This window comes from Buttiauxella sp. AC038, assembly GCF_979253565.1.
Window position 1 is genome coordinate 2189067 of the sequence record NZ_CEEDCQ010000001.1, and the last position, 57671, is coordinate 2246737.

Genomic DNA, 57671 nt, shown 5'->3' on the forward strand with positions numbered 1-57671 from the left:
AAATTCCGGAAGCACTGGAATATGGCATGGTGGGAGTGAATACCGGGTTGATTTCCAATGAAGTGGCGCCATTTGGCGGGATTAAACAATCAGGTCTCGGCCGTGAGGGTTCCCGCTTTGGTATTGATGAATACTTAGAAATGAAATACGTCTGCGTGAAACTCTAAGCCCTTCATAGTTCGCGCAGCAGCAGCGTTGGTTGCACTCACAACCCCAGTCACTTACTTGTGTAAGTGACTGGGGTTTGTTTTAACACGAATTATTTTGGGTTACTTCTGCGCACCATAGATCGGATTAGCGCAAGCGACAGCCGACTTTTCCTCTGATCTTTTCACCCCAGATTGCCCCAAATAACTGCTCACCTGCGAATGTTGCAATCATGCTCACGATCTTAACAATTATGTGACATTAGGCGTATACATATAACATATTATGTTTTATAAAATATGAACACTGCCTGCCCTTATGCCACATAAAGAGAAAAGATATGGAACAGACGACAGACAAAGAAAATCTGCAACATCAGCCAGTTAAAGGCGAGCAATTCAACCGCTCGATAGGGCTGATGTCTAACTTCGCGCTGGGATTTACCTACCTCTCACCACTGACAGCGGTTTACTCGCTGTTTGCGCTGGCGGTAACGCTTGCCGGGCCACCGGCGATCTGGTGGATTCTTATCGTTGCCTGTGGCCAGCTGCTGGTGGCACTGGTATTCGGTGAAGTTGCATCCCAATATCCAATTACCGGCGGGTTATACCCATGGGCAAGAAGGTTATGGGGGAAAAAATATGCATGGATTGCAGCCTGGATTTACCTGTGGGCTTTAGTCGTCACCATTACCTCTATCGCTGAATACACCTCCACCTTTGTTGCGTCGTTATTTCACTACGCAACCAGTGCAGGCAACATGATGCTCACATCTGTCGTGCTGCTGCTGATAATGATGGGCGTGAATATGTCCGGGACGAAGAATTTAGCCCGTGTCGCCAAAATTGGCTTCTGGTGTGAAATAGTCAGCGTCATTGCGTTAGGTATCTATCTGTTAATCTTCCACCGTTCACAGCCATTCTCTGTGGTATTTGACTCAATGGGTGTTCTGGCATCCGATGGTAATTACACCACTGCGTTTATGTCTGCATCGCTGATGGGTTTGTTTATGTTCTTTGGCTTTGAAGCTTGCGGTAACGTGGCTGAAGAGGTTAAAAACCCAGGTAAGAAGATTCCAATCGCCATGATTCTGAGTATTGTCTTTGGCGCAATATCCGCGGTGATTTCGATTCTGGGTTATCTGCTCTCATCCCCGGACTTGATTAATATTGTGAACGGTAAAATTGCTGACCCAATTCCAATGATTCTGAACCAGGCGCTGGGTGAGACAGGTGCAACCATCTTTATTGTTGTCGCTATTATTGCCATGCTCTCTTGTATTCTGTCCCTTCAGGCTGCATTAAGCCGTCTGATATTCTCCTTCTCCCGCGATAAGATGCTGCCGGGTAGCGAGTGGATGTCCAAAATCTCTAAACATAGCGTGCCGGATAACGCCATGATGGTGAGTTGTTTATTACCAGTGATTATCTGTGTCTGGGTCTACTTCCAGCCGGATAGCCTGGCGCGTATCACGGCCTTCGCGGTTATTGGAATCTATATTTCATTCCAGATGGTTGTACTGGCGGCACTGCGTCAACGCCTGAAAGGCTGGAAACCAGCAGGTGAGTGGACTGTGGGTTCATGGGGGTTAATCGTAAACGTTCTGGCATTAGCCTATGGCCTGTGCGGTATTTGGTTACTGGCGCAACCGGCCGCAGGTGAAAGCTTTATTGACCGCTGGACGGTATTGGTGGGGCTTGCGATTGTCATCATCTCAGGACTGCTTTACATGTTCATCACTAAGCCGTTTGGCCGTTCGAACGCACCAGAAAATGATGCGATTGAGTATGCGCGAAAGCTAAGCGCTGAACAGAACTAACACATGCGTATTTTAGGGAGGATTAGCGCTACATGCTAATCCTCCCTAAATTTATTTAGCCTGATACAAATTAAAGTAATCATTCTCAAAGACAATCTTCGCCACACTGATATCCAGCAAATCGCCCACCCGGAAACGAGGATGTGTTGAAAAAACAATCCTGCTGTCTTTGTTGGTCAGAATGACTTTATTATCAGCGGCGTAAGGTAATAACTCATCCTCAACACGACTGACCAGCAAATCTATTGCAGCTACTCCTAAGAATTGCTGATTAAAATAAACTGGTACAGCACTGGTGATGGTGTAAGAAGTATTACAAATATAGTCGACGTAGGGGCCATGAATAAATGCGTTACCGACAGCTGGGGCTTGCTTAAACCACTCAAAGGTTCTGAAATCCAGACGCTGTTGCGTGGCCTGGTCTAAATCAAGATTCACCTGTTTTACACCATCAGCTTTCTTATACCACCACTCGAGCAGCCAAAACTCTTTATTACTTCCTGAGCCTTCGATATGGCTGGCGAAGCCAGCGCCGGAGCAGTAAACATTACTGTTTAAGGTCGCTTTGATGTGATCCTGAATGGTTTTTCTGACGGAAGGCTCAAGCAAATGCTCCAGATTAACATCCTCAATTTCTGCCAGCGAAGTTTCAATATTGCGGGCAAGCAAACCGGTGGATTCAATGGTGGAGTTAATGATGCTATCAATTTTTTGGGTTAGGGCATGGAGTGATGTTGTTAATAGCATATTTATGCCTATTTTTATAGTTTGTCAGGTTGCACTATATTTCAATTTATTTTCTATCAGATAGAAAGTAAACGTATCGATTAGCTTTTTGGCGATGTTAACTGACTCGGATTCATTGTGTGAAGACAGCGTGTTAATTAACGTGGTGTATAGCTCAACAATCTCACGGTGGATGTTTTCTGAACGGAATAAAATAGCCACCAGTGACGACCATTCGGACTGCAAAATGAGCTCTTGGTTAGCGAGACGCGCTGACTGAGAACAGGCGGCTATAGCTAACAAACAACGCATATCAGCCTGAGTGCGTGCTTCAGGTGATGTCGCAGAATTGAGTACTTCAACAAATTCACGTAGGCGAGTGATATCTGCGTTCGTCATACGACGCGATGCCAGACGTGTGCTGTGGCTAATAATAGCGCAATGCATTTCACCTAAATCCGACAAGTAATCGGTACTTAGGGTCTTAAATGGATTAAGGGTATTACTGAATTCCCAGACTTGCTCGCAAACAAAACTGCCGCCATTACGCCCACGAACAGTGTGAATTAAGTTGTTGGCACGCAGCGTATTTAACGCTTCGCGGATGGTGATGTGCGAAACCCCCATCATTTTTGCGAGGTCGGCTTCATTCGGTAATTGCTCATTTGCCTCAAGCAACCCGGTAATAATGGCATTTGAAAGGCGCTGAACTATCTGATCGGAACGGCTGGCCTGGCCTATTGGCGCGAATATCACCGCATGAGTAATCATAATTTTCCCTGGTGAGATAATCCTTTAAATAGTTCACTGAACATAGCATACAACCCCTTGTTAATGAAGGAATGCTTAAGTGTTGATGCTGGTCCACATGCAACATGTGTCGCTCGTTTTGAACCTTTCCATCGCGCTTTATGAACGCTGCGCAATTGCACATTAAAATATCACTTCGAAATGGGATGTATATCATATTGTTAGTAAAATGTTATTGAACTCGCGCCGTATAAAACATATTACATAATATAGTTTATGTTTTAACGAGCGGAGAGCGTAATGAACATCCTGAAGCATTTTATCAATGGGCAATATGTAGCAGGTTCTGAGGATAACCTCTTTGAGCTGGTCAGCCCGGTCAACGGAGAGACCTACGCACTGTCGCCAAGTGCAGGCCGTAGCGAGGTAGATCAGGCCTATAGCGCAGCGAAAAGCGCGTTTGCCGTCTGGAAACATTCCACCCCGTCCCAAAGACAGCTGGCACTGTTAAAACTGGCCGACGCGATTGAACACAATGTGGACCGACTCGCGCAAGCGCAAAGCCAGGAAACAGGGCAGTTACGCCACTTTATTGAAAAGGAAGAAATTGCAGCATCCTGCGATGCACTGCGTTTCTTTGCTGGTGCGGCGCGATGTCTTGAAGGCAAAGCCTCATACGAATATACCCCCGGTTTAACTTCAACTATTCGCCGCGAGCCGTTAGGGATTGTCGGCCAGGTCACGCCGTGGAACTACCCGTTTATGATGGCAGTGTGGAAAATTGCCCCGGCATTGGCCGCGGGGAACACCGTGGTGCTTAAACCTAGCGATACCACGCCTATCAGTACGTTAATTCTGGCAGAACTTGCCGCACCAATTTTCCCACAGGGCGCGTTTAACGTGTTGCTTGGCAAAGCAGAAACCGGCTCTCTCGTGGTATCGAGCACAGAAGCGTCGTTGGTTTCAATTACCGGCTCGGTTCGCGCAGGTTTACAGGTAGCGGCATCTGCTGCAGCAAACCTTACCAAGGCTCACCTCGAACTTGGCGGCAAAGCACCGGTTATCGTTTTTGCCGATGCCGATATTAATAAAGCGGTCGATATCATCACCACCGCGGGCTTCTTCAACGCAGGCCAGGATTGCACATCGGCGACGCGCATTCTGATTGAAGATTCGATTTATGAATCATTCCTCGAAAAGCTGGTAAGCAAAACCAGCGAAATCAAATTCGGTGTGCCTGAAGATAAGAATGCGCTGTACGGCGCACTGAACAGCCGCAATCAGTTAGAGCAGGTCAAAGGCTTTATTAGTCGACTGCCGGCGCACGCCAAAATCGAAACTGGCGGTAAGCCTGGTGCTGGCCCTGGTTTTTATTTTGAACCGACGATTATTTCCGGCCTTGAACAACGCGACGAGGCTATCCAGCACGAAGTCTTTGGCCCGGTGATGACCGTACAGAGATTCTCCTCAGAAGAAGAGGCGCTGGATAAGGCCAACGACGTGGAATATGGCCTGGCATCCAGTGTCTGGACCAGTAATCACGGCCGCGCCCAACGCTTCAGCATGCGTCTCGATTTTGGCACGGTGTGGATTAACAACCATATTCCGCTGTGCGCTGAAATGCCCCATGGCGGCTTCAAGAAATCCGGTTACGGGAAGGACTTGTCATCCTACTCGCTGGATGAGTACACCCGTGTGAAACACATTATGTGCGATACCTCTGACTCTTAATATTAAGGTGATGAAATGAAAGCAATAAAAGTTGCCGTACTCTCCTTCGCTCTATTCTCAAATCTGGCGTTGGCGGATGTTTCCCCGTTGACGGTGGTTAAAGATTATATGTCCGCCTGGAACGCCCATGATTCGGCAAAAGCTGCACAATATTTAGCCTCAGACGTGGTTTATTACGATGCAGCAAATGGCACGCCGGTTAACGGGAAGGCAAACGCGGAAAAAGACGTTATAGGTGCTTTTATTAAAGCCGTGCCGGACCTGACATGGAAAATGACCAGCAAGCCGGTCTATGACCACGACACCATCGCCTTCCGCTGGGAGTTTAGCGGTAAAAATAGTGGTGAGTGGGCTGGCAGCCCGGCTACCAATAACCCGATTAAATTTGAAGGCGTCAGCTATATCACCGTCAATAACGGCAAGATTACATGGCAAGGCGATTACTACGACTCCAGGAAACTGGATGAAGAATTAAAACCACAGGCTAAATAAGTAAGGTCTTTTATGTCCATAACCAGACGTGATTTTCTCAACGGAGTTGCCATCACTATTGCTGCAGGGTTAACACCTCTTGACCTTGCCAAAGCTGCCGGTAATGCTCGCGCGGTTATCGGGGAGGATTACTATCCGCCCCAACTTACCGGATTGCGCGGTAACCATCCCGGTTCATTCGAGATGGCGCACGCAATTGGCCGTGACCATGAAAAATTCAGCACAGACCATCTTCCGATTGAAGAAGAGTACGATCTGGTTATTGTCGGCGGCGGGTTAAGCGGCCTTGCGGCAGCCAGTTTCTGGCACGACCTGATGGGTAAAGAGAGCAAAGTACTGGTGCTTGATAATCATGATGATTTTGGCGGCCACGCGAAGCGCAATGAATTTAACGCCGGTGGCAAAAAAATCATTGGTTACGGCGGTAGCGAAGCTTTTCAGTCGCCAACGCGTAACTTTAGCCCGGTGGTAAATGGCCTGATGTCCAAGGTTGGCGTTAGCATAGCGCGCATGAAGCAGAGCTTTGAGGTCAATTTTTACCCCGACTTAAATCTGAGTCGTGGGGTTTTCTTCGACAAAAAGAACTTCGGTGAAACCAAAATTGTCGGCGGCGATCCTGGGCGCGCAGTCGCCGATGATATCCCGCCAGACAGACTCAATGGCCGCAGCCTTGAGGCATTTATCAATGATTTCCCGTTGAGTGAGAGCGACCGCAAAGCCATTCTGGATTTGTACGTCAATCCGCAGGATTACCTGAAAGGGATGTCGGTAGACGAGAAAACCGAATGGATGGACACCCATAGCTACCGCGATTTCCTGGTGGAGAAAGTGGGTCTGAGCAAAATGGCCATCATGTATTTCCAACAGCGCACCAATGACTTCTTTGCTATCGGCATTGAAGGCGTGAGTTGTGGTGATGCGCGCACTTGCGCATTGCCGGGAATGGACAAGATGGGCCTGCCTCCTCTTGATGAAGAATCCCTTGCCGATTTGGAAGAGCCTTATGTCTATCATTTACCGGATGGTAATGCGGGTCTGGCTCGTTTGATAGTCAGGCACCTGGTGCCCGAAGCGCTACCTGGCAACACGATGGAAGACTCCATCACCTCCAGGCTGAATTATCAAAAACTCGACAACAAAGAGAACATTACCCGCATTCGCCTGAGCAGCATTGTGATTAATGCGGCCAATACCGATGATGGCGTAGTCGTGACCTACGTTAATGACGGCAAAGCGCATCGCGTCAAAGGGCGGAAGGCCATCATGGCGGGCTACAACATGATGATCCCGTATCTGGTGCCTGAAACCCCGGAAGAGCAAAAGGCTGACTTGCGCCTGAACGTCAAAGCGCCGCTGGTATATACCAATGTGGTGGTCAAGAACTGGCATGCTTTCACCAAACTCGGTATCCACGAATTCTATTCTCCTGCGGCCCCTTACAGCCGCGTGAAGCTCGACTATCCGGTGAGCATGGGAAGTTATCACCACCCGCAAAATCCGGATGAACCTATGTGCCTGCACATGGTTTATGTGCCCACATACCCGGGCAGCAAAATGAGTGCCCGTGAACAGTTCCGCCAGGGGCGAGCTTATTTACTTGGCACCACTTTTGATGCTCATGAAAAGATGATCCGCGAACAGCTTCAGGAAATGTTGGGGCAAACCGGGTTTGATCATGAACGGGATATCACTGCTATAACCGTGAATCGCTGGGCTCATGGCTACGCTTATTACGCCAGCGCGTTGTTCGACGATATGGATAAGATGCCGGAAATTATTAAGCGGGCGCGTAAGCCTATCGGGCGAATCGCGATTGCTAACTCCGATTCAGATTGGGACGCCTATGCGCATACTGCGATTGACCAGGCGTGGCGCGCGGTCAATGAACTCAAGGCGATGGGATGAGCTGACATGAAACAGACTTTATTAGCTATCGGATGCATTTTATATACCGGCCATGCAGCGGCTATCTCAGCGGGTGAATACATGGCAAAGGTCTCGGACTGTGTGGCTTGCCATACCGCCGAAGGTGGCCAACCGATGGCGGGAGGGAAACAATTTTCCACGCCGCTTGGGAATATTTACGCTACTAACATTACGCCAGATAAAACCACCGGCATTGGTCAGTATTCGTATGAAGATTTTGAGAAGGCAGTAAGGCAGGGGATTGCGAAAGATGGTCATCCACTCTATCCCGCAATGCCTTATCCGTCGTATGCCAGAATGTCCGATAAAGACATCCACGATCTCTATGACTATTTCATGAAAGAGGTTCCCGCCGCTGACGTGAAAAATAAAGAGAATGATATTCCATGGCTGCTCTCCGCCAGGTGGCCACTGCATATCTGGAATTGGTTATATGTTGAGGATGCTCATCCTGATAATACAGCGCCAAAAACTACGGAGCAGGATAAAGAATTACTGGCCCGAGGTGCATATTTGGTTGAAGGTCCAGGCCATTGCGGTGCCTGTCATACCCCAAGAGGCGTCTCAATGCAGGAAAAAGCCTATAATGGGGCCAGCGATATTTATCTTAGTGGTGCAACGATTGATGGCTGGTATGCGCCATCACTACGAAATATCTCGATGCCATCGGAGGAATTAAAAGATCTTCTGCGGGTGGGAAGAAGCCAGCATGGAGCAATTTCGGGGCCAATGAGTGAAGTCGTTACGCAAAGTACGCAATATCTTACCGATGGTGATTTAGATGCTATTTCCTTTTATTTGCTGAATTTCAACCATAAAAATTCAACGCCTGTTGCAAAAGATGGTTCAATAAATTATTCACCGACGGATGGGAAAACACTCTATTCAATGTATTGTTCGACCTGCCATGGTGATGACGGTAAAGGTAAAGATTTTACCGTACCTTCTTTAGTGAATAACTCAATAGTCACGGCGAAAGATCCAGCGTCATTGATCTCGGTTATTTATCAAGGTGCGCAAACACCGCAAACCAAGGGTAATATTTCCTTTAGAATGCCAGCATATAAAGATTCAATGTCAGCTGATGAAATGGCTAATGTGGTTAATTATGTAAGAGGGAGTTGGGGAAGTGGTACAGCGCCTATCAGTAAGGATGATGTTGTGAAAGTTAAAGAAGCACAGAAATAATTATTTATTGCTAGAGTGGGTGGTGTAATTGCTTATCCACTCTGGCAAACAGATCACCATAGCAACCAACTGTTAACGAATAACCTTCCTCACCTTAACTAATGGCAGGGAAGATATTGACATCTACATCAGCCAAAGTTTTATTTATGGATAATTCTTTAATCTTGCTGGCTTGTGTGTCATCTTCAGCGCGCATAAGGTTGTGTGGCTCATCATCAATGATGGCAAAGTTCAAGGTATTGGGTATATAGGTTCTATATTGGCATTTCATATGAAAAAATATTTACCTCTGTTCTTTATTATGTGCGCATTTCCAGCATTTTATACTCATGCTAATGATAGCCTTGTGAATATAAAGAAAAATCACAAAATAACATTAAGCTATTCGTATAATGATTTTCCCTTCTCATATATTGATAATACCAAGCCAGTTGGCATGGCAATTGATATATGTCGTGATGTTGTTGGTCAGTTAGAAAAAGAGTTAAATATCCCTCACATTGAGATTAATTGGGTCGGGGAAAAACAGAACGTAACTTTACAAAAAGTAAAGGGGCATACTGTTGATATGACATGTTCGGCAATTACCCGTACAGATGCTCGGCTTAAAACTTATAATTTCTCTAACCCCTATTTTATTACTACTACTGCATTACTTTCTAAGAAAAGTGAATCTGTACAGCAAGCAAGTCAGCTACGCGGCAAAACAATAGCGGCTGTATCTGGTGGTTCCGCCATTGAGCGTATTAACAACCTGAACCATAAACTGGATTATTCGCTTCTGATGGTAACGACGCCAGATTCTGCATCGGCTTTAGAACTCCTTAAGTCTGAAACCGTCAAAATGTTAGCTAACGACGAGGTTTTACTCGCTGCATTTAAAGCCGGGGACCCCGAAAATTATGCCATCAGTTATGTCGATTTCGGCGCTACGGATGCTTATGGATTAATGATGGCAAAAGATTCCGTTGAATTAACCGATCTGGCTAATAAGTCATTAGGCGAAATAATCAACAGCGGAAGGTACGTCGAACTATATAACAAATGGTTTATGTCGCCCGTCCCGCCATTGCAGCAAAATTTGCATATGCCAATGAGTAAAGTATTACAGCACTATGTGAAAGCAAGCGCGCCAGGCGCGGCATACCGTACGTTGTCACCTGAGTAGCAGTAAGATTCCCTGCCCAAAATCTTAAGCTGTAAGGTACAAAAAATAACCAGCAGAAAGAATAAGCCAGGGGCCAAAGGCTACTGGCTGGTTTAACTTTTGGCGTTTTAATAAATGCATCATAACCGCCGCCAATAAGCCAGTGATGGCCGCAATCATGACTAATTGTGGCAAAACTTCCCAGCCTAACCACGCACCAATAGCCGCCAATAATTTAGCATCGCCACCGCCAAGTGCGGCTCTTCCGGTCAATTTTGTGAAAGTGACTGACAGCAAGGCAAACGCCAGATAACCGCAGATGGCGCCGGCTACTGCATCCTGTAGCGTGACGAAACAACCGTTAAAGTTCACCAGCAAACCGCACCAGGTTAAGGGTAGGGTCAGGACGTCGGGTAATAACATCGTCCGCGCGTCAATAACAGCAAGCGTTAACAACACGGATATAAACAACAAACTCGCCGCGAGCTGTATTCCAGGCGGCCATAACACTCCTGCAAAGATAAATAAGGCAGCGCAGGTTAATTCGACCAGCGGGTAGCGCACGGAAATACGCTGCTGGCAGCAGCGGCTTTTCCCACGTAACAGGCACCAACTCACGACCGGCAGCAAATCACGGCGTAATATCGGATGCTGACAAGAACAGCAGGCTGAAAGTGGCCAGCACAAATTATAGTTCGGCCGGGAAGGAGCTGGGATATTCAGAGCAAGCAAGGCCTCATCCTGCCATTGGTCGGCGAGCATTTTGGGTAAACGCCAGGCGACAACATTTAAAAAACTACCGATCAGTAACCCCAGAACACCCAGCATTGCGCCCCAGGTTATAGGGTAGAAAGAGGCCAACTCAAGTAACATCATCACAATCACCAGTCCGACAGTGCCGTTACGCGGAACGTTTGCCCTTCAAACGAGAAAATACTGTCATCAGGTTCAATTTTCATAAGCTTTACTCCCGCACCGACAGCGGCTCCCTCGTGGTAATCATTACCGTTAAGATTGATGACGCTTTTGCCCGTTTCACTGGAGTACACGTGGGCGTTGTATTTGATGGAAGGCATTCGCCGCCGCGCGTCTTCTGATAACTGCTCAAGGCCTGGATAGGTATCTTCATTCGCCATTTTTTCATCCGACACGACATTACTTGGTTCTTTGACCTCTGGTGACTCCTCCTCTGGAACGGCTTCCGATTCTGGTTCTGGTTCGGCAGGCAAAGGCTGTGTGTTAAACGCCAGCGTGTTGCTGATAATGCGCCAGGGTTGAGTTGCCTGGTGAGGTACTTCAACTCTTTTGACAGTCGGCGGATTATGCAGGCTGTGCCAACCGTAGCAGGCAGCAGCACCGGAGAGTGCCGCAAAGGTTAAGCCTGAACACCAGGTTAAAATCAGAAACCCTTTAGCTGACAATCTCGAGTGTGGTTTGAGGGTAAGTGACAGGTTCATGGTTTCTCCTGCTCTGTCGTATCGTTGACTGCCTGGTCGCGGGCAGGAATCGTGCCATCAAGAGTGGGAATTTCCAGTCCGGGCTGGTTGCTCAAACGCAGTAATGTTTGCTCTCCTGCAATCCCATCAGCAGGCAGGTGCTGCAGTTTTTGATATGCGAGGATTCCCGCCTGAATTTTTGCACTCTTTTCACTCACCGGCGTTTTCAATGCTGTCGTGAGTCTTTGAGCCACCCATTGAATATCTTCTGTCGGGCTATGATTGGTCACATAAGTCGCGCCGCTGGCGGGCATTTGCCAGATTAACGTGGCATCTTTTTGAAAGCGCTGATTAAGCCAGTCGAGGGAAACCTCCCATTCCTGGTTGGCGAAAAGAAGCGATGCCTTGCCATCGTTGACGTGGCTGAGTACCGCAAACCAGTGGCCAAAAGTCTTATCTTTGAGATGCACGACAGCTGGATAATTCAGGGAGACTAACTCACTTAAATCGCCAAAAGTGCGAAAGCAGCGTAGCCCAGCGGGGGATATTGTCTCGCATGGCGATATGTCATCCGCACTCTCATAACCCCATGTTGCGTTCAGTAACGAAAAGGCATCACTCTGATTGCGGGCCTTATTTACAGCCGCCGCAAACGACGCCTGAGTTTTAGGGTCGGGAGCAATACTCACCGGAACTTTGACTGTGCGTACTTCCGGTTGTGGCAGCCATCCCCACTGTTTCCAGCTAAACCCACCGACAACAAACACAAGCATGCAGGCCACAATGAGGGTCATGGCTCCGGGAATTCCTCCAATATCTACCCGCCCCGTGACCTTATGAGCAGCCTGCGCGGCATGCGATGAGGTTATGCGCCAGCGCCTTTCCAGAGCTGCATCCACTAACATTTGCTCGCAAAGCCGATTGATAATGCGTGGAATACCTTTACTGATGCGCGTAATGACACTGATCGCACCACGCGAAAAGATAGGGTGTAAGCAGCCCGCTTTTTGCAGGCGAAACCGCACTGCCGCGTCCACATCTTCTGCCGACAGCGGTGTGAGGAAATAGCGTGTTGTTACCCGTTGCTTTACCTGAACCAGCCGAGGGCCATTAAGTTTATCTTCGAGTTCTGGTTGGCCGATAAGCACAATCGACAGCAATTTTCTGTCGTCAGTTTCAATATTGGTCAGGGCGCACAGTGTTTCAAGCTGGGCCTCGGTGAGATGCTGCGCTTCATCAATCAGTAATACCGCCTGTTTTCGCCCCCTGTGGTTATGACGTAAAAAGGTCTCCAGATCGGTTTCATCGGGCAAATGAAACGCGCGGCAAATTTGCGTCATTAGGGCTGTGGGGGAATTTAACGGGGCAATCAAATATGCCGTTTCGGTTTCGACTCCAGCATGCAGGCAAATATGGCGAGTCAGGGTGGTTTTACCGGTGCCGGGTGAACCTACCAGGGTCATAAAACCGCCTGAGGAAATGGTGCGATGCAGCAGGTTCAGGGCTTCTCGATGCGCTGGGCTAAGGTAGAGATAATCAGGGTCGGGTGAGAGCGTAAAGGGTGCCGCATTCAGCGCGAAAAAATCCTGGTACATGGTTCATGTTCCTCTTACAGGCGCTTACCAACGCCCTGATGTTTCGAATGTATAACGGCCTTGTGATTCATGACCGGCACTTTGCGCCAGTAGCATCAATAACGCAGGAGGGAAAGCAGGGCCGGGCGTGACCTCACCTTGCAAACGATACTGTTGTGCTCCCTGTAACAAGAGCTGCCCTTTGCTGTGAAGTTGTTCGGATGTTTGCGTGATGTCAGCAAGCCATTGCTGGTTCACGCACTTGATGCGCAGGCGGGTATTGCCGGTATTCACAGTCGCGGCAATATCCACCAGGTTCCCATTACTCCAGCGCACATCGGCCACCGCCTCAATACAGTTGCGAGGAGTAAAACGAAGCTGTGTCAGATGAGCGTTTATGTCGCCACTGAGTTCGGCTGAAAGTCTCATGGCATTGCCCAAAACCGCCGCCGGGAAATGCAGCGTAGCCTCCTGAATGCTCCATTCGCCGTTCCAGCCAACAATCCCGCGCCCGTTGATCATGCGAGGATCCGCCAGTTCAATATCTGCCGCGATTTTTCCCTTGAGCAATGCCGCGCTACGCCAGTTCCAGCTAAGTGGGCCAACTTGTTGCTTGCCTAGCACTAAGGACTGCACCTGACCTTGCCAGAGCGTGCCGCTGGCACCCTGTAATGAGACTCCCGAGGACAAAGGCAGCCACTCGATGACAAAGCGGGCGGGTATCATCAATATCAGCCCCAGCAGATAACCCAGCACCACGGGCAGTAGCAGATATCGTTTTTTCATGAGCGGCTACGCCCGGATAGCACTAAACGCTCCACTTGCACGTTTCCCTGGCCTTTATCGGTCAGCTCAACCTGCTGTGGGACGATGCCATATTGAACTTCGAGGGTTTGTAGCCAGTTTGCCAACGAGGTAAAAGGCACTGGCGTGGCGTATTTGATCTCTAGTTCGTTGTCGTTGCGCGTCACCGGTGGGGCAGGCAAATGAGCAAGGGTACTGGTGCGGATCATTACATCGGCCATATTGGTGACTGGCTGCGAAATCGTCGGTTTTTGCCCGATCTCACTTTGCATCTGGGCCAGTTGAGCCTTCATTTGCTCAAGGTGCGACATTGCCGGGAGATTCTCTTTTTGGCGTTTTGGTTTCCGGCTGAGGTAAACCGTAATCGTGCCCGATTTGGTGTTTTCTTCACCAATACGCATTGAGAAACCAGTTGGAATTCGCTGTTCTATAGCCTGTAACGCGATAGCTGATGTGCCTGAAATTTGCACCTCCAACTCCTTTTGCGCAGCATCAAATTGCAATGTTTGCACGCGAACAGTAGCGGGAAGCACGCTATCAAGTGTTCGGGCTAAAGGCAGGAATTGGCTGTTTCGTCCCTCCATCTTCTTTTTAAATGCAAACCACGGGTCACTCATCGGTTTGCTACCCGGGAAGGCCTGGCGGTAGACAGATGTCATCTGCTCCTGAAGCGCAGATTGCTGGTGGCTCAAGTTGAGACTCTCCAACCCGCGGGCAGCAAGTACCATTACCAGGCTTGCGGCCAGCAAATACACTGGCGTTCGCCACATGCCGAAGCTACCGGATTTATTCCTCTGTGGGCGATATGTGCCTTGCAGCAAGGTGACGGGCGGAAGATGGACCGCACGCAGCGGCAAGGTTTGTGTTGTGGTTTGCCACCCCGAGACTTGCGTTGCGGGTAAACAGGCTATCAATTCATCTTCAAGCACCATGCCTTGCCAGCGCGATTCACGAATCAGATGCTGTTCATCAAGTGACCAGCGATATCCACCTACAGTTTGCGGCAGCGCTAAAACATCAGGCAGCATCCGGCTGGCTTGCAAACCTGCCTCATCCAGCCAACGCAACCACTCCTGCATTAAGGTGTGTTCTACCGCGGCCAGATGAACTAATGGTGATTCGTGGGCAAGCACCGCCATATGCAATCGGGCCGGGTCTTCAACCACTTCATCTTCGAGTAGAAAAGGCAGCGCGTTGCGGGTTTTATGCGTCAATCTTCCTGGCAAATTAACGGAGCGCAGCACCAAATCACAGGCTGGCACCAGCGCAATTACCTGATTGCAAATAGCGTATTCCTGCAAGCTTGCGAGCGTTGCTGCATCGGGCAGTTCGCCGGAAAACAACAGCCGATCGTCTGCGGAGAATAGCCACCAGAACATAGGTTGATGTGCATGGCTTGCGAGACGGATTAATAAAGTTTCACTCATGGCCACACTCCCGTTTCACGGCTGCGAACGATAACCTTGCGGTCGCTGGCGCGATAAAAATGGCTGATCATTCGGCTGTGTTGTTGTTGGTTCTCGATGGTGAGTGACGAGACAAAATAGTCACTGTTCACCGTGAGTGAGTGAGTGATTTCTGGCCCGGCAATCCGCTCATCACCGCCAGGAATAAGGGCTAAAAACTCATCGACACTTTTCCAGCCTTCCGTTGGGCGGTGTTTAATCAGCTCACGGGCTGACTGAACGGACAGGATATTCAGAAACAGTGCTGACAACAGCGGGGCCTGTGGCTCCTCAAGTGTGTTGATATTCACCGCAAGAGAGCGCTCGGGCAGAGCACAAACTAGTGGTATGAGTGCTTGATATAACTCTCCACTTATACCTTTGACAGCACGTAATTCGCTCAGGTGTCTCATCGGTTGGTTAGCGGGTAAATAGGGCGGATTAAGGGCCATATAATCATGATCTTCTGCCCCTAATAACTGTGGGTCACTGTTAGCATCCAACCAATCTTCGATGGTCGCCGCGAGCGTCCGGGCGCGCAGGTTGTCTACCTCAAGCCCCTGTAAAAGCGAGACAAATACGTGTTCGCGATACTGAGCCAGATTGTCCGGGTTATTCTCGTCATGGTTTTGTAGGCTGTTGAGATTAAAGCAGGCTTGCTCATCACGGATCTCAGCACGCAGCGTAACCTCGTTAATCGGCCAGACCTCTTGCTGCGTCGCCCAATACTGAGCGCGGGAGGTTTTTTGTGGGTTATCCATCATGTCCTGATACAGCACTCGGGCGACGAATGCTTCGCCTCCAAGAAGATACTCACGCATCTGTAATTGGCTCAGTAGCGTATGGCTACGCTGCCACATCTGCCGGTAACGGACCGTCATTTGCGAAGCCAGAAGCGCCATAACAGAAAGCAAAAGTAAGACGACAAGCAAAGCCATACCTCTTTGATATTTCATTGGGCATTCTCACTTGCTGCCAGCAAAAAGCGCCGCGTAATGAGACCGTAATCGGGTAAGTCCAGCGTGACCTCTACCGCTTGTGGCAGTTCTCGCACCGCGGTCCATTGTGTTAACCAGCGGCCGTCGCGGTAATAACGCAGGCGGAATTGCCGCACCGACTTCAGCACCACAGTTTGGTTAGGCTCGGTACCCGGGAGGTTATCCGGGTAACGCCATGTCACTCGTTCAAGCTGGGAATCCTGTAAACGCCAGCCTAGTTTTTGCAGCTCGCTGCGGCGCAGGCGGGCATCGGGATTAAACCAACCGCTGCGGGTAAACATCACACCATCGCCTTTGCTTTGCAGTAGGCCATCGGCTGCGCTAAACACCGTGTTCCCCGGCGCTCCTGCTTCACGTACGGTGCGTGGGAAGCTCTGGATAAAGTCATTTTCCAGTTGCTGCATGGCAAAACTGAGTTCAGTCAGGCGTGATATTTTCGCCTTGGTCACGGCGTTGTTTCGTAATACACCCTGGAATACCGCTTGAGCCGTGAGGCTTAGCAGGGCGAAAATCACCAATGCGACCAGCACTTCCAGTAGCGTAAAACCACGCTGATTACCGCTCATGGCTGACGGAAAAAATAGCTGCGCAGTTGAATGCGCGGATCGTCGTCCGGCGTGCTTCGCACCTGGATTTCAACGGCGCGTAACAATGGATCTCTTGTTGTCTCTCCCATGCGTTGCCAGTACCAGTTGCGCCCTGCGAGCGGCTCTTTTCCGGAAACCTTTTCCAGTGCTGGCCAACCTCCAGCGAGGCGCACGTCGACCATCTGATTTTCCGCTACCCAACTGCTAAACAAACTTTCTTCCATCGATTGCAGCGCCATCATTTGGCTACTGAGGCTGTTCATTAATGCAAGGCTGGCACCGGCAAAAATGACCATAGCCACCATCACTTCGAGTAATGTCATTCCGCGTTGCTTCATGGTGTGGTGTCCATCGCATCAACCAATTGCATTTCACCTGATTCGCTGACGATTAATGTCGCAATGGCCTGTTTTTGCGCGAAGGCGCGCAGCTCAAATGCAGTGACTTCACCACCGGGAAATAGCAGCAGCTGCGGCTTATTGTCCCGTTCATCTGCTGGAGATTCGTCAAGCAGCAGATCCTGTTGCGAAAGCTGTAATGTGATGGTTTCGCCATCAGGTTGCTCTAGGGCTGATATCACCCGCCAGCCGTGAGAACTGCTGGGATCCTGCACCATAAATTGATAGCCGTGAGCCTTGATGCTCAGGCCAAATAGTGAACCCTGTGCCATCGCTTCCATGCGTTGCACTGGAATGGCATCGGCAAGCCGGGCCAGCATTTCGCGCCCCTGTTTTTGGGGGGAGTTTGCTGGTAACGCCATCACAACCAGACTTGATGCCGTAGCGATGATTGCCACTACCAGCATCATTTCGATGAGCGTAAATCCCCGGTTGCTCGTAGCCCTGGTCATTAGCTTTTGGCTCCGCTCATATCCCAGTTGCCAATATCGTCATCATTACCCGCTTGCCCGTCAGGGCCTGCGGAAAAGATATCAACCGAGCCATGCTCGCCGGGGCTGACCAGCTGATAAGCGTTTTGCCATGGATCTTCCGGAAGGCGTTTTATATAGCCGTTCAGTTTGTAGTTTTTCGGCACGGGTGCGGCTTCGGGTTTGTTGAGTAGCGCATCTAAACCTTGTTCGGTGGTGGGGTAGCGCCCATTGTCGAGGGTGTACATATCCAGCGCGTTTTCGAGTGCCACAATATCGGTGACCGCTTTTTGTCGGTCGGCCTGATTTTTATTACCCATCAGATTCGGCACCACAATACTGGCAAGAATGCCGAGGATGACGATCACCACCATAATTTCCAACAAGGTAAAACCTTGCTGCTGAGGCTTATGCATAACGACTCCTTTTCAATGACTGATCATGTTATTTAGTTGCAAAATGGGTTCGAGAATTGCCAGTACGATAAACAGCACCACGCTTGCCATGCTGACCACCAGAAGTGGCTCGAACAGGCTCAGTGCGAGGGTCATCTCTTGCTGCAACGCGTTATCCTGGTTGTCAGCTGCACGAGACAACATGCTATCCAGGGTGCCGCTTCGTTCGCCGGAGGCAATCATATGCAGCATCATCGGTGGGAACAGGCGTGTCTGTTCTAAGGCTCCGCGCAAGGTGCTGCCTTCGCGTACTCGTTGTTGGGCAAGATTGATGCGTAGACGCGCTTCAGCGTTTTGTAGCACTTCACCACTGATCTGCATGGCATCCAGTAGCGGCACGGTGCTGGCATTGAGTATGCTGAGTGTGCTGGCAAAACGGGCGGTATTGGTGGCCCTGCTGAGTCTCCCGGCTATCGGTAAACGCAGCACTAAATTGTGATAACGCAGGCGGTTGGTCGGGGTTTTTAACCAGCGACGCCAGTAAAGTGCCACACAGGTTATGGCGACCAGGAAAAGCACACCAAAACGTTGCAGCATTTCGCTGCATCCCATCAGCAGTCGGGTGCTTAGCGGCAGTTCCTGTTTCATGTGGACAAACTGCTCCACCACATTAGGGACGACCGTCACCAGTAAGATGGCGATGACACCTACAGCCACCACGGTAAGAACACAGGGGTAAACCATCGCCTGGCGCAGTTTGTTTTGCATCTGCTGGCGCTGCTCGGTGTAATTTGCCAGCCGCATTAATACATCATCGAGATGGGACGACTTTTCACCGGCCGCCACCATGGCACAGTAAAGGTCATCAAAGGCGGCAGGGCTTGCAGCCATGCTTTTCGCCAGCGTTTGCCCTTCAAGGACGCGACTACGCACGCCGTTAATTACACTCTGAATTCGGGCTTTTTCCGTCTGGTGCGAGACCACATTCAGGGCTTCCTCAAGCGGAATTGCCGATCCCAGAAGCGTGGCAAGCTGGCGGGTAAACAGGGTTAATTCACTTTTGCGCATTCCCGGCGCGCGGCGGAAAGAAAAATGACGGGAGGCGCTTGTTGATACGCCCACTTCGCTAATTGAGACAGGCAGTAATTGCCTTTCGCGCAGTTGTTGACGAGCGTGACGGACGGAGTCTGCCTCGAGCGAACCTTGTTTTGACTTGCCTTTACTGTCCAGCGCCTGCCAGCGGAAATCAGCCATGATTATTCTTCCCGGCTCACGCGGAGCACTTCTTCGAGTGACGTCACGCCTTGCCGCACCTTTTCCAGACCGTCATCGCGCAAGGCCGGTGTAGTGGTGCGAATAAGCGCTTCCAGCTCATCTTCCGTAGCATCGTGGTTAAGCGCTTTGCGAACGGATTCATCGATAACAACCAATTCGTGCAGCGCGGTGCGCCCGCGATAGCCTGTATGGTTGCAGCACTCACCGCCGACCGGTTGCCATAGATGGGTAACATCGCTACCAAAGCCGTAACGCAGGCGTTGTTGTTCATCCAACAATTGAGGGGTTTTGCAGTGCAGGCATAGTGTGCGCACCAGGCGTTGGGCAAGCACCGCCGTAAGTGAAGATGCGAGCAAAAAAGGCTCCACGCCCATATCTCGCAAGCGGGCAATGGCGCCAATGGCACTGTTGGTATGCAGCGTCGAGAAGACTAAATGCCCGGTCAATGAGGCCTGAACTGCAATCTTCGCGGTTTCGGTATCGCGGATTTCGCCGATCATCACCACATCCGGGTCCTGGCGTAGGATCGCGCGCAGCCCTCTGGCAAAAGTCATATCGACTTTGTTATTGACCTGCGTCTGGCCGATGCCATCGAGGTCGTATTCGATGGGGTCTTCCACCGTCAAAATATTGCGCTCGTGGTTATTAATTTCAGATAGCGCGGCATAGAGAGTGGTGGACTTGCCCGAACCCGTTGGGCCGGTGACCAGAATAATGCCATACGGTTTACGTACCAGTGTGGACATGGTCTGCTGTAAACCCGCTGACATTCCCAAATGAGAAAGCGCCAGATGGACGGTGTTTTTATCCAGCAGGCGCAACACGACCCTTTCTCCGTGGCTGGAAGGCAGCGTTGAGACACGGACATCGACGGCCCGCCCGCCGATGCGCAGGCTAATACGACCATCCTGCGGAACACGTTTCTCGGCAATATCGAGACGTGCCATGATTTTGATGCGCGAGATAAATACCGCCGCCAGTTGACGCTGTGGCTGGATAACCTCACGTAAAACACCATCAATACGAAAGCGAATCGCAAGCCGGGACTCGTAGGTTTCAATATGAATATCGGAGGCAGCAAGTTTTATCGCTTCGCCTAGCATGGCGTTAATCAGGCGAATTATCGGCGCGTCATCCTCCATATCGAGCAGGTCCTGCGTACCAGGCAGTTGCCCGGCGAGATCGCTAAAACTCACATCATTGCCCAAATCCTCCATTAACTGGCGCGCTTCGCTGCCATCGCGTTGATACTCTTTGATCAAGAGTTGCTCAAACTGCGCTGTGGCGACGGCAGCGACGGAAAATGACTGGCGCATGACACGACGTATCTCCAGCAGGATTTGTGGCCTGAGTTCTCCATGATGCACCAGCACTGGTGTCTCATTTTGCCACTGCACCAGCACGCCGTGATCGCGAGCAAAGCTAAAGGGGAGCTTTACCCATTTTCGCTCCTTACTCATTGAAGAAGCCTCCACGCGGCCGGGCACCCGGAGTTGCAGGCAGAGTCAGGTCAGGGGTGGGGAGGGCGAGAGGATCGCGATTGAGACGATCGGATTTTTGTTCGTCACGGAACTGACGGTATTTTTCATTGGAAACGCCGTTATAACTGGCGCCATCGCGCAGAATGACCGGATGAATGAACACCATCAGGTTTTGTTTACTGGTGCTGGTGCTGTTGTAGCGGAACAGATAACCGAGCAGCGGAATATCACCAAGGATCGGCACTTTGCTGACGCTCTCCGTCGCTTGGTTGTTCAGCAAGCCGCCGAGCACCACGGTTTCGCCGCTTCTGACCATTACCGCATTATTGATGGTGCGGGTGTTAAACGTGGCACCCAGATCGCTCCCGGCTGAAGATGAGTCAACGGAACTGGCAGAGGCCACGCTTGAAACCTCCTGCTCAATATTAAGCAGCACGCTTTCACCGTCATTAATCTGCGGGATTACCTTGAGCTTAGTGCCCACCGTTTTGCGCTCGACGGTGTTGTACACGCTGCCGGTTGTACTGGCCTGGCTGCCGGTAATGACCGGGACTTCCTGGCCAACGTTTATGGCTGCTTCTTTGTTATCGAGCGTAACGATGCTCGGGGTGGCGAGAATATTGCTGCGTGAGTTGTTGGCAAGTGCAGTGACCAGCCCGCCCCAATTACCGTTATAAAAACCGGCGGCGATACCGTTAAAACTGCTGAGTAACGCAGCACTGCCAGACGAGCCGTTTTTCCTGTTTTCGGCGGCGACCACGGCGCTTATCGGCAGCCCGGTGCTGGTAAATTGGGTTGCGCCGCCATTTTCGTTAAACCACTGCACACCGAAATTGAGCGCGTCGCCATCTTGCATTTCTACAATGACTGCCTCAATCAACACCTGGGCGCGGCGGATATCGAGACGATTGATGATTTGTTCCAGCGCCTGCATGGCATCAGGCTGCGTGGTAATAACCAGTGAATTGGTTTGCTCATCGGCAACGATGCTGACCTCTTTGCCATTAAATGTACTGCTGCTGGCACCGACACCCGTGCTGGCAGGCGTGGTTTCACCTTTGGCTGGTTGAGATGGCGATGAGTTTGCGCCGCTCAGGACCGCAACCAGGTTCTTCGCCTGGGCGTATTTAAGATAAAAAACGCGGGTGTTCCCCTGGTTTTGTTCTTCACGGTCAAGCTGACGGGCGATAGTGATTAAGTGCTGGCGGCCCTGCGCGCTGCCGGAAATCACCACGCTGTTGGTGCGTTCATCAGCCACCACGTTCGGTGCCAGACCACTGCCTTTACGGTCGTTTTTATTTAAACCATTAAGGATTAAGCCCATCTCACGTGCAGAGGCGTACTTTAATTTAATGATATCCGATTGCTGATTACCGGCTGAGTCTACGCGGCGCACAATTTCTGCCAGACGATTCACAACCGCCGCGCGTCCGGTCACCAGCAGCACATTGGCGGACTCGTAATGCACTACATTTCCGGCCCCGGCGTTATCGTTTAGCTGGCGCAACAGTGGGGCGAGTTCTTTCACATCGACGTTTGACACCGGAATAACGCGCGTCACCACTTCGTCTCCGGTTCCCGCATGGTAATCATCTGCTAGTGGGATGGCTGCAGTTTTGGCATTGGCGGCTTTCACCACCTTCAGCACGCCACTGGCTCCTGGCACCACGGCGAAACCGTACACATCCAGCACGCTCAGGAAGAACTGGTAGTACTGCTCGTCATTGAGTGAGTCATAGCTACGAACGTTGACGACACCGCGTACGGCGGGATCGATAATGATGGTTTTATGCAGGTTTTTACTGACGATATTAATAAATTCCTGAATATCGGTACTTTTGAAACTTGCGCTGTAATTGGCTCCCCAGGCAGCAGGCAAGAGAGCAATCAGCAGAGTGAGGCTCTGGGCAATTCTTGTTATTTGTAATGACATACCCAACCTTACTTTATTGATAAATCTACAAAAATATTCTTCTCAGCATCATCACGCACAATAGTGATATCAAGCTGCGTCAATTCACTGAGCTGGCCCATAAACTTTGCGGCCTCTTGCGGCTCGCGCAGGTCAAAGCCATTGATGGCGATTGCTAAATCGTTGGGCTGTAATCCACTTTGCTGAAAAAGCGTGGCCTCTTTGCCTGGATTGAGGCGATATCCCTTCATCACGCCGTCTTTGTTCACCGGTGTGATTGCCACCATCTCCAGCAATTTTTTCGGCTCTTTCAGTAACTGATTCCGGGTGGTGGCAAGTGCGTCAGGCGCGCTTGTCGCACCGTCGTCATACAACCGTAGGATTTCATGCTGCCCCCCGTTAAGAAGTTCAACATGGTCATCCTTAATAGCGACTACACTCGCCTGTGATCCGTCGATAACATCATGAATACCGTAACTATTTTGATGTCCACCTTGTTCAATTATCACTAGCGAATTCTCAGGTGAGCTACTGACTATCACCCCGGTCAGTCGTACTTTTAGCGAGGAGAGTGTTGCCACTGGTGCGATCTCTTTATCCCCGCCAGGGAATAGCGTCTTGAACCTGATTTCAGCAGGTGTGGCCTGCGGGTTAGCGTTGTGTGCCTGAGCCGGGAGTGGTGCTTGCGGATAAAGCATTTCACCAATACACCATGTAGCCACAGCCAACTGATAGCCAAGGCCGCAGAGCAATACCACTGTCGCCATCTGCGCTAAAAATGGCTGAGAAAAACTCAGCCTGAACACCGGTTTACTCATTAACACTGATTGCCTTTTTGACCGGGGCGAGAGCGAACTCGCCCTGGATTGACTTACTGGCTTACGGTGACAAAATCAGCGGCGTTCACACCCGCCGGAAGTGCAAGCGCACCCGGAGTGGTGTTGCTGACCACAATTTCTTCGCTAACGTTGAAGGTCACAGGTTCACGACCCGTTACGTCGGAAGAAGGAGAAACCCAGGCCTTGTAAGTGCCAGGCTCAACAATCCACTGGTTCTTTTGCGGATCGAAGCTTGCCAGCGTTTTGGCAGGGATAGTGAAGGTCAGCTTCTGGCTTGCACCTGGTTGCAGGCTGTCTGTTTTGCTGAAGGATTTAAGCTCAAGAGCCGGTTTTTTCAGCTTAACTTCTGGTGCGTTGATATAGACTTGGGCTGCTTCTTTACCGGCAACGTTGCCGGTGTTGGTCACCGAAACGCTGAGTGTGATGCCACCTTTTGCGCCATTACCCAGGGTGTTCGACTCAACTGCCGCGCCGTCATAACCAAAGGTGGTGTAGGAAAGGCCGTAGCCGAACGGCCAGGCAACCGGTTTGCTGAAGGTGCTGTAGTAGCGGTAGCCGACGTAGATGTCATCGTTATAAGAGATTTCATCTGGTGTGCCGTCGCCGTTGGTGTCTTTGCCCGGGAAGGTGGTCGCAGAAGGGACATCGGCATAAGACTGTGGAATGGTTTGTGCCAGTTTGCCCCCTGGGTTGACAACGCCTGAGAGAACGTCGGTGATGGCAAAGCCTGCTTCCTGGCCTGGCAGATACGACAGCAAAATGGCATCGACTTTATCGGCCCACTCGCTGGTATCGACGATGGCAGAGACATCCAGCACGACAACCACTTTCTTGCCTGCAGCATGGAATGCATCAGACGTATTCTGAATCAAATTGAGTTCATTTTCGGTCAGCAGGTAGTCGCCACGGGTATTGGTGCGGTCCACACCTTCACCCGCGATTCGCCCGATAGTGATCAGTGCTGCATCATTGTTCTGCGCGGCACTTTCAACCACTGCTGGGTCAATTGCCGGGTCGTCACAGGTAAAGTAGGTGCCGATCGAGGCCACAAAGCCCGGGTGCTCAACTTTATTTTGCGCGTAGTAATCGCGGTAGAAGGAGGTTAGCGACTCATCAACGGTGTACTGCTGTTGCAAGCCCTCGGACAGCATGATGGTCGCTTCATTGTTAACCTGGCCGCTACCGGTGCCACCTTTGATGGTTTCAATCTGGCTAACCCCAAAACTTGCGAGCTTCAAACGCGGCGTTAATGGCAGCGCCTGGTTGTCATTTTTTAGCAACACCATGCTTTCTGCCGCAGCCTGGCGTGCTAGTACACGGTGTTGTTCGAGATCAGGTTTATTGGACGCGGCGTAGTTGTTATAAGAAGGGGACTGGAAGACTTGCGAGAGAATATGTTCCACGTTAACCGTGACATCTGCTTCGCTGATATCCCCCTTTTTATAAGAGTCTTTCAGTGCGGCCAACACACCAGTATTGTTGAAAGCACCGGTTACCGGGTCGGTAAATCCACCTGGTTCAATCAGGTCATTACCCGCTTTTAACTGTTTCCAGCCCGTTAATTGCGGGGTTCCTGCCAGCCAGTCGGACATCACCAACCCTTTAAAATCCCACTCATTACGCAAAATATCGGTTAGCAGGTCGCGGCGTTCGTTGGTGTAAGTGCCGTTAAGTTTGTTATATGACGACATCACCGCCCACGGCTGCGCTTCTTCTACAGCTATCTGGAAACCGCGCAGATAAATCTCACGCATGGCGCGAGGCGATACGATGGTATCGATGGAGTTACGGTTGGTTTCTGAGTTGTTGGCAACAAAGTGTTTAATGGTGGTGCCGACATCATTTGACTCCACACCATCTACCATAGCGGCGGCAATTTTCCCGCTCAGCAGTGGGTCTTCAGAGTAATATTCAAAATTACGCCCATTCAGCGGGTTACGTTGAATATTCATACCCGGTGCGAGAATAAAGTCGACGCCATATTCTTTAATTTCTTCGCCCATCGCTTTACCCACTTGGGCCACTAATTTGGTGTCCCAGGATGAAGCCAGTAAAGAACCAATTGGCCAGGCGGTGGCATAGAAAGTTTCAGAACTGCCGTTACGCGTACTATTAATACGCAATCCAGCGGGACCATCGGCTAATTTTGCCGCAGGAATATCCAGTTTATCGCTTTTTACGCCATTGATATAACCGGCAACACCGGATACATCATTTTTATTATTGGTTGCCGGATATTCGCCATTACCAAGATCCATTCCTGGCCCGACCACCATATTAAGCTTTTCTTCAACGCTCATTTTACCCGCGGCTTCTTTGGCCATTTTTTGGTAATACGCGGCGTCTTTGACTTGTGAGACAGGCGGTTCTTCCTGGTTGTCGTCATCATCGTCGTCATTACAACCAGAAACCATTCCGGCTAATGCCAGGGTGAGACAGATTGTCAGGGTATTCAATTTTGATTTAACGCTTAAGGATTCCATTGTTATTGGCCTTATTTATGTAGGGTATATATCCAGGTTTCGCAAAGGTAAGTACATCAACAGCAGCGGAATAATAACCAGATAAATGGCGGGCGACTTTGCAATGGAAAGCTAATTCTGTGCTCCTGGGAGCAGGGCGTTTTTTTGTGAGTGGTATCTCAAAATAATGCAGAATGCTACAATACATTAACATTACAAAAAGAATATTAACGTTCAACTTTGTGCAAGGTCCACATGCTTAGCAGAAGCGTATCTAATTCAATATATAGGACAAGTCTTAATAATTTACGTCAAAAAGGAATTGACACAAATAGCTTGTTAGGGGGCTTGGGTTTGTCAACTCATGAAATAGACAAACCCTTCGGGCGTATTACTGAACATAACCATTATCAATTAATGGCAAAAATTAGTGGGCTTAACAAAACGCTCTATGGAAGTGCTATTCCGGAAACTATTTACATTAATAGTGTTGAACATTCCCACGCTATTTTCCCCGAGTTAATAGGTCTGTGCCTGAATGAAAAAACACTGGAATCAGCATTATGGAGTTATTCGGATAACCGGTTTCTGATTGGTAATTGTGATGATCTTTTTATAGAAAAAGGGCAGTCACATACCCGTGTAAGATATAAAAACCATGCTCCACACTCTGTTAATAATCCTTCAGCCATCTTTAATCTGGTGTTGCTTGGCAGCATCTTGAAGAGTTATTCCCCAGGTATGAGTATGCAAATAGAACTGACGGAATCAGCGGTCCACCATCAGACGCTGGTGAACGATCTGTTCAATAAAAACTGTTTGCTGCGCCAGGAGCACGACGCCATTATTCTGGATAACCGCTATCTGGATTGCGAAAACACCACATTTAACCCGCTGTTGAACCGCTTACAAAAGAGCCATGTCAGCGCACTCAAAAAACAGATTTTCAAAGAGCCACCGCTGACAGCGGCGGTAAATACGTTGATTGAGCATTGCTATTTGTCAGGGCAGGAAACATCAGCAAATTCAATACTGGAAAAGGTGTGCCAGGATCTGCGGATTAGCCGCTGGACACTCAATCGCCGCCTGCAACTCGAGTCAGCGACGTTCACTCAGCTTCTAAACCAGCAGCAGTTGCTACTGTCGATGCGCATGCTGCGTGAATCGACGCTCTCGATTCAGGAAATCAGCGACTGCCTGGGATTCTCTTCGCATTCCGTTTACTCACGTTTTTTTAAGAACCATGTCCAACTTTCTCCTTTGCAGTTTCGGGATAAAGGCCGGAGCTGTGAAAGCGGTTGTTGAAGAGGCTAGCAAAGCACATACGGCCTATTGTGTATCCATTCAGAAAGAGATGAACCTGAAGAAAATCCTGTAAAAGACCCTTATTAACGTATGGAGCACGGAGGCTCCCGTTCAAATACACCCGATTTAGCAGTTTGTTCTTAAGGTTTTTTTAATCTTCCTAACTCCCGCAATGCCAAATCAGGATTTTTATCTTAGTAATCTTTCGTTCTGCAACATTTCTCACCTTTGTTTAAAAATGATAACAATTTTCATTAGCGTTCCCATTTTGCTGTGGTTTAATCCGCCTCGCTATGCATTCTGGTGTTATGTACTCATTATTATGAAGGATTAACTTATGAAATTTGGCGTATCGTCCCTGTGTTCAATCGCAATGGTGACTTCCTCTGTTTTGCTGACTCCGTTCGCCGGTGCAGCCGATAACAACGAAGGAATCGTGGTTTATAACGCACAGCATGAGAACCTGGTTCAGTCGTGGGTTGACGGTTTCACGAAAGAAACCGGCATTAAAGTCACACTGCGTAATGGCGGCGACAGCGAACTAGGTAATCAACTGGTTCAGGAAGGCAGCAAGTCTCCGGCGGACGTGTTTCTGACTGAAAACTCACCGGCGATGGTGCTGGTTGATAACGCCAAATTGTTCGCGCCTCTGGATAAAAGCACGCTGGAGCAGGTTGCACCAGTCTATCGACCTGAGCATGGTCGCTGGATTGGTATTGCTGCACGTAGCACCGTTTTCGTCTATAACCCAGCAAAACTGAGCGAAGCACAATTGCCGAAATCCTTAATGGATCTGGCGAAACCCGAGTGGAAAGGGCGCTGGGCCGCTTCTCCGTCAGGGGCTGATTTCCAGGCTATCGTCAGTGCTGTTCTGGCATTGAAAGGCGAAAAGGCAACCCTTGAGTGGCTCAAAGCAATGAAGACCAACTTCGTGGCCTATAAAGGCAACAGCACCGTGATGAAAGCGGTGAATGCCGGGCAGATCGACGGCGGGGTTATCTACCACTATTACCGTTTCGTTGACCAGGCCAAAACTGGTGAAAACAGCAAAAACACTGAACTCCACTACTTTAAACATCAGGATCCAGGCGCATTTGTCAGTATCTCTGGTGGCGGCGTGCTGGCCTCAAGCAAACACCAGCAGCAAGCTCAGGCATTCATGAAGTGGATTACGGGTAAATCTGGCCAGGACACTTTGCGTACTAATGATGCGTTTGAATATGCCGTCGGCGTGAATGCTGCCTCTAACCCGAAACTGGTTTCGCTGAAAGACCTGGATGCGCCAAAAGTTGAAGCATCTTCGCTCAACAGCAAAAAAGTCATTGATCTAATGACTGAAGCTGGCCTTCTTTGATTCCTTAATATAGCGATGAGTGCCTGATGTCCGTGGTCAATATTACCGATAGCCTCAATATTAACAGCCGTACAGTGCAACGCCGGCCCGCGTTTGTGATGGTGCTGCTTGCGATTTTCTTCTCGATGCTCGCGCTAATCCCGCCCGCTTTTGTTGTGATCATCGGTTTTGATACTGGCTGGGAAACAGTGAAGGCACTCATCTTTCGCCCGCGTGTTGCTGAGCTGCTCATCAACACGTTGCTGCTGGTGGCCATCGCTGTGCCACTGTCTGTGGCGGTGGGCACGTTACTTGCCTGGCTTACTGAACGAACCACGCTTGCGGGCAGGCGCATCTGGTCGATGCTTGCCGTAGCACCGCTTGCGATTCCTGCTTTTGTACAAAGTTATGCCTGGGTCAGCGCGGTGCCATCAATACATGGCTTATCAGCAGGCGTATTTTTGTCTGTATTGGCGTATTACCCCTTTATTTATCTCCCTGTTGCGGCTGTTTTACGCCGGCTGGACCCAACGCTGGAAGACGTTGCCGCCTCGTTGGGTACACCGCCATGGGCGGTCTTTTTCCGTATTGTTCTGCCGCAACTAAAGCTCGCGATTTGGGGCGGGGCCTTGCTGGTGACGCTGCATTTGCTGGCGGAGTATGGACTGTATGCGATGATCCGTTTTGATACTTTCACCACGGCCATCTATGACCAGTTCCAGTCTACATTCAGTGGGCCTGCGGCCAACATGTTGGCAGGCGTACTGGCGCTATGTTGTCTGGTATTCCTGGTACTTGAAGGTGTCACTCGGGGCAAGGCACGTTACGCCCGAGTGGGAGCCGGATCCCCACGCGAACAAAATCGCCTGCATCTGAATGCGTCGTTGAGTGTTTTGGGCCAGCTATTTTCCTTTACCGTGATACTGCTGGCGTTAGTTGTCCCGATCGCGGTGTTGTTCCGCTGGCTATGGTTGGGCGGTATAGAAAACTGGAATCATGCCGATCTCTGGCTTTCACTGCGCCAGACCTTGCTGCTGGCATCAGGCGGCGCGTTGCTTATTATTCTTGCCGGGGTCCCTATAGCATGGCTTTCAGTACGCCATCCGCGCCCGCTATTTCGTGTGCTTGAAGCATGTAATTACTTTACTAGCTCGCTGCCGGGGATTGTGGTCGCACTGGCGTTGGTCACGGTAACCATTAATTACATGCGTCCTATCTATCAGACTGAAATCACGTTGTTTCTTGCTTATTTGCTGATGTTTACGCCAAGAGCGCTAATCAACCTGCGCGCTGGTATTGCTCAAGCCCCTGTAGAACTTGAAAACGTGGCCCGTAGTTTAGGTAAAACTCAGGCTCAGGCCATTTGCACTATCACTTTGCGGCTTGCAGCACCAGGTGCTGCCGCTGGGGCGGCGCTGGTTTTTCTTGGCATAACCAATGAGCTCACCGCAACGCTTTTACTGTCGCCATTGGGCACACGTACACTCTCGACGGGCTTCTGGGCGCTCACCAGCGAAATAGATTATGTTGCCGCAGCACCTTATGCGCTGCTGATGATTCTTATATCACTGCCGCTGACGGGAATTCTTTATGTGCAGTCTCAAAAACTAGCGGGTCTGTAAGATGATTGAACTTGCGAATATTTCTAAAAAATTTGGTCAGACATCGGTACTGGAAAATCTCAGCCTATCGGTACTGCCTGCGAGCCGTACAGTGATTGTGGGGCCATCCGGCTCGGGGAAAACCACGTTGCTGCGCATTCTCGCCGGTTTTGAAACGCCGGATAGCGGGCGAATCACGCTATCCGGGAAAACGCTTTTTGACGAGAACACATTTGTTCCAGCACACCAGCGCGGTATTGGTTTTGTGCCACAGGAAGGTGCGCTTTTCCCGCATATGAAAGTGGGAGATAACATTGCCTACGGCTTGAATGGCTCAAAACATGAAAATCGCCGACGCGTGGCGGAGTTGATGGAACTGGTGTCGCTCGACAGTCGCCTGCAGCACCACTGGCCGCATGAGATTTCTGGCGGGCAACAGCAGCGTGTGGCGCTGGCTCGGGCACTGGCACAAGAGCCGGTGTTAATGCTTTTGGATGAGCCTTTTTCGGCACTCGATACCGGGCTGCGAGCTGCGACCCGCAAAGCCACGGCTGAATTACTGACCCATGCTGGTGTCGCCTCTATTCTGGTCACGCACGATCAACATGAAGCCCTCTCTTTTGCCAGCCAGATTGCGGTGATTCGTGATGGGCGCTTTACACAGGTGGGCTCACCCGTCGAGGTCTATTCGCAGCCTGTCGATGAGGCCACCGCACTGTTTCTTGGCGATGCGTTGATATTCAAAGCGCAGCTGAGTGGGGGATTTGCACGCTGTGAACTGGGTAGTATCCCAGCGGATAATCCTCACTTTAGCGGCGAGAGGCGTATTATGCTGCGCCCGGAACAAGTGGTTATTTCGCCACTTAAGGGCGATTCAGAACCTCAGCCTGTTGTGAGAATCATTGATGTGGATTTTACTGGTTATCTTTCGACGCTGACGCTGTCCTCACCGGGTTGGCCCACACCTTTGCAGGTGAAAACTATCAGCCAGCAAAATTGGCAAATTGGGATGGCGGTGAAACTTGCGGTCAACGGTCATGCCTGCGTTCTGGCGGATTAAAGTTGGCAATTACAGCGTAAAACCGCCGTCACCCACCTGGGCTTGCGCACACCATTTCATTAATTGAACGGTGCCCACTTCACCTTCGGTGGGTGCCCAGGAGGCAGCGTCTTGTTCTGCAATGGGCTGATAGCCACCGTGTTTCACTTCAAAAATTACACCGCCCTTATCCAGTGACAACACTGTGTGCCAGGTTCCGGCGTCCATCTCCAGCGCCTTGCACTCTTCGCCTAAAACAACGCGGCGAGTCACTGCGCCGTGATCATCAAAATTCAATACCAGAAAGCGGCCGCTGAGTGATATCAACAGTTCAAACGTGTGGGGATGGCGGTGGGGGCGAACATAGGTTCCCGGCTCCATGGCAACAGCCAGTCGCTGCACCGGGTCGCTCAATTCGGGATGAAAATTACGGTGAGTGCGTAAGCGAGGGGAGTTTGCCGCCAGCTCACTTTGCTGTTGCATATCACTGAAAGTAATCTGTTTCATATAAGCCTTTATAAAGTTATGCGGCAACCCTGACTGCGGTTGCCGCAAAGCATTATGCCTCTACCCGCGGTGAGTTAACCCCGGCATTCGCGGAACAGATCGCTGCCCGACTGGTAGACACTGGTGCTGATGTCCCAAAGCCCGAGAACCGATGAGAACAGGTTGTCATGGGAATACGGTTTTTTCGCCGCGTTATCTTGTAAACAAGAGATGTTGATGTGTTTCTCGGCGATAAAGCCCGGTGACATCCACACCTGCATCGGGATATGCGTTTGCTGATCCGGGGCCAGTTTGTACGGCGTACCATGTAGATACAGGCCACTTTCCCCTAATGACTCACCGTGATCGGAAACGTACAGCAGCACGGTGTTGTACTGGTCACTGTATTTTTTGAGCTTCTCAATCATTTGCGCTAACACATAGTCAGTGTGGCGAATGGTGTTGTCGTAGGTATTGACCAACTGCTCCTGGGTACAGTTTTCAATATCGCTGCGTGAACACTCCGGCATGAAGTGACGATGCTCTGCTGGGTAACGCTGGTAATAGGTCGGCCCATGGCTGCCAATCATATGGAAGGCGACCAGTTTGTCTCCGGCCATTTTAGCCACTTCAGCATCAAGATTTTCCAGCATCACATCGTCATAACAAGTTTCGCCATCACACAGTTTTGGGTTATCGGTTGGCTTGATTTCGATAGTCGGAATGCGGCTACACACACCTTTACAGCCTCCATCGTTCTCTTTCCAGAGCACAGAAACCCCCGTTTTATGCACAATATCGAGGAAGTTATCGCTGTTGTACGCTTTCTTACCGTCGTACTCGGTGCGGTTCATATTCGAGAACATGCACGGTACGGAAACTGCGGTGGCGGTGCCACAGGAGTGAACATCTTTAAATGAGATAACGCCGCCGGATTGGCTGGTAAAGGCGTTGGTATCACGCGAGTAACCGTTCATCGAGAAATTCTGGCTACGGGCCGTTTCACCAATCACCAGAAACATCAGCGTTGGTTTTTCTTTATTGGCAACACGTTTGGCGTCATCGCCCAGCGACTGGAAGGGTTCTTTGGTCGTAAAGTACGTATCCTTCAGATAGCGAACGGTGCTGTAGACGTAGTTAGCCGGAATAATTTCTTTGTTAAGCGTTGAGTTGTTACGCCCAACAGAGGCGTAATCCTGGTAGTAAAGCGCTGCAACACCTGCAATAAGCGCCAGCGATGCCACCATCGACAACAGGCGATATGCGATGCCTTTGTACCATCTTGCTGGATATTCAATTTTAATTAAAAACAATAAGATAGCAGGCAGTACACCGGTCAAAAGAATCCATAAAATTATCGAACCATTCAGATAGGAATGAGCTTCTTGCGGGTTCGTTTCAATGATGTTTTCAATCATTGATTGATCAAACATCACTTTATATTTCAGCGTGGAGTAACTGACCATGGAGCCAGTAATTAACAGCAAGGCAAAAAATGGCTTCAATAGAAAGCGAATAGAGAAGGGCATAAAGACGAAATTGAGAGCCGCAACTAACACGAAAGGTATGGAGATAACGAAACCGATTTTTACATGCTCAAGATGGGTCAAAATATCGTAAAAATGCAGTAACACGGGCCAGTTGAGTAAGAAGGCAAAGACCACCGCCAACAGTAAAATCAGCGGGACAACCTTCATCCTGAAAAGTACGGGCATTAACATCTCCAACAGGTTCATTTTTATACTATTGATACACAGGCGAGCAGGATGGGTTTGCCATCGGCATTTCTACTGTAGACCACAAGCGGTGTATGTGTGAGTGTGATTATTAACGACCAACCTTAATTTAACCTTAATGTATTCCACGCGATAAAAACTAAACGGCTATTCAATGAATTCATATAAAGAAAAGAAGTGGGGAACTTTTTGGTTTTCGGCTTTTGTGGCAATTGTGTGAACTTAATTGCCTGGTGTTTATCTCGATTTATTTATTCGAATTATTCATGTCTTAATATTGGCCTAAGAAATCTCTGCTAAGTTGGCTTTAATTTAATAGCGGTTTAGATAGCAGCATTGTGAATCAATCATGTTGTGCTTTTATTTAATTAACCTGCTTCATGATTAATACAGTTTCTACTTAATTACAGGGATATCCAATGAGTGAATTTCTGCCCTTCTCACGCCCCGCTATGGGGCAAGAAGAACTCGCTGCTGTGAGTGAAGTTTTGCAGTCTGGTTGGATAACAACAGGCCCCAAAAATCAGGCTCTCGAAGAGGCATTTTGCGAGTTAACAGGCAATAAGCACGCCATTGCAGTCAGCTCTGCGACGGCGGGCATGCATGTCGCATTGATGGCATTGGGCATCCAGGCTGGTGATGAAGTGATTACTCCTTCTTTGACCTGGGTTTCCACACTGAACATGATTGTGTTGTTAGGTGCCGAACCGGTGATGATCGATGTTGACCGCGACACCCTGATGGTAACGCCTGAAAGCATTGAAGCGGCCATTACACCACGCACACGAGCCATTATTCCTGTGCACTACGCCGGGGCTCCAGCAGATATCGACGCCATCCGCGCGATAGGTGAACGTCACGGAATTCCTGTAATTGAAGATGCAGCACATGCCGCTGGAACCCACTATAAAGGCAAGCATGTAGGCGACCGTGGGACGGCAATTTTCTCCTTCCATGCCATTAAAAACATGACTTGTGCTGAAGGTGGGTTGATTGTCACTGACGACGATCAGTTTGCAAACCGGATGCGTAGTCTGAAGTTTCACGGACTCGGTGTTGATGCTTTTGACCGCCAGACCCAGGGGCGCGCTCCACAGGCAGAAGTGATCACTCCAGGGTACAAATACAATCTCGCAGATATTAATGCAGCCATTGCCCTGGTGCAGTTAAACAAACTTGAACAACATAACGCGCGGCGTACTGAAATAGCAGAACGTTATCTAGCTGAATTGGTCAACACGCCTTATTTACCGCTAATTCATCCTCAATGGGCACATAAACACGCCTGGCATCTTTTTATTTTACGTATTGATGAATCTCGTTGTGGAATTACCCGTAATGAATTTATGGGGGCTTTAAAAGATAAGGGTATTGGCACTGGGCTGCATTTCCGAGCCGCACATACACAGAAGTACTACCGCGAACGCTATCCAACACTCTCTTTACCCGATACCGAATGGAACAGCGATCGTATTTGCTCCATTCCGTTATTTCCAACGATGTCAGATGACGACGCCTCACGCGTAATCAACGCATTACGTGAAGTTGCAGGAAAATAATATGATGACACCTTTACCGATCCACAAAGTCTCTGTGGTTATCCCGATTTATAACGAACAAGAAAGCATACCCGAACTTATCAGGCGCACTACGGCCGCCTGCGAAACCTTGGGTAAGGATTACGAAATTTTGCTGGTCGATGACGGCAGCAGCGATGAATCCGCTTCCATGTTGAATGATGTGGCCCAATTGCCCGGTAGCCATATTGTTGCGGTGTTGCTCAACCGTAATTACGGCCAACATAACGCGATAATGGCTGGGTTTAGCCACGTCACCGGGGATTTGATTGTTACCCTCGACGCAGATTTGCAAAACCCGCCGGAAGAGATCCCACGTCTGGTGGCAAAAGCTGATGAAGGCTACGACGTGGTGGGGACAGTACGCCAGAACCGCCAGGATACCTGGTTCCGTAAGCGTGCTTCGCGCCTGATTAACCGCCTGATTCAAAGCACTACCGGCAAAGCGATGGGGGATTATGGCTGCATGTTGCGCGCCTATCGCCGCCATATCATCGACGCGATGCTTAATTGCCATGAACGCAGCACTTTTATTCCTATTCTGGCAAACACCTTTGCCCGTAAAGCGACCGAGATCCCGGTACATCACGCCGAGCGTGAGTTTGGCGATTCCAAATACAGCTTTATGCGTTTAATTAACCTTATGTACGACCTGGTGACCTGCCTGACCACCACGCCACTGCGCATGCTCAGTGTGTTCGGCAGCATCATCGCGGTGCTGGGCTTTACGCTTTCAGTTCTGCTGGTTGTTTTACGTCTTGCCTTCGGGCCGCAATGGGCGGCAGAAGGGGTGTTCATGCTATTTGCGGTGCTGTTTATGTTTATCGGCGCGCAATTCGTGGGCATGGGACTGCTGGGTGAATACATCGGCCGTATTTATACCGATGTCCGCGCCCGCCCTCGTTACTTTATTCAGCGCGTAGTTAGCCGCGACTCAGTTTCAACTTCAGAGGAAAATCATCAATGAAAGCTGTTGTATTTGCTTATCACGACATTGGGTGTGCAGGCATTAATGCACTGGTAGCTGCCGGTTATGACATTACAGCTATTTACACCCACCCTGATTCACCTTCTGAAAACCATTTTTTTGGGTCAGTGGCTCGCACCGCCGCAGAACATGGCATTCCAGTTTATGCCCCGGATGATGTGAATCACCCTTTGTGGGTTGATCGTATTAAATCCGCTCAGCCCGATGTGATTTTCTCGTTTTACTACCGCAATTTGCTATGCAATGAAATTCTCAATAGCGCGACGGTAGGGGCCTTTAACCTGCATGGTTCGTTGCTGCCGCATTACCGTGGCCGTGCACCGCTGAACTGGGTGCTGGTGAAAGGCGAAACTGAAACGGGCGTCACGCTGCATCGTATGGTTAGCCGTGCAGATGCTGGTGCCATTGTTGCGCAACATCGAGTGGCTATTGCCCCGGAAGAAACGGCCTTAACGCTGCATCATAAATTGACTAACGCGGCGTCCCACCTGCTGGAAGGTATTCTTCCGGTTATCAAAACTGGGTATTTCCCACAGGTTGAGCAAGACCACAGCGAAGCGACCGTTTTTGGCCGTCGCACGGCACAGGATGGCTGCATTAACTGGCAATCTCCGGCGAACGAAATTAACAATCTGATTCGCGCGGTGACCGATCCTTGGCCGGGTGCATTTAGCTATGTGGGTGGCGCTAAATTTGTTGTCTGGAAAGGGCGTGTGCTCGAAGGGCTTCAGTCTGCGAAAGCGGGAACAGTGTTATCTGTAAGTCCGCTTGTCATTGCCACCGGTGGCGGTGCACTGGAAATCGTTACTGGTCAAACCGAAAACGGCGTCTACATGCAGGGTTCGCAACTGGCGCAAACCCTTGGCCTGGTAGCGGGTGCTTTGCTCAGTAACCAGCCGGTATCCGCAATAAAACGTCGCACTCGCGTGCTGATCCTCGGAGTGAATGGTTTTATCGGCAACCACCTGACCGAACGCCTGTTGCAGGACGATAACTTCGAAGTTTACGGCCTGGATATCGGTTCTGATGCTATTAGTCGTTTCATCGGCAATGAGCGTTTCCACTTTGTGGAAGGTGATATCAGTATTCACTCCGAATGGATTGAGTATCACATTAAGAAATGTGATGTCGTGCTGCCGCTGGTTGCCATCGCCACACCAATTGAATACACCCGTAACCCGCTGCGTGTGTTTGAGCTGGATTTTGAAGAAAACCTCAAAATCATTCGTGACTGCGTGAAGTATCAAAAACGCATTATCTTCCCATCTACGTCGGAAGTTTATGGTATGAGCACCGACAAAGTGTTCGATGAAGATAACTCGAACCTGATTGTTGGACCTATCAATAAACAGCGCTGGATTTACTCGGTTTCTAAACAGCTTCTTGACCGCGTTATCTGGGCGTATGGCGAAAAAGAGGGCTTACGTTTCACGCTTTTCCGTCCGTTTAACTGGATGGGTCCACGCCTGGATAACCTTAATGCCGCACGTATCGGTAGCTCGCGCGCAATTACCCAATTGATTCTTAACCTGGTCGAAGGCTCGCCGATTAAGTTGATTGATGGTGGTAAACAAAAACGCTGCTTTACTGATATCAGCGATGGTATCGAAGCGTTGTTCCGCATTATCGAGAATAAAAACAGCAACTGTGATGGGCAAATCATCAACATTGGTAACCCGGATAACGAAGCGAGTATTAAAGAACTGGCGCAAATGCTGCTGGAGAGCTTTGAAAAGCACTCATTGCGTAGCCATTTCCCGCCGTTTGCCGGTTTCCGTGAAGTGGAAAGCAGCACTTATTACGGCAAGGGTTACCAGGATGTGGAACACCGCAAGCCAAGTATTCGCAATGCCCATCGTTTATTGAATTGGAAACCTACGGTTGAAATGGAACAAACCATTGATGAGACCCTGGATTTCTTCCTGAAAACAGTTGAACTGACGGAACCTCAGGCATGAGAAAAGTTGGCCTGCGCATTGATGTAGATACATGGCGGGGTACCCAACAAGGGGTTCCGCATCTTCTTGAGATCTTAAGTTTGCACGGTATTCAGGCCACATTTTTCTTCAGCGTCGGCCCGGATAACATGGGCCGCCATTTGTGGCGGCTGGTGAAACCGCAATTCTTGTGGAAGATGCTGCGCTCTAAAGCGGCATCGCTCTACGGTTGGGATATTCTGCTGGCGGGAACCGCATGGCCTGGGCGCAAAATTGGCGCAGGCAATGCGGAGATAATCTCGGCGGCGGCAGATCATCATGAAGTCGGCTTGCACGCCTGGGATCACTTCGCGTGGCAAACCTGGGCGGGTGTCTGGGACAACAATCATCTCGAGACACAAATTCGTCTCGGGATGGACACCCTGGCGCAAATTATCGAACAACCCGTGACATGTTCAGCAGTTGCTGGCTGGCGAGCAGACCAGCGGGTCGTGCGGGCAAAAGAGCCATTCGGCTTCAGCTACAACAGCGATTGCCGTGGAACAACACCCTTTCTACCGTTACTTCCTGATGGCAGTACGGGGACGGTGCAAATTCCGGTAACGCTCCCAACCTGGGATGAAGTGATTGGCGAGGGTGTCAGTCGTGAAGGCTATAACCGTTTTATCCTTGATCGCATTAAACAAGATGCCGGAACCCCGGTGTATACCATCCACGCTGAAGTGGAAGGGATTGTAATGCGTAAGGATTTTAGTGAGTTGCTCACCATGGCTGCGCAGGAAGGTATTCAGTTTTGCCCATTGAGCGAACTGTTACCTGAAGATTTATCTACATTGCCGTTGGGCAAAGTGGTGCGTGGTGTTATTTCTGGCCGCGAAGGCTGGCTGGGTTGCCAATCCCCATCATAATTCAAGCTGCGGGGTGTTGGCTGCAACTCGAATTATTTTGGGCATATTTGGGTATAGATGGATGAAATCAGTCAAATATTCGCTTTTTCTGATCCTGGGTTTTGCATTGCTTTACCTGCTGCCATTGGAATTTCGCGCGCTCTGGCAACCGGATGAAACGCGCTATGCGGAGATAAGCCGGGAAATGCTGGCAGCGGGGAACTGGATTGTCCCGCATTTTCTGGATGTACGTTATTTTGAGAAACCTGTTGCCGGATACTGGATCAATAACCTCAGCCAACTGATCTTCGGCCATAACAACTTTGCGGTACGTTTTGGGTCCGTTTTCTCCATTACGCTCAGTGCGCTAATGGTGGCCTGGCTGGCATTTCGTTTATGGCGAGATAAAACAGTCGCAGTGCTCTCAGGTGTCATATTCCTGACCTGCCTGCTGGTTTACGGTGTCGGCACCTATGCGGTTCTTGACCCGATGATCACACTCTGGCTGGTGGCTGCTATGTGCAGTTTCTGGTGGGCGGCAAATGCGCAAACGACGGCGGCAAAAGCAGGGGGCTATTTGTTGCTTGGCCTCGTTTGCGGCATGGGGGTTATGACAAAAGGTTTTCTGGCGCTAGCCGTCCCAGTATTAGGCGTGTTGCCGTGGGTGATTGCACAAAAACGCTGGAAAGAGGTGCTGTTGTTCGGGCCACTTGCAGTATTGAGTGCGACTGTCATTACCTTGCCATGGGCACTGGCTATCGCTAAAGCGGAGCCAACTTTCTGGCACTATTTCTTCTGGGTTGAGCATATCCAACGCTTTGCTGAGAAAGATGCGCAGCATAAAGCGCCATTCTGGTATTACATCCCGTTCCTGATTGCCGGATGTTTACCGTGGGTTGCTTTGTTACCTGGCGCGCTAAAGCGTGGCTGGCAAGAGCGCAAAATAGAGAGCGGAACGCTTTATGTCCTGGGTTGGGTGGTCATGCCGCTGCTATTTTTCAGTATCGCGAAAGGTAAGCTGCCAACCTATATTCTGCCGTGCTTCGCACCGCTGGCTATCTTGCTTGCACGCCACGCGACACAACTGGCTGCATCTGCAAAAACGCTAAAAGTGAATGGCTGGATTAACACTGTTTTTGGTGGGATTTGTACGCTGGTTATCCTGTTGGTGCTGGCACCATGGGGGCTTGCGAAACATCCGGTCTATGCCAGCAATGAAGTACTCAAAGTGATTCAGGCCAGCATCGCGTTTCTGGTTTGGGCACTGGTGGGGTATTTCACCACGCGCAACCACGCGAAACTCTGGCAGTGGGCCGCACTGTGTCCACTTGGCCTGGCACTACTGGTTGGCGGGGTTGTTCCAGACAAAGTTATCGATTCTAAACTTCCGCAGCCCTTTATCGATGTGGTACGCCCGGAACTGGAGAGCAGCCGCTACATTCTTGCCGACAGTGTTGGCGTTGGTGCCGGCATTGCCTGGGAGCTAAAGCGTGATGACATTACGATGTATGCAAAACCAGGTGAGCTGAACTACGGCCTGACAAACTTCGCTGATGCCAAAGATAACTTTGTCTCTCGCGAAGACTTTGCCAAGTGGCTGGCAACTCACCGTAAAGAAGGGAATGTTTCTTTGGTTATGTTGCTGTCGAAAAACAAAGTGCCAGAAGATAATGATGTACCTGCGCCAGACCAACTCTATCGCAAAGGGCGCTTTGTTCTCTTCTTCTACGAACAAACGCCATGAGTTATTTGCTGATTGTGCTGGCCAGCCTATTGAGTTGTGGAGGCCAGCTTTGCCAAAAACAGGCCACCTGGCGGCCAGGTCGCCGCCACTTATTCGGCTGGCTGGCATTAAGCGTTACGTTACTCGGTTGCGCTATGCTGTTGTGGTTGCTGGTATTACAGCGCATCCCCGTCAGCGTGGCCTACCCGATGCTAAGCCTGAATTTCATCTTTATCACTCTTGCTGCGCGCTTTATCTGGCGTGAGGTTGTTTCGCTTCGCCATTGGTTGGGGATTTTGTTGATTATCGTTGGGATCTCCATTCTGGGAGGTGCTGCCTGATGGGCTACTTCTGGGCATTGATGAGCGTGCTGTTAGTCAGTTGCGCGCAGCTCATCATGAAATGGGCGATGATGGCACTCCCCCGGTTGAAAAGCACGACGAACTGTTTGCCGCTTTTATGAGTGCAACCCCTGGCGCGCAAGCGTTGCTAGTCGGGTTACTTGCCTACGTCTTTTCAATGGCTTGTTGGTTTTTTGCATTGCGGCAAATAGCGCTGAGTAAAGCTTACCCGCTACTGAGTCTAAGTTATGTTCTGGTGTGGGCTGCGGCCATTTGGGTTCCGTGGCTGGGCGAGAGTTTCAGTATGGGCAAACTTGTCGGCGTGAGCGTGATTTTCCTCGGATTGTTGTTGGTTTGTCTGCCAGAAAAAAATTGATTACGCGTATATGCTTTTTCCTTCTAATTGATACCTTTTTGGTTTTATAAACCATAACAGGCATCCTGCTATAGTCGTTTCATTACACATTGGCAGTTATTTTTTAAGGAAAAAAGCGTGCGATTGACGATACCTCACTTACGGATTGGGGCTGTCTTGTTGGCAGGTTTGATGCTGGCGGGCTGTGACCAACAAAGCAGTAATGCGAAACATATTAAAGTCGGTGTGATTAACGGCGCAGAGCAGGATGTGGCTGAAGTCGCGAAAAAAGTCGCTAAAGAGAAGTATGGCCTGGATGTGGAATTGGTCGGTTTCAGCGGTTCATTGCTACCAAATGACTCCACCAACCATGGTGAGTTAGATGCCAACGTTTTCCAGCATCGCCCATTCCTCGAGCAAGACAACAAAGCGCATAACTACAAATTAGTGGCCGTGGGTAATACCTTCGTGTTCCCAATGGCCGGTTATTCGAAAAAGATTAAGACGGTAGATCAGCTACAAGACGGTGCCACTGTTGCAATCCCGAATGACCCAACCAATCTGGGGCGTGCTCTTCTGCTGCTGCAAAAAGAAAAGCTTATCACCCTGAAAGAGGGTAAAGGACTGCTGCCGACCGCGTTGGATATTACTGAAAACCCACGCCATCTGAATATTATGGAGTTGGAAGGGGCACAGCTACCACGCGTGTTAGACGATGCGAAAGTTGATGTGGCGATTATTAGTACGACTTACATCCAGCAAACAGGCTTGTCACCGGTGCATGATAGCGTCTTTATCGAAGATAAAAACTCGCCATATGTGAACATCCTGGTTGCACGTGAAGACAACAAAGATGCGGAAAATGTGAAAGAGTTCCTGCAATCTTATCAGTCACCGGAAGTTGCGAAAGCGGCTGAAACTATCTTTAATGGTGGGGCCGTTCCTGGCTGGTGATCACTGAAACCATTGGAAAAAATAGTAGATTGATGGGCTGTTGCTAACAGCCCATTTTGTTATTTACGACCCAGCAAGAAGCCAAATACCACACCAACCGCCGCGGCAATCGCTAAACCGGCAATAGGGTTGGTTGACACCTGATCCCGCACATTATCTGTTGCATCTCTTACTGCGTAACTGGCTTGCGACGCATACTTTCTGGCCGCACCCTTAAATTCATCATCAGGGTTATTGGTATGTCTGCCATATAACTCCCTGGCAGTGCCTGCTGCTTCGTTGAGTTTGTCTGTTGTTTTGTCAAACATGCTGAGCTCCTTAGATTTAATTGCGCAACTAAGTGTAGTTGAGAGAATCGGTCTGAAATGTTTTAAACCGAGAATTCAGACAATGAGAAAAAAGAGGTATTTTGAACGGGTGTAAAGTCAGTGGAGGAGGTGAACTTGTTAAATTCTGAGGAACTACAACAGCTTTATACCCGGACCAGTGAGAAAGCTCTCGCTAAGTGGAAAACGCATCCCGATATCGGGCGAGTGCGTGAAGAGGCTTTTTACGAGCCACATAAGCTTGCGATTACGAGCGGAATACAGCCCGCGCTGACTCCGCCATTGAGCCAACTTCTGCATGAGTTACATGAACTTGTAAATAACGACTCGCTCGCTGATGTTATGCCTTACACCGGGCTGCATTTTACTTTTTTTGCTATCACAATGCCGCTTTATCAGTTCCGCGATATATCGATGCTCGATCAGCAATTACCGGCTATTTTCTCCGAACATGCGCAGAACCTGGTTGCCACTATTAGCAATCTGCGGCTGGTGGCGTTACCTAATCAATTGCTGATTGCAGGAACACCAGACGTCGAAAGTCAGTCGGCTAAAGCAGCCTTTGCGCGCCAACTGCTGGATTCGCCCTGGCGTGAGAAGTTACGTGACCGACATGGTGACATCCCGTTACCCCCGCCGTTCTGGCACAGCACACTCTTACGCTATCAGGCAGAGTTTATTCCTCAACGCTTCAGAGACTATTTTCTTGCCCATCAATCCCATAATTACGGCAATGTTACTGCGCAAGTTCAAATGGCATTTACCAATTACAACTGGACGGAAGTTCATAGCGTTAGCGGTGATTAATCAAGATGGCAGGAAAAACTGGCAACTGCACCTTCGCGCAGTTGCCATTTTTTAGAGGCAGAAAGACGTATCAAATTAACTCGGGCAACCCTTTCAGGAGTTTATCGAGCGTAACGGGATAATCTCTCACCCGCACACCTGTCGCGTTATAGACGGCATTGGCGATGGCAGCACTTACGCCACACAACCCCAGCTCACCGACACCTTTGGCTTTCATGGGTGAGGAGACCGGATCGGCATCGTCGAGGAAAATCACCTCCTGCACGGGGATATCGGCATGTACCGGTACTTCGTAGCCAGCAAGGTCGTGGTTAACGAAATAACCTAGTCTAGTATCGACGGCTAGCTCCTCCATTAGCGCAGCCCCAACCCCCATCGTCATCGCACCAATAACCTGGCTGCGGGCTGTTTTAGGGTTAAGTATTCGGCCAGCAGCGCACACTGCTAACATTCGGCGAACGCGCGTTTCCCCGGTTGCAATATCCACTCCGACTTCAACGAAATGCGCTGCAAAAGTGGATTGCTGGAATTTTTTTTCGAGCTCACCAAATTCGATGTCATCCTCAACCGTCAGCGTCCCTGTTGCAGCAGCCTCATTAAGAGGGGCTGAGCGCTCACCTATGCGTATTTGTTCATGACTAAACACCGCCTGTTGCGGATCAAAGCCCAGTTTGTTTGCCACGGCCTCGCGCAACTTCACACAAGCAGCATAAACCCCAGCCGTTGAACTATTGGCACCCCATTGACCGCCTGAACCTGCCGAAACCGGGAAATCTGAATCCCCCAACCGCACCACGACTTTTTCAAGCGGCACGCCCAACATTTCAGCGGCTGTCTGGGCAATGATGGTGTAACTGCCGGTGCCGATATCCGTCATATCGGTTTCAACGGTGACGATGCCTTGTGCATCAAGATGAACGCGCGCGCCCGATTTCATCACCAGGTTGTTACGAAAACCTGCCGCAACACCCATGCCGACAAGCCAACGCCCATCGCGGATTTGTGCAGGCTGAGCGTTGCGCTGCTTCCAGCCAAAGTGGTCGGCTCCGGTACGCAGGCATTCAACCAACTGGCGGCGTGAAAAGAATCGCTCAGGGTTTGCAGGGTCAACCTGGGTATCGTTGAGAATGCGAAACTCAACCGGGTCGATACCCACTTTTGCTGCCACCTCATCAATAGCGATTTCCAGCGCCATCAATCCCGGCGCTTCTCCAGGTGCGCGCATGGCATTGCCTTCTGGCAGGTCAAGTTTTGCCAGACGCAGCCCGGTATGGCGGTTGGCACCGGCATACAGCAACTCGCTTTGCTGAACGGCTGTTTCCGATGGGCCTCCAGCAAGATTACCTGACCAACTCTCATGTGAGATTGCGCTAATCCGCCCGGTGTTATCCGTGCCGATGCGAAGATGTTGAATGGTTGCCGGGCGGTGAGTGGTGTTATTGGGAATAAAGGGTCTTTGCAAAGCAATTTTGACGGGGCGTTTTGCCGCGCGAGCACCAAGGGCCGCCAGCAGCGCATCGCTACGTAAGAACAGCTTCCCACCAAAACCACCGCCAATATAAGGCGAAAACACCCGTATATTTTCTTTGGCGAGCTTCAGGGTTTTTGCCAGGTCACTACGACACCAGTCAATCATCTGATTGGAAGTCCATAGGGTTAGTTTATTTCCATCCCACGCAGCCATTGAGGCGTGCGGTTCCATCGCCATGTGGCTTTGATCCGGGGTGGTGTAGGTGGCATCAAACTGCACCGCACAAGCGGCAAAGGCACTGGCAAAATCACCGGTTGATTTGTCAGGCTCTTCTTCAGTTGCTGTGGTAACGCTGGGTTTTTCCTCGGCAAGATTGTATGCACCCTGTTCGCGGCGGTAATCGACCTTAATCAATTCTGCCGCCGCACGAGCTTGCTCGAAGGTTTCTGCGACCACCACGGCAATGGCCTGGTGATAGTGTTCAATCGTCGGGCCTGCGAGTAGCTTTGCCGGGTTTTTTTCACCCTTTCCAAGCGGGCCGGCATTATCCGCCGTCACAATAGTTATCACGCCCGGGGCATTGCGCGCTGCTTCTAAATCAATTGAGTTGATATGCCCTTTAGCAATGGCGGAGCCCACCACATAGCCATATGCCACATTGGCTGCTTCGTTATGCCATTCGTAGGCATAGTGAGCAGTGCCGGTCGTTTTCAGGTGGCCATCAATACGGTCATGGGGCTGCCCAACAACGGTGAGCTGGTCTATTGGGTTATCTTTTGCCGGAGTATCAAATTTCATTGGTTTATCCCCGTGCTTGCATTAATACCGAGGCGAGCGTGCGCTGCGCCAGTATCAGCTTGAATTCGTTTTCAGGAGTAGGGCGCGCATCAGCGAACAGCCTTTCATAAACGCTCTGGCTACCGTTGCTCAATTGCCGGTCAGCTTCTTCAAGCCGCCACGGTTTGTGCGCAACACCACCAAGAGCGACACGTCCGGTTCCATCGGGCTGCACAATGGCGGCAACCGAAACCAGAGCAAAGGCGTAGGAGGCGCGGTCTCGAACTTTGCGGTAGATATGAGTGCCGCCCAGCGGTGGAGGCAAGGTAACGGCGGTGATCAATTCACCTGAAGTCAGTGCCGTCTCCAGATGTGGCGTGTTACCCGGTGCACGATAGAAATCTGCCAACGGGATTTTGCGCACCTGGCCGTTCGGGCTGACCGTCTCTACCCCAGCATCAAGCAGGCGCATGGCGACGGCCATATCGCTGGGGTGGGTTGCGATACAGGCTCGACTGGCCCCGACCACCGCATGTTGGCGGCTAAACCCCTCAAGAGCGGCACATCCACTGCCGGGAAGCCGCTTATTACAAGGTTGGTTGGTATCATAAAAGTAGGGGCAGCGAGTGCGCTGGAGCAAATTACCGGCAGTGGTTGCCTGATTACGCAGCTGGCCTGACGCGCCCGCGAGCAGCGCTCGGGAAAGTACCGCATAGTCGCGACGAATACGCGAATCTGCCGCGAGATCTGTATTGCGTACCAGCGCGCCAATGCGCAGGCCACCTTCGTCCGTCGGCTCAATTTTGTTCAGCGTAAGAGCGTTCACATCAATCAAATGGGTTGGCGTCTCTATTTCAAGCTTCATCAAATCAAGAAGATTCGTGCCCCCGGCAATAAATTTGGCACCAGGATTACGCTGGGCGCTCGCTGCCGCTTCGGCCGGGGTTTTCACTCGCTCAAAAGTAAAAGCTTTCATGATTTTTGCCCCCCGGCGACATCTTCAATGGCTGCAAGAATGTTGGAATAAGCGCCGCAACGGCAGATGTTGCCGCTCATACGTTCACGTATTTCTTCTGCGGTGGCCTGAGGGGGGAATTCAAATCGGAGGTGACGTGGCTTGGAATGCCCATTTCGAGCTCTTTGAGGACCATAACAGAGGAGCAAATTTGCCCTGGAGTGCAGTACCCACATTGAAAACCGTCATGCTTGATAAAGGCGGCCTGCATAGGGTGTAAGTTATCCGGTTTACCGAGACCTTCAATGGTGGTGATTTCGGCATCCTGCTGCATCACGGCAAGGGTCAAGCAGGCGTTTATCCGGCGACCGTCAACGATAACCGTACATGCGCCACACTGGCCGTGGTCGCACCCTTTTTTGGTCCCGGTAAGGTGCAGGTTTTCGCGCAGCGCATCCAAAAGTGTGGTTCGTGTATCAACGTCCAGTTGGTGGGATTCGCCGTTAACATTTAACGTTACGCGCGCTAATGCAGGCGAGGGAGTGGTGGCGTTCGCGCCCGCTCCAAAAGCATGAGTTGGCGTCATCGCCACGGTTGCGGCCGACACAACACCGACCTTGAGAAGCTCCCGCCTTGTCAGGCGAAAGCCAATATATTCAATATTAAGGTAGTGATTACCGCTCCTGTTGCTGCTTGCACTATACAAGTGCCTTTTATTCGCTTCATGGTCATGGTTGCTCATACCGCCTCCAGTGTTCGAAAGATTGCATCAGGAAAATGGAACTCTCTGCGATGCTCAAATTTTTATAACGAACTATTAATCATAGACGGCGCAGGCGTTGGGATTATTCCTGAATTCTGCAAAGAGGGGTGAGGGAATGAATAGGGGCGGCGGTAGTTTCCGGGGCGAGAAAAATCAGCTAGTTATTGCATTTCGGTGGTTTTGCTGGTCTGGCAACTAGCTACCTTTAAAAAAGGCAGCTAGTTCGTTTTTACGGATATCCTCAAGAGACTTCCTGTTCCGCAATGATCAATTCCACTTTTTCCTGTTCCAGAAGCTGGATAAAGGTGGCGGGTGGATTAACATCGGTAAAGAAGGCTTTTACTCTGCGCGCATTGCCAATGGCAACTGCGGCAGATGCGTGGAATTTAGTATGATCAGCAACCAGGAGTGTATGCCTGGCGTGCGTCATCATTGTTCTGGCAATCGTTGCTTCATTGACATCAAATTCCAACAGAGTGCCATCGCTTTCTATCGCACCAATACTGGTTATCAGGTAGTCGGCTCTGAACCCTTCAACAAAACTCACTGCACTTGGGCCCACGATACCACCGTTGTGCGAGCGTAACGTTCCTCCTGGTACCATCACTTCGATGTCCTGGTTCTTATACAAAATTTGTGCAACGCGTAGGCTGTTAGTAATAATTCTGAGATCGCGACGCCCTAACAGGGCCACTGGCAATCGCTTCAACCGTAGTGCCAATGGTGATAAAAACCGTACATCGTTCGGGAATGTAATCGGCAATCGCTTCCGCCATTGCCTGTTTTTCTTGCGTGAGTGAGAGTTCTCGCTGCTCGAAGGCAGTGTTCATCACGCTGGAAACTCGGCCCGCTCCACCATGATGGCGGGTAATCAAGCCTTGTTCGCTAAGCTTTCGAATATCGCGTCGCACCGTTTGTGTAGAAACATCCAGCAATTGTGCAAGATCTTCAATATTCATATATCCGCGTTCAGCAATATAGTGAACGAGCTGATCGTGCCGTGGATTACCGGTTAGTTCAGTGATACTCATGAACACTCCTGTTTGATTCCCTATCAGTACGCACTATTTTACGCACAAATTGACAAAAATGATTCGGTTTGCTCACGATTAGGAATACCAGCGCGCCCGCCCGGCTGAGTACACTTCATCGCAGCTACTGCACTGGCAAAGCGAATAGACTGATCTATAGGCCTTTTTTCTGCAAGTGCTGCAGCAAGTGCACCGTGAAAGACATCCCCCGCTCCCGTGGTATCAATGACATTCACAGAATAAGCCGGAAGGTGACACAAACGCTCATCATCCATCCACTGCGTGCCTTCTGCACCTTGAGTGACATACACGCTGCCATCAGTACTCTTTGCTGCTTTTTTGAGGCCTTCACAGGCATCGGAAATACCCGTCATTCGGCATAAGCCTGGAGCGGAAAAGACGGCATGGTCGGCAAGAGCCACTAATGGCGTAATATCTTGTTGCGTGACGTCTGCATCAAGTAACGTAGCAACTCCCGCCTGATGCGCCAGAGTAAACGCAAGCAGTGTTCCGTCATGCCAACGGACATCACCCAACACCATGTCGTAAACAGAAAAATCTATGCTTTCAATCCATTTAGCATCCATCGGCAAATCAGGGCTTGGGTAGTTAATGATGATACGTTCACCCTGTTGGTCCACCAAAATGGCTGATTGTGATGAGCGGGCCTGTGGATATTGACGGCAGTAGCGTGTATTCACGCCAAAACTGTTCAGCTCTGAGATCAGCGTATTTCCGCAACTATCGTCACCCACCCGGCCAATGAAATCTACTTCCACCCCTAATCGCGCTATCGCGACAGCCGCTGTAGCGGCGGGGCCACCTCCTGTTTCGAAATACTGTTGTGCCTGATATTTCCCACCTCCAGCCGGCAGGGCTTTGATTGAATAAATACGATCCTGAACGGCGATCCCTATACATGCAATTTTGGTCATATTTGTCTATTCCATTGTGTCGTTGTCATTGTTTACTCATTTTAATGACATAAATGATCAAATTGGTGATGCATGTCTGGTTTTTAACCATAAATTACAAATATGCTCAAAAACAGACGGAAATGGTTCTTAGGTGTGTTTATTTTTACTCACTCAATGCAGGAGATGATGAATGACAACTATCGCTTTTCTCGGACTCGGTCAAATGGGATTTCCCATGGCCAGTAATTTGGTTAGCAAAGGGCATAGCCTGAAGGTTTTTGATCTAAATCCACATGCAGTCGAGCAACTTGTCAGTGTGGGGGCCGTTGCGGCACTTACACCTGCGGATGCCGCGCAGGATGCAGAGCTGGTAATTACTATGCTGCCCAATGGTGACATCGTCAGGCAGGTATTGATGGGAGATAAGGGGGTCTGTGAAACCCTTTCATCTGATGCGCTGGTTATTGATATGTCCACTATTCACCCCTTGCAGACCGATGCACTTATTGCGCAGATGAAAGAAAAGGGATTTTCCATGATGGATGCGCCAGTAGGCAGAACATCCATCAATGCAAAAGATGGCACTTTGCTCATTCTGGCTGGGGGTTACCCGGATCAGGTCGAACGTGCCCGCCAGGTATTGCTATGTATGGGGTCGGAAATTGTTGAGGCCGGTGGGCCAGGAATGGGGATCCGCGTGAAACTCATCAACAACTATATGAGCATCGCATTAAATGCTCTCTCGGCCGAAGCTGCAGTGCTGTGCGAGTCGTTAGGTCTGGATTTGAACGTGGCAATTAAGGTGATGAGTGGGACCGCTGCCGGAAAAGGTCATTTCACAACAACCTGGCCGGGCAAAGTCCTGAAAGGCGATCTTTCTCCTGCATTTATGGTTGATCTGGCATTAAAAGACCTGCGAATCGCTATTGATGTCGCGCAACAAACAGGTGCTCCACTGGGGATGGGGGCGGTTGCCGAAACCTATTACCAGGCTGCAACACAATCTGGGCGTGGGCGACAGGACTGGAGCGCTCTGTTATCCGAAGTTCGCGAAATGTCCGTGCGTGTAAACAAACATTAATTTTTTTGATAATTATCAGGAGTTCTTATGTCATCCCAGAAAACCCCATTTAGCCTGCAGGATATTTCGCGACCAGACGGCGGATTTGCCATGTTAGCCGTCGACCAGCGCGAAGCCATGCGCTTAATGTTTATTGCAGCAGGTCAGCAGAAACCTGTTGCTGATAGTGTACTTACCGATTTTAAAGTTGCTGCAACGCGCATTCTTTCACCGTATGCCTCTGCGGTGTTGGCAGATAAACAGTATTGTCTTGATCAAATTGTCGAACAGCGTGCGGTTGCCGATTCGTGCGGCTTGATTGTTGCCGCAGACCACTTTGTCCCCGGCAATGGTATTCCTGTCGACAGTGTAGAAATTGATTACACCATCGATCCTCATACTGCCCGAGCTATGGGGGCAAAAGCGATGAAGTTATTAGTGCTGTGGCGTGAAGATGAAGAGTCGCAGACACGACTACAAATGGTGGATGACTTTGTGGCTCGCTGCCGCAGTGCAGGTCTTGTGAGTATTATCGAACCCGTTGTTCGCCCGCCACGCCGCGGATGGGCATTCGACCGCGAAGCAGCCATTGTTGCCGCGGCGGCAGAATTAGGAAGTACTGGAGCTGACTTGTACAAAGCCGAGATGCCAGCGGGTGGCAAAGGAGATGAAAAAACACTACTGGCAGCCTGCCAGAAGCTCAACGATCAAATGTCCATGCCTTGGGTCATCCTGTCATCGGGTGTCGAAGCGGATATATTTGGCCGTGCAGTACGTATTGCGATGCAGGGTGGGGCTTCAGGTTTCCTCGCCGGACGTGCGGTATGGGCATCTGTCATTGGTGCAACTGATCCACAAACGATGCTGCGGGATGTTTCTGTACCTCGTCTTCAGAGACTGGCTGAAATTGTTGATGAAGGTATGTCTCAGCGTTAATCCCCGCAGTTCAAATGTGTTTGGAGAACGGTAATGGATAAGATAACTCAGGTTTTATTTTCAGATATCGGCAAAGTCACAACCGAATACCTGGAGCTGCCGCATCACGAACTAAAGGCGCATGAAGTTCGTATCGCACCCGTTTTTTATGGTATTTGCGGATCAGATTTGCATGTCCTCAAAGGGGGGCACCCTTTCGCTAAACCACCTGTTGTTCCTGGACATGAAATTGCAGCGAGAGTCACGGAAGTGGGAAGTGGCGTGACGAATGTGAGTCCAGGGGACCATGTAGTTGTCGACCCTATTATGGCCTGTATGGAATGCCGTGCCTGTAAGGCCGGTCGTTTTAATCTGTGCGAGCCACCGCAGGTTGCAGGTTTCAGGGCTCCAGGTTTTGCTCGCTCACAGCATATTGTTCCGGCAAGAAATTGCCATGTTGCTCCAGCCTCGCTGCCGTTAAAGGTACTGGCTTTTGCAGAACCAGCAGCCTGCGCGCGTCACTGCGTCAATCGTATGCCAGAAAATTCACTGGAAAGCGTGCTGGTGATAGGCGCGGGTACGATTGGACTCTCCATCGTTCAGGCGTTGCGCATTATGGGGGCTGAGAAAATAACGGTCATCGAACCTGATTCATCAAAACGTGCCCTGGCACTGAAACTAGGGGCAGCGGAAGTGTATGCACCGGGTGAGTTGGAGAGTTCAGTCCGCTTTACCGGAGCCATTGATGTTGTAGCCGCACAGACCACCCTCAATGATGCCTGTACGCGTGTATATGCTGGTGGCACGGTGGTTTGTATGGGGGTTCCTGCGGGTCCTCGCGAAATTCCTCTGCCAAGTATGCAACGTTTCGAACGTGATCTCTTGAACTCTGGAATGTACATACCTGAGGATTTCGATGTGGTTATCAAATGGCTGGCGGAAGGGTTGTTCGAAACTAGCGAGTTGGTAACGGATCTTTATCCAGTTAGTGAAGCGGCTCGAGCGTTTGAGCGTGCTCAGCAAAACGATTCCATCAAAGTCATGCTGCAGTTTGCTGACGAATAAGGCTCACGGCCTCTGTAGGCGCTGTACTATTGCGGCGCCACCCTGATAACAATGAAAAAGGATAACGTGATGTCACAAATCACCAGTCCTGCGCCTTATATAATCAGCAGACCACAAGATGTAATTGATATTGTTAATAAAAACTCTGCTATTAATACAAGCGTAGGTGTTATTTTTATTGCTCTTGGCGGTATCTTAATTGATGCCTACCAGGCGGCAATGGTTGGATTTGGAAACAAATACATTGCGGTGCAGTTCGGTATTTCTCCCGGACTTGCGGCAACCGTCAATGCTTCCGTACTTATAGCTGCGCTAATTGGTGGCTTGCTCGCAAATCGAGTGATTAATCGATTTGGTCAGCGTCGTGCTTTTTTGATTGGTATGGCACTGTGTACTTTAGGGGCCGCAGCAGTAGCCATCGCTCCCAATATCTGGTGGGTTCTTGTGTGCCGGGTTGTAATGGGATTTGGGTTGGGGATCGACTTTCCTCTTGCTACCAATGCGGTAGCTGAGCTTAGAGGGTCATCCTCGAAGAAAACAGGCTCCTCGGTCAATTTGTGGCAAATGGCGTGGTATGTCTCGACAACAGTGGTCTATCTCGTTTTGATGCTGTTCTTTATGTCGGACATTGCAGAAGCTGATTTGTGGAGGTACGGGATTTTTGCGGGTGCTATCTTCGCAGTTATCATCATGATTTTTCGCTATTTCTTTATTGGTGAATCGGCAATGTGGGCGGCGCGAGTCGGGCGATACGATGAAGCTTGTTCGATTTTGCGTCACCGCTATGGTGTTCAGGCAAGTGTTGGGACGACAGTGTCTGGTCAACAAGCCTCAAGCACAGAACACAAAATTCACGGTGGTTACGGCATTTTATTTAATAAACGCTACCGTAAAAGAACCATCCTCGGATGCGTGGTTGCCACCATGCAAGCCTGGCAGTACAACGCTGTGGGCGTCTATCTACCATTAACACTAGCGGGTATTCTCTCCGGTGGATTGGCTGGTGCACTTTCTGGTTCAGCTGTGGTAAATGCTCTTTGTGGAATTACCGGTGGATTAATCGGTTCGCTTGCCCTTCAACGCCTTGGTACTCGTCGGCAGTCTATGTATGGTTTTATCGTCGTAACACTTGCGCTGCTGGCACTCGGAGCACTGGCGACTGCAAGCCCATGGCTTTCTCTTGGGCTATTAGGTTCGATAATCTTCTTCCATTCTGCAGGCCCTGGCGGTTTAGGAATGACCATCGCGACGCTCTCTTATCCACCTAGCATTCGCCCGACTGGCGTAGGTTTTACTCGCGCCATCATGCGCACAGGAGCGATTGCTGGATTGATTATTTGGCCAATGTTGTGGGGTACTCTGAAAACCGATGCTTTTTATTGGTTGGCAGCGGTTCCGTTTATCGGGTTTGTGACTTGCCTGCTGATTAAGTGGGAACCATTGGGAGCAAACGTAGATGCAGAAGACGCAGAAGTATTAAGTGAGCTGGAACAAAAATAACACTAAGCGCCGGTATACCGGCGCATTGCTTACCTCTATCTACTTGTGAATAGCAATTTCACATTTTTCTCACCAACTGGAGAGGAAATAAAATGTCTGAAAGCTTAACAAAACCAGAGCCTGGCTTGTCCGGAAAAGCGCTGCGCCGTGTCGTTATTGGTAGTTTTGCTGGCGCGCTGTTGGAGTGGTATGACTTCTTTATTTTTGGCACCGCAGCAGGCCTTGTTTTTGCACCTCTATTTTTCCCTGATAGTGACCCTTTTATTGGGTTGATCGCTGCATTTGCTACCTTTGGCGTAGGCTTTTTAACACGCCCTTTGGGCGGAATTGTTTTTGGGCACTTTGGTGACAAGGTTGGCCGGAAGATAACCTTAATCTGGACGTTAGGTATTGTTGGCACCTCAACCTTTCTAATCGGTTTTATTCCCACCTATCAGGATATTGGTATTTGGGCTCCCATTACCCTTATGGCATTGCGGCTAATCCAGGGTTTTGGCCTGGGTGGAGAATATGGTGGGGCGGCGCTGATGACGATTGAATCTGCGCCAGAGTCTAAACGGGGCTTTTTGGGGTCGCTACCGCAAACGGCGGCATCAGTGGGCATCATGTTAGCAACCGGTGTTTTTGCTTTGTGTAATTCCTTGCTAACGCAGGAACAGTTTCTATCGTGGGGTTGGCGTATCCCGTTCTGGTTGTCTGCCATTATGCTGGTGGTTGGGATGTTCATCCGCTTGCATACGGAGGAAACCGCTGATTTTAAAAAGCAGCAGCAGCAACCAGAGTCATTAAAAGCACCGCCACCACTGATTGAGCTTTTTCGTAAACACCCCCGCAATATTTGGCTGGCCTTAGGTGCCCGCTTAGCGGAGAGCGTTTCTTCTAATATTATCAACGCGTTTGGTATCGTTTATATTTCGACGCAGTTGGCACTTTCTCGTGATATACCACTTACCGGAATGCTAATTGCGTCAGCAGTTGGGATTATCTGTTGCCCATTGGCGGGGTGGATTTCTGACCGGGTAGGTCAGCGTAAAATCTACTTGCTGGGTGCAGGTTTCTGCGTGCTTTATGCCTTTCCGTTTTTTCTTCTGCTGGATACCAGAAGCACCCTCATTATTTGGTGTAGCATGATTGTGGGCTACAACTTTGGGCCAACGATGATGTTTGCCGTTCAACCTACACTTTTTACCCGTATGTTCGGCACTCGCGTACGCTATACAGGCCTTTCCTTTGCTTACCAGTTTTCTGCCATTCTTGGTGGAATGAGCCCACTCATCGCCTCAAGTTTACTCGCGTTGGGAAAAGGGGAAGTCTGGTATGTCTCTCTGTTTTTATTGATTGTCTCTGTCGTGTCATTTATCTGCGTCTGGCTAATAAAACCCGAAAAAAATGAATCGCAAAGGGTGGCACGAAATAAGGTTCATCATACTTATCGACATATAAGGAAACAGTACAATGGAAGATAAAATATGCTTTGATCATCATCGGGCTTTACGTAAGGCATTTGACACGCCGTGGCCTGGTCCTGAGGAGGCAGATATCACTCTTAAGCATGGCCCAATAAGTTTGCGTATTGCTTCGCATGATGGGGCGAGAATCACATCACTACAGGCATATGGCTATGAGCTTTTGCGGCAATGGCATGGTGAACGACGTGCATTTCAGTATGGATGTTTCCCCATGGTGCCTTGGGCTGGACGCCTGGGGTTTGGTATCCTCAACTTCAAAGGGAATGATTACGCGCTGCCGGTTAATAAACCGCCACATGCACTACATGGTATGGCGTGTTATACCCCATGGGAGGTGGTTGCATGTGGCACAGACTCAGTGACCATGCAAATGAAACTGGCTGCTCCCTGGCCTTGGCGAGGAGTCGTGACGCAAAAGATAGATGTCACTCACGAAGAAGTGCGTCTGCGTCTTGAAATTCACTCATCAGATGAGGATTTTCCGGCTTCAGCGGGTTGGCATCCATGGTTTGCAAAAGTTATAGGTGAAGAGGGGAGCAAGCAACTAAACGTTCATTTTGATGCTGATTGGCAGGAGCAGACGGGTGAAGATGAATTGCCGACGGGCTTGCGTACCTCTATGCGTCCAGGTCCATGGGATGACTGTTTTGGTTTTGACCAAGGGCTGCAAACGCGCCTGGAATGGCCCGGGAAAATCAGACTTGAAATGACCTCAAACGGCAAAAGCATGGTCATCTTTGACAAACAACCGGATGCCACCTGCGTTAATGCGATGAGTCAGGCCCCTAATGCGATAAACATTTCGCCGGAAGTCGTATCCGTTCAATCGCCACTGATAATAGAAACGCGTTGGAAAATAACACCATTAGCATAATCAATAAGGGCGGTTACTCATCAGTTTAATCGCCCACTTACCATCACTTTTTTCGGCATGTAACTCTGCGATATATAAGCGCTTGTACATATCATTGCTTAATGCTGTAGTGAATAATACACAACATTAGGCCTTCATAATCTTCACCTGTTTGCAACAAATCAACATTCATGATCTGTATCAAAATCATACCATCCATATAAAATATATATACCAAAGCTATGCGCCATATCATTGCTTGAGGATAGGGGGATATATATATTCAGCTCATCGCCTACCGGTGTGATAAATACACGGTTTTAACTATATTACGCAGATGTAACGAGGTTAATTTTCATGATTAAAAATGCATTCGTGGAAAAAAATAGTGAAGGAAATATTGTCGTTCGTGTAGAAGATAAACAGTTATCGACATTTGATGATTATAATTCCGCATTAGAATGGGCGTTTTCAATTGGTTATCGTGTTTACAAAAAAGAACCTACTACCGATAAGCACGAAGAGTGTTGGGTTAAATATATGCCTACGAGCCATCTATAATTTTGTGTCAGATATACTATCATCATCTGGTTGCAATAGAACCTTTAAGCATCTGATCCGCTTTAATTAATATTGATTTAATAGGCATGCGAATGGAGTTAAGACATATTCGTTATTTTCTGGCCGTTGCCGATGCCAAAAGTTTTACCTATGCAGCAGAAGTGCTGGGTATTGGCCAACCGCCTCTCAGTATACAAATACGAGATTTGGAAAATGAAATTGGTACCAAATTGTTTCATCGCATCGCCCGAGGCGTTGAATTAACCTCCGCGGGTACCGCATTTTATGATGCGGTAAAAGTGTTGCCGGGTTTGGTAGAAGAAGCAAAATCATCAGCACTTCTCGCTTCGCGAGGCGAACTGGGGGTGCTTAAAGTTGGTTTTACTTCATCTTCGGCATTTAATTCCGTGGTCACGCGCAGTATTAAGAAATTCAAAAGCGATTACAAAAATGTCAGTCTGCAATTAGATGAGGCACATACCGATAATCTCATTAAAGCCGTCGAAAATGGCGCTATTGATGTGGCTTTTGTTCGTACTGACCATCTATATAGTGAGCTACTGGAGCTGCATTTAATTCTCCAGGAGCCTTTGACCATTGTGTTGCCTGAGCAGCATTCGTATATCGCGCAAAGCCATATCACATTGAATCAGCTGGCAAACGAAGAGATGATTTTGTGTCCGCGAGATTACAGTGTGCACCTGCACGACACTATAGTTGCGTTGTTTGAAAAAGCAGGTTGTGTGCCTACGGTGAAGCAAACTGCACCACAATTATCATCCATTATTAATCTGGTTTCTGCAGGCATTGGGGTCTCGATTGTTCCCTCCTCAATGAAAGCCATGAGTCACTCATCCTCCGGTGTTGCATTTTATGATATCGCGGAAGAGGGCGCTTATATTCCATTGTCGATAGTCAGCCGGGTACATGAACGCTC

General features: G+C 49.8%; 50 protein-coding genes and 3 pseudogenes (2 of these 53 cut by a window edge). 28 read left to right on the top strand and 25 right to left on the bottom strand.

Features of this window, described 5'->3' with window-relative positions; genetic code table 11:
• Both AC0IXI_RS10420 and AC0IXI_RS10425 read left to right on the top strand, forming a co-directional pair.
• Positions 1 to 167, top strand: the end of a protein-coding gene (locus AC0IXI_RS10420; protein ID WP_134183205.1) for an NAD-dependent succinate-semialdehyde dehydrogenase. Its footprint begins 1282 nt before the window's first position; 167 of the gene's 1449 nt are visible here — the last part of the coding sequence; the start codon falls outside the window, past its left edge; the stop codon is at positions 165 to 167.
• A 320-nt stretch (positions 168 to 487) separates the two neighbouring features.
• On the top strand, positions 488 to 1966 hold the full coding sequence (locus AC0IXI_RS10425; protein ID WP_064511814.1) for an APC family permease: 1479 nt from the start codon (positions 488 to 490) through the stop codon (positions 1964 to 1966).
• 51 nt (positions 1967 to 2017) lie between these two features.
• On the opposite strand, the gene AC0IXI_RS10430 is transcribed toward AC0IXI_RS10425, so the two are convergent.
• Both AC0IXI_RS10430 and AC0IXI_RS10435 read right to left on the bottom strand, forming a co-directional pair.
• Positions 2018 to 2713 carry a cache domain-containing protein gene (locus AC0IXI_RS10430; RefSeq protein ID WP_064511813.1) on the bottom strand — a complete coding sequence of 232 codons (696 nt, stop codon included), beginning with the start codon at positions 2711 to 2713 and terminating at the stop codon, positions 2018 to 2020.
• Positions 2714 to 2737: 24 nt separating this feature from the next.
• Entirely contained in the window at positions 2738 to 3463 is a 726-nt protein-coding gene (locus AC0IXI_RS10435) for a FadR/GntR family transcriptional regulator (protein WP_064511812.1), read from the bottom strand.
• Positions 3464 to 3742: 279 nt separating this feature from the next.
• On the opposite strand from AC0IXI_RS10435, the gene AC0IXI_RS10440 reads away from it, so the two are divergent.
• The 5 genes from AC0IXI_RS10440 (at position 3743) to AC0IXI_RS10460 (ending at position 9947) form a co-directional block, all read left to right on the top strand.
• Positions 3743 to 5173 carry a gamma-aminobutyraldehyde dehydrogenase gene (locus AC0IXI_RS10440; RefSeq protein WP_471682358.1) on the top strand — a complete coding sequence of 477 codons (1431 nt, stop codon included), beginning with the start codon at positions 3743 to 3745 and terminating at the stop codon, positions 5171 to 5173.
• 15 nt (positions 5174 to 5188) lie between these two features.
• On the top strand, positions 5189 to 5665 hold the full coding sequence (locus AC0IXI_RS10445) for an ester cyclase (RefSeq protein WP_064511810.1): 477 nt from the start codon (positions 5189 to 5191) through the stop codon (positions 5663 to 5665).
• A 12-nt stretch (positions 5666 to 5677) separates the two neighbouring features.
• Positions 5678 to 7570: an NAD(P)/FAD-dependent oxidoreductase gene (locus AC0IXI_RS10450; RefSeq protein WP_471682359.1), complete on the top strand. Its 1893-nt coding sequence runs from the start codon at positions 5678 to 5680 to the stop codon at positions 7568 to 7570.
• Between the two features lie 6 nt (positions 7571 to 7576).
• A complete protein-coding gene (locus AC0IXI_RS10455; RefSeq protein ID WP_424221916.1) occupies positions 7577 to 8779 on the top strand; it encodes a cytochrome c in 1203 nt (400 codons plus the stop codon).
• Positions 8780 to 9050: 271 nt separating this feature from the next.
• A complete protein-coding gene (locus AC0IXI_RS10460; protein WP_471682360.1) occupies positions 9051 to 9947 on the top strand; it encodes a transporter substrate-binding domain-containing protein in 897 nt (298 codons plus the stop codon).
• A gap of 24 nt (positions 9948 to 9971) precedes the next feature.
• Here AC0IXI_RS10460 and AC0IXI_RS10465 read toward each other — a convergent pair whose 3' ends face one another.
• The 15 genes from AC0IXI_RS10465 to AC0IXI_RS10535 are packed head-to-tail and all read right to left on the bottom strand — an operon-like array spanning position 9972 to position 26023.
• On the bottom strand, positions 9972 to 10802 hold the full coding sequence (locus AC0IXI_RS10465) for a prepilin peptidase (RefSeq protein ID WP_134182174.1): 831 nt from the start codon (positions 10800 to 10802) through the stop codon (positions 9972 to 9974).
• 5 nt (positions 10803 to 10807) lie between these two features.
• Complete coding sequence (locus AC0IXI_RS10470; protein ID WP_471682361.1) at positions 10808 to 11383, bottom strand: general secretion pathway protein GspB; 576 nt, start codon at positions 11381 to 11383, stop codon at positions 10808 to 10810.
• Complete coding sequence (locus AC0IXI_RS10475) at positions 11380 to 12957, bottom strand: ExeA family protein (RefSeq protein ID WP_471682362.1); 1578 nt, start codon at positions 12955 to 12957, stop codon at positions 11380 to 11382. Before AC0IXI_RS10475 ends, AC0IXI_RS10470 begins: the two co-directional genes overlap by 4 nt.
• Before the next feature lie 24 nt (positions 12958 to 12981).
• Positions 12982 to 13722, bottom strand: coding sequence for a type II secretion system protein N (locus tag AC0IXI_RS10480; protein ID WP_134182180.1), 741 nt, complete (start codon positions 13720 to 13722; stop codon positions 12982 to 12984).
• The gene (gene gspL / locus AC0IXI_RS10485) at positions 13719 to 15167 is read right to left on the bottom strand and encodes a type II secretion system protein GspL (RefSeq protein ID WP_471682363.1); all 1449 of its coding nucleotides are present in this window, start codon (positions 15165 to 15167) and stop codon (positions 13719 to 13721) included. Before gspL ends, AC0IXI_RS10480 begins: the two co-directional genes overlap by 4 nt.
• Positions 15164 to 16141 (bottom strand): type II secretion system minor pseudopilin GspK, encoded by a 978-nt coding sequence (gene gspK / locus AC0IXI_RS10490; protein ID WP_471682364.1) that lies wholly within the window; start codon positions 16139 to 16141, stop codon positions 15164 to 15166. The genes gspL and gspK overlap by 4 nt, the downstream gene beginning before the upstream one ends.
• Entirely contained in the window at positions 16138 to 16749 is a 612-nt protein-coding gene (gspJ, locus tag AC0IXI_RS10495; RefSeq protein WP_422568178.1) for a type II secretion system minor pseudopilin GspJ, read from the bottom strand. The genes gspK and gspJ overlap by 4 nt, the downstream gene beginning before the upstream one ends.
• Positions 16746 to 17108: a type II secretion system minor pseudopilin GspI gene (gene gspI, locus AC0IXI_RS10500; protein WP_422568179.1), complete on the bottom strand. Its 363-nt coding sequence runs from the start codon at positions 17106 to 17108 to the stop codon at positions 16746 to 16748. The genes gspJ and gspI overlap by 4 nt, the downstream gene beginning before the upstream one ends.
• Positions 17105 to 17620, bottom strand: coding sequence for a type II secretion system minor pseudopilin GspH (gspH, locus tag AC0IXI_RS10505; RefSeq protein ID WP_471682365.1), 516 nt, complete (start codon positions 17618 to 17620; stop codon positions 17105 to 17107). The genes gspI and gspH overlap by 4 nt, the downstream gene beginning before the upstream one ends.
• The gene (gene gspG / locus AC0IXI_RS10510; protein WP_134182190.1) at positions 17620 to 18054 is read right to left on the bottom strand and encodes a type II secretion system major pseudopilin GspG; all 435 of its coding nucleotides are present in this window, start codon (positions 18052 to 18054) and stop codon (positions 17620 to 17622) included. Before gspG ends, gspH begins: the two co-directional genes overlap by 1 nt.
• Before the next feature lie 12 nt (positions 18055 to 18066).
• Positions 18067 to 19287, bottom strand: coding sequence for a type II secretion system inner membrane protein GspF (gene gspF, locus AC0IXI_RS10515; RefSeq protein WP_471682366.1), 1221 nt, complete (start codon positions 19285 to 19287; stop codon positions 18067 to 18069).
• A gap of 2 nt (positions 19288 to 19289) precedes the next feature.
• Entirely contained in the window at positions 19290 to 20768 is a 1479-nt protein-coding gene (gspE, locus tag AC0IXI_RS10520) for a type II secretion system ATPase GspE (RefSeq protein WP_471682367.1), read from the bottom strand.
• On the bottom strand, positions 20761 to 22722 hold the full coding sequence (gspD, locus tag AC0IXI_RS10525; protein WP_471682368.1) for a type II secretion system secretin GspD: 1962 nt from the start codon (positions 22720 to 22722) through the stop codon (positions 20761 to 20763). The genes gspE and gspD overlap by 8 nt, the downstream gene beginning before the upstream one ends.
• Before the next feature lie 8 nt (positions 22723 to 22730).
• On the bottom strand, positions 22731 to 23519 hold the full coding sequence (gene gspC, locus AC0IXI_RS10530; RefSeq protein WP_134182198.1) for a type II secretion system protein GspC: 789 nt from the start codon (positions 23517 to 23519) through the stop codon (positions 22731 to 22733).
• A 53-nt stretch (positions 23520 to 23572) separates the two neighbouring features.
• Positions 23573 to 26023, bottom strand: a complete 2451-nt coding sequence (locus AC0IXI_RS10535; protein WP_424221904.1) for a beta-glucosidase — start codon at positions 26021 to 26023, stop codon at positions 23573 to 23575.
• Between the two features lie 333 nt (positions 26024 to 26356).
• Here AC0IXI_RS10535 and AC0IXI_RS10540 point away from each other — a divergent pair, with 333 nt between their 5' ends.
• The 4 genes from AC0IXI_RS10540 to AC0IXI_RS10555 all read left to right on the top strand — a co-directional run bounded on the left by AC0IXI_RS10540 (position 26357) and on the right by AC0IXI_RS10555 (position 31301).
• The gene (locus AC0IXI_RS10540; protein WP_413498989.1) at positions 26357 to 27307 is read left to right on the top strand and encodes a helix-turn-helix transcriptional regulator; all 951 of its coding nucleotides are present in this window, start codon (positions 26357 to 26359) and stop codon (positions 27305 to 27307) included.
• A 337-nt stretch (positions 27308 to 27644) separates the two neighbouring features.
• Positions 27645 to 28661, top strand: coding sequence for an iron ABC transporter substrate-binding protein (locus AC0IXI_RS10545; RefSeq protein WP_471682369.1), 1017 nt, complete (start codon positions 27645 to 27647; stop codon positions 28659 to 28661).
• 98 nt (positions 28662 to 28759) lie between these two features.
• A complete protein-coding gene (locus tag AC0IXI_RS10550) occupies positions 28760 to 30262 on the top strand; it encodes an ABC transporter permease (RefSeq protein WP_471683223.1) in 1503 nt (500 codons plus the stop codon).
• Between the two features lies 1 nt (position 30263).
• Positions 30264 to 31301, top strand: coding sequence for an ABC transporter ATP-binding protein (locus tag AC0IXI_RS10555; protein ID WP_471682370.1), 1038 nt, complete (start codon positions 30264 to 30266; stop codon positions 31299 to 31301).
• A 9-nt stretch (positions 31302 to 31310) separates the two neighbouring features.
• Here the strand turns inward: AC0IXI_RS10555 and AC0IXI_RS10560 are convergent, their stop codons facing one another.
• Positions 31311 to 31787, bottom strand: a complete 477-nt coding sequence (locus AC0IXI_RS10560) for a WbuC family cupin fold metalloprotein (RefSeq protein WP_471682371.1) — start codon at positions 31785 to 31787, stop codon at positions 31311 to 31313.
• A gap of 74 nt (positions 31788 to 31861) precedes the next feature.
• Positions 31862 to 33481 (bottom strand): phosphoethanolamine transferase, encoded by a 1620-nt coding sequence (locus AC0IXI_RS10565; protein WP_471682372.1) that lies wholly within the window; start codon positions 33479 to 33481, stop codon positions 31862 to 31864.
• A 440-nt stretch (positions 33482 to 33921) separates the two neighbouring features.
• Between AC0IXI_RS10565 and arnB the strand changes: the two genes are divergently transcribed.
• From arnB to nlpA, 8 genes and pseudogenes are all read left to right on the top strand, one after another.
• Positions 33922 to 35061 (top strand): UDP-4-amino-4-deoxy-L-arabinose aminotransferase, encoded by a 1140-nt coding sequence (gene arnB, locus AC0IXI_RS10570; protein WP_471682373.1) that lies wholly within the window; start codon positions 33922 to 33924, stop codon positions 35059 to 35061.
• 1 nt (position 35062) lies between these two features.
• A complete protein-coding gene (gene arnC, locus AC0IXI_RS10575; RefSeq protein ID WP_471682374.1) occupies positions 35063 to 36046 on the top strand; it encodes an undecaprenyl-phosphate 4-deoxy-4-formamido-L-arabinose transferase in 984 nt (327 codons plus the stop codon).
• Positions 36043 to 38025 (top strand): bifunctional UDP-4-amino-4-deoxy-L-arabinose formyltransferase/UDP-glucuronic acid oxidase ArnA, encoded by a 1983-nt coding sequence (gene arnA / locus AC0IXI_RS10580; protein WP_471682375.1) that lies wholly within the window; start codon positions 36043 to 36045, stop codon positions 38023 to 38025. Before arnC ends, arnA begins: the two co-directional genes overlap by 4 nt.
• Complete coding sequence (gene arnD, locus AC0IXI_RS10585) at positions 38022 to 38912, top strand: 4-deoxy-4-formamido-L-arabinose-phosphoundecaprenol deformylase (RefSeq protein WP_064511801.1); 891 nt, start codon at positions 38022 to 38024, stop codon at positions 38910 to 38912. Before arnA ends, arnD begins: the two co-directional genes overlap by 4 nt.
• Positions 38913 to 38973: 61 nt before the next feature.
• Positions 38974 to 40635, top strand: a complete 1662-nt coding sequence (gene arnT, locus AC0IXI_RS10590; RefSeq protein WP_471682376.1) for a lipid IV(A) 4-amino-4-deoxy-L-arabinosyltransferase — start codon at positions 38974 to 38976, stop codon at positions 40633 to 40635.
• Positions 40632 to 40955, top strand: coding sequence for a 4-amino-4-deoxy-L-arabinose-phosphoundecaprenol flippase subunit ArnE (gene arnE / locus AC0IXI_RS10595; RefSeq protein ID WP_471682377.1), 324 nt, complete (start codon positions 40632 to 40634; stop codon positions 40953 to 40955). The genes arnT and arnE overlap by 4 nt, the downstream gene beginning before the upstream one ends.
• A pseudogene (gene arnF, locus AC0IXI_RS10600) lies at positions 40952 to 41331 on the top strand (4-amino-4-deoxy-L-arabinose-phosphoundecaprenol flippase subunit ArnF). Before arnE ends, arnF begins: the two are co-directional and overlap by 4 nt.
• 117 nt (positions 41332 to 41448) lie before the next feature.
• Complete coding sequence (gene nlpA / locus AC0IXI_RS10605; RefSeq protein ID WP_064511797.1) at positions 41449 to 42264, top strand: lipoprotein NlpA; 816 nt, start codon at positions 41449 to 41451, stop codon at positions 42262 to 42264.
• Positions 42265 to 42323: 59 nt separating this feature from the next.
• Here the strand turns inward: nlpA and AC0IXI_RS10610 are convergent, their stop codons facing one another.
• Positions 42324 to 42572, bottom strand: a complete 249-nt coding sequence (locus AC0IXI_RS10610; RefSeq protein WP_064511796.1) for an ElaB/YgaM/YqjD family protein — start codon at positions 42570 to 42572, stop codon at positions 42324 to 42326.
• 135 nt (positions 42573 to 42707) lie between these two features.
• Between AC0IXI_RS10610 and AC0IXI_RS10615 the strand changes: the two genes are divergently transcribed.
• Positions 42708 to 43397, top strand: coding sequence for a hypothetical protein (locus tag AC0IXI_RS10615; RefSeq protein ID WP_413498998.1), 690 nt, complete (start codon positions 42708 to 42710; stop codon positions 43395 to 43397).
• Between the two features lie 70 nt (positions 43398 to 43467).
• Here AC0IXI_RS10615 and paoC read toward each other — a convergent pair whose 3' ends face one another.
• The 5 genes and pseudogenes from paoC to AC0IXI_RS10640 all read right to left on the bottom strand — a co-directional run bounded on the left by paoC (position 43468) and on the right by AC0IXI_RS10640 (position 49329).
• On the bottom strand, positions 43468 to 45666 hold the full coding sequence (paoC, locus tag AC0IXI_RS10620) for an aldehyde oxidoreductase molybdenum-binding subunit PaoC (RefSeq protein ID WP_471682378.1): 2199 nt from the start codon (positions 45664 to 45666) through the stop codon (positions 43468 to 43470).
• A 4-nt stretch (positions 45667 to 45670) separates the two neighbouring features.
• A complete protein-coding gene (locus AC0IXI_RS10625; RefSeq protein WP_471682379.1) occupies positions 45671 to 46621 on the bottom strand; it encodes an FAD binding domain-containing protein in 951 nt (316 codons plus the stop codon).
• A pseudogene (gene paoA / locus AC0IXI_RS10630) lies at positions 46618 to 47342 on the bottom strand (aldehyde dehydrogenase iron-sulfur subunit PaoA). The gene AC0IXI_RS10625 and the pseudogene paoA overlap by 4 nt, the downstream one beginning before the upstream one ends.
• Positions 47343 to 47604: 262 nt before the next feature.
• Positions 47605 to 48394, bottom strand: a pseudogene (locus tag AC0IXI_RS10635) (DeoR/GlpR family DNA-binding transcription regulator).
• 38 nt (positions 48395 to 48432) lie between these two features.
• Entirely contained in the window at positions 48433 to 49329 is an 897-nt protein-coding gene (locus AC0IXI_RS10640) for a PfkB family carbohydrate kinase (RefSeq protein WP_134182226.1), read from the bottom strand.
• Positions 49330 to 49501: 172 nt separating this feature from the next.
• Between AC0IXI_RS10640 and yihU the strand changes: the two genes are divergently transcribed.
• The 8 genes from yihU to AC0IXI_RS10680 all read left to right on the top strand — a co-directional run.
• Entirely contained in the window at positions 49502 to 50392 is an 891-nt protein-coding gene (yihU, locus tag AC0IXI_RS10645; protein WP_424221893.1) for a sulfolactaldehyde 3-reductase, read from the top strand.
• Between the two features lie 27 nt (positions 50393 to 50419).
• Positions 50420 to 51307, top strand: coding sequence for an aldolase (locus AC0IXI_RS10650; RefSeq protein ID WP_471682380.1), 888 nt, complete (start codon positions 50420 to 50422; stop codon positions 51305 to 51307).
• Positions 51308 to 51340: 33 nt separating this feature from the next.
• Entirely contained in the window at positions 51341 to 52351 is a 1011-nt protein-coding gene (locus AC0IXI_RS10655) for a zinc-dependent alcohol dehydrogenase (protein WP_410370127.1), read from the top strand.
• Positions 52352 to 52420: 69 nt separating this feature from the next.
• Positions 52421 to 53851, top strand: coding sequence for an MFS transporter (locus AC0IXI_RS10660; protein WP_410370128.1), 1431 nt, complete (start codon positions 52421 to 52423; stop codon positions 53849 to 53851).
• Between the two features lie 92 nt (positions 53852 to 53943).
• Positions 53944 to 55317: an MFS transporter gene (locus AC0IXI_RS10665; RefSeq protein ID WP_410370129.1), complete on the top strand. Its 1374-nt coding sequence runs from the start codon at positions 53944 to 53946 to the stop codon at positions 55315 to 55317.
• A complete protein-coding gene (locus AC0IXI_RS10670) occupies positions 55307 to 56194 on the top strand; it encodes an aldose epimerase family protein (protein WP_471682381.1) in 888 nt (295 codons plus the stop codon). Before AC0IXI_RS10665 ends, AC0IXI_RS10670 begins: the two co-directional genes overlap by 11 nt.
• Before the next feature lie 336 nt (positions 56195 to 56530).
• A complete protein-coding gene (locus AC0IXI_RS10675) occupies positions 56531 to 56734 on the top strand; it encodes a hypothetical protein (RefSeq protein WP_134182240.1) in 204 nt (67 codons plus the stop codon).
• Between the two features lie 92 nt (positions 56735 to 56826).
• Positions 56827 to 57671: the 5' portion of a LysR family transcriptional regulator gene (locus tag AC0IXI_RS10680; RefSeq protein WP_166671929.1), read on the top strand. Its footprint extends 67 nt past the window's final position; only the first 845 of its 912 coding nucleotides appear in the window; it begins with the start codon at positions 56827 to 56829; its stop codon lies off the right edge, out of view.

Excerpts from the sequence above, each read along its gene's own strand:
- AC0IXI_RS10545 (WP_471682369.1), top strand. The coding sequence starts at position 27,645 with ATGAAATTTGGCGTATCGTCCCTGTGTTCAATCGCAATGGTGACTTCC.
- gspJ (WP_422568178.1), bottom strand. The coding sequence starts at position 16,749 with ATGAGCGGTAATCAGCGTGGTTTTACGCTACTGGAAGTGCTGGTCGCA.
- yihU (WP_424221893.1), top strand. The coding sequence starts at position 49,502 with ATGACAACTATCGCTTTTCTCGGACTCGGTCAAATGGGATTTCCCATG.
- AC0IXI_RS10660 (WP_410370128.1), top strand. The coding sequence starts at position 52,421 with ATGTCACAAATCACCAGTCCTGCGCCTTATATAATCAGCAGACCACAA.
- AC0IXI_RS10450 (WP_471682359.1), top strand. The coding sequence starts at position 5,678 with ATGTCCATAACCAGACGTGATTTTCTCAACGGAGTTGCCATCACTATT.
- gspH (WP_471682365.1), bottom strand. The coding sequence starts at position 17,620 with ATGACCAGGGCTACGAGCAACCGGGGATTTACGCTCATCGAAATGATG.
- AC0IXI_RS10460 (WP_471682360.1), top strand. The coding sequence starts at position 9,051 with ATGAAAAAATATTTACCTCTGTTCTTTATTATGTGCGCATTTCCAGCA.
- AC0IXI_RS10670 (WP_471682381.1), top strand. The coding sequence starts at position 55,307 with ATGGAAGATAAAATATGCTTTGATCATCATCGGGCTTTACGTAAGGCA.
- gspC (WP_134182198.1), bottom strand. The coding sequence starts at position 23,519 with ATGAGTAAACCGGTGTTCAGGCTGAGTTTTTCTCAGCCATTTTTAGCG.
- AC0IXI_RS10475 (WP_471682362.1), bottom strand. The coding sequence starts at position 12,957 with ATGTACCAGGATTTTTTCGCGCTGAATGCGGCACCCTTTACGCTCTCA.
- AC0IXI_RS10610 (WP_064511796.1), bottom strand. The coding sequence starts at position 42,572 with ATGTTTGACAAAACAACAGACAAACTCAACGAAGCAGCAGGCACTGCC.
- arnB (WP_471682373.1), top strand. The coding sequence starts at position 33,922 with ATGAGTGAATTTCTGCCCTTCTCACGCCCCGCTATGGGGCAAGAAGAA.
- AC0IXI_RS10640 (WP_134182226.1), bottom strand. The coding sequence starts at position 49,329 with ATGACCAAAATTGCATGTATAGGGATCGCCGTTCAGGATCGTATTTAT.
- AC0IXI_RS10650 (WP_471682380.1), top strand. The coding sequence starts at position 50,420 with ATGTCATCCCAGAAAACCCCATTTAGCCTGCAGGATATTTCGCGACCA.
- paoC (WP_471682378.1), bottom strand. The coding sequence starts at position 45,666 with ATGAAATTTGATACTCCGGCAAAAGATAACCCAATAGACCAGCTCACC.
- AC0IXI_RS10555 (WP_471682370.1), top strand. The coding sequence starts at position 30,264 with ATGATTGAACTTGCGAATATTTCTAAAAAATTTGGTCAGACATCGGTA.
- arnE (WP_471682377.1), top strand. The coding sequence starts at position 40,632 with ATGAGTTATTTGCTGATTGTGCTGGCCAGCCTATTGAGTTGTGGAGGC.
- AC0IXI_RS10430 (WP_064511813.1), bottom strand. The coding sequence starts at position 2,713 with ATGCTATTAACAACATCACTCCATGCCCTAACCCAAAAAATTGATAGC.
- arnA (WP_471682375.1), top strand. The coding sequence starts at position 36,043 with ATGAAAGCTGTTGTATTTGCTTATCACGACATTGGGTGTGCAGGCATT.
- gspD (WP_471682368.1), bottom strand. The coding sequence starts at position 22,722 with ATGTCATTACAAATAACAAGAATTGCCCAGAGCCTCACTCTGCTGATT.
- gspL (WP_471682363.1), bottom strand. The coding sequence starts at position 15,167 with ATGAGTGAAACTTTATTAATCCGTCTCGCAAGCCATGCACATCAACCT.
- AC0IXI_RS10535 (WP_424221904.1), bottom strand. The coding sequence starts at position 26,023 with ATGGAATCCTTAAGCGTTAAATCAAAATTGAATACCCTGACAATCTGT.
- AC0IXI_RS10625 (WP_471682379.1), bottom strand. The coding sequence starts at position 46,621 with ATGAAAGCTTTTACTTTTGAGCGAGTGAAAACCCCGGCCGAAGCGGCA.
- AC0IXI_RS10480 (WP_134182180.1), bottom strand. The coding sequence starts at position 13,722 with ATGAAAAAACGATATCTGCTACTGCCCGTGGTGCTGGGTTATCTGCTG.
- gspK (WP_471682364.1), bottom strand. The coding sequence starts at position 16,141 with ATGAAATATCAAAGAGGTATGGCTTTGCTTGTCGTCTTACTTTTGCTT.
- arnD (WP_064511801.1), top strand. The coding sequence starts at position 38,022 with ATGAGAAAAGTTGGCCTGCGCATTGATGTAGATACATGGCGGGGTACC.
- AC0IXI_RS10425 (WP_064511814.1), top strand. The coding sequence starts at position 488 with ATGGAACAGACGACAGACAAAGAAAATCTGCAACATCAGCCAGTTAAA.
- AC0IXI_RS10675 (WP_134182240.1), top strand. The coding sequence starts at position 56,531 with ATGATTAAAAATGCATTCGTGGAAAAAAATAGTGAAGGAAATATTGTC.
- gspF (WP_471682366.1), bottom strand. The coding sequence starts at position 19,287 with ATGGCTGATTTCCGCTGGCAGGCGCTGGACAGTAAAGGCAAGTCAAAA.
- AC0IXI_RS10470 (WP_471682361.1), bottom strand. The coding sequence starts at position 11,383 with ATGAACCTGTCACTTACCCTCAAACCACACTCGAGATTGTCAGCTAAA.
- AC0IXI_RS10445 (WP_064511810.1), top strand. The coding sequence starts at position 5,189 with ATGAAAGCAATAAAAGTTGCCGTACTCTCCTTCGCTCTATTCTCAAAT.
- AC0IXI_RS10655 (WP_410370127.1), top strand. The coding sequence starts at position 51,341 with ATGGATAAGATAACTCAGGTTTTATTTTCAGATATCGGCAAAGTCACA.
- arnC (WP_471682374.1), top strand. The coding sequence starts at position 35,063 with ATGATGACACCTTTACCGATCCACAAAGTCTCTGTGGTTATCCCGATT.
- gspI (WP_422568179.1), bottom strand. The coding sequence starts at position 17,108 with ATGAAGCAACGCGGAATGACATTACTCGAAGTGATGGTGGCTATGGTC.
- gspE (WP_471682367.1), bottom strand. The coding sequence starts at position 20,768 with ATGAGTAAGGAGCGAAAATGGGTAAAGCTCCCCTTTAGCTTTGCTCGC.
- AC0IXI_RS10435 (WP_064511812.1), bottom strand. The coding sequence starts at position 3,463 with ATGATTACTCATGCGGTGATATTCGCGCCAATAGGCCAGGCCAGCCGT.
- AC0IXI_RS10440 (WP_471682358.1), top strand. The coding sequence starts at position 3,743 with ATGAACATCCTGAAGCATTTTATCAATGGGCAATATGTAGCAGGTTCT.
- AC0IXI_RS10560 (WP_471682371.1), bottom strand. The coding sequence starts at position 31,787 with ATGAAACAGATTACTTTCAGTGATATGCAACAGCAAAGTGAGCTGGCG.
- AC0IXI_RS10455 (WP_424221916.1), top strand. The coding sequence starts at position 7,577 with ATGAAACAGACTTTATTAGCTATCGGATGCATTTTATATACCGGCCAT.
- AC0IXI_RS10565 (WP_471682372.1), bottom strand. The coding sequence starts at position 33,481 with ATGCCCGTACTTTTCAGGATGAAGGTTGTCCCGCTGATTTTACTGTTG.
- AC0IXI_RS10550 (WP_471683223.1), top strand. The coding sequence starts at position 28,760 with ATGGTGCTGCTTGCGATTTTCTTCTCGATGCTCGCGCTAATCCCGCCC.
- gspG (WP_134182190.1), bottom strand. The coding sequence starts at position 18,054 with ATGCATAAGCCTCAGCAGCAAGGTTTTACCTTGTTGGAAATTATGGTG.
- arnT (WP_471682376.1), top strand. The coding sequence starts at position 38,974 with ATGAAATCAGTCAAATATTCGCTTTTTCTGATCCTGGGTTTTGCATTG.
- AC0IXI_RS10665 (WP_410370129.1), top strand. The coding sequence starts at position 53,944 with ATGTCTGAAAGCTTAACAAAACCAGAGCCTGGCTTGTCCGGAAAAGCG.
- AC0IXI_RS10465 (WP_134182174.1), bottom strand. The coding sequence starts at position 10,802 with ATGATGTTACTTGAGTTGGCCTCTTTCTACCCTATAACCTGGGGCGCA.